The organism is uncultured Aquimarina sp. (genome assembly GCF_947492965.1).
Lineage (GTDB): Bacteria > Bacteroidota > Bacteroidia > Flavobacteriales > Flavobacteriaceae > Aquimarina.
Map to the genome: position 1 here is coordinate 57672 of NZ_CANLOZ010000006.1, position 57671 is coordinate 115342.

Sequence of the window (57671 nt, forward strand, 5' to 3'; positions counted from 1 at the left end):
TGCTATGGAACGTAAATTATGAACGAAAACTACTTAACAAGTTTTCGTAAAAAATGAAAAATTGTGAGTATAGATACTAAAAGGGAATCTTCTAAAAACGTAATTAAATATATTATGAATTTGTTTTCAATTACGTCAACTTAAAAATACCACTTTATGAAGAAAAAGTTATTATAAAAAAAACAACCCCTAGGTTAACTACTCCTAAGGGTCTGAATTGAAACTAAATTATAATATTTAACACAAACTCAACTTATACAATAATTATGATTGTTTCAATTTTGCTGTTTTTTCGATTAGGTTTTTACGCCGCGAATATAAGATCAAATCTTTATATATTCGAGCAAATTTTGAGTGGTAATGCACATTTAACGATGCCATAATATCTCTTTAAAATTATTGAGATTAACCCACTAAAAATCAGCGTTTACTATATATTAGTATCTTTTGCAGCCATTTTGTTACCATATTCTCAGTTTTTTTTGCCTACAAACCCAAAAAATTAATAATTTTTTAATAAAATTTAAGCAAAGTTTATGCCTAATCATGCTTAGAATGGTTAAAAATTCCTCAAAAAAATAACCCTTAGTACACGTTATACTAAGGGTCTTTTATTGAAACAAATCTGTACTAATAATAAATACACAAACTCAACTTTATTATTTATACTTATGATTTATGCTGTTTCAATTTTAATTGTGTTTTTGGTAAGATAAATCAAGACCCTCGAGATAACTACTCCTCAAGAGCCTTGACTTGATAAACAGTTTGTTTTGCAACAAACTCAACTAATCTGTTATAGCTTTGATAATTATGGTATCTAATTATTATTCGATAGTAAGATCAAAAGACTGAGCAATATCAGTATCTCCACCAGCATCAGCTAAAGTTCCATCATTTGGCTTTGTAGGCATATGACGTAAGGTAATAGTTAAACTACCTGTACTAGCATCTGTAGTAACTAATTCAAAAGCTAATCCTACAGGGTTTGTACCTGTTAATGGTGGATAGTCCGCTTCAGTATCAGTAGCTGCAGCTGTAGCATTAAGAGTACCTGCTACTTCAAAAAAGAATTGGTGCTCATCTGCTTCTTCTTCTATTTCTTCGTTAATTTCTTCAGCTGGCATTTCACTTTCATTTAATAATTCTATCGCACCTGTATACGTAGTGTTAGCTGCTAAAGATCCTGATACTTCTACAACTGGAGCATTAGGTCCGTCAGGACCATCTAGGTCAACAGAGGTTAAAGTAACTACATCTGTTCCCGCCGTTAAAGTAACGTTCATTGTTGTGATTACCTCTTCTTCATTTACTACAACAGGGTTGTCATCATCATCAGAACATGAAGATGCGAATAAGCCTGCAATTGCTAACATTGATAAAAATTTACGTGTGTTCATCATTTTAAAATTTAATAGTTAAAAGTTAATCTCAATAAAAAGTTCCGCCCCACTTCATCTGCGAAAAAGCGCTGACGGTTTAAATAGTTTCTGTATGTATTATTTGTAATATTATTTATGGTAACACCAATATTTAATTTATTCTGTTTAATAAACGGTACTGTCATATCTGCATTTAGATGCAAAAGATGATAATCACCTGGTGGTGTATTAATTTCGAGAAGCACATCTTCCTGTTCCTGTGGTGAAAAAACCATGATATTATCTGGAAATTCATTTTGTCTAAATGTATATTCACTTTCTAGACTTATTACTAGGTCATTCCAATTCTCTTTATGAAAAATTAGTGCATTGCTTACATTAGCCGCTGGTATATTAATCAGAGGAATTTCTGTTTCAATATCCCTCCCTTTTACTAAAGAAAAACTATGGTTTGTTTTCCAATTAGGAAACCATTTTTTATTCAGTTTAGCATCAATTCCTAATAATCTTGCATTTGTTTGTCTATATTCCCAAACTGGAAATGCTCCTCTAATCGACAATTCTACATCGGTAGGCTCTAAAACAATATAATCATTAATAAAATTAGCATATGGAGCTATTTCCCAACCCCAATTTTCATCACTCTTTTGAAAAGAAAATGAAACTTTGTGAGAAGTCTCTTGTTCTATTCTTAAATCTCCTAATTCTATTCTGGAAGCAGAATGATGCAAACCATCACTAAATAGCTCCGCAGGATTAGGAGCTCTTTGCGCCAACGCATAATTACCTCTTAGTTCATAGCTTTCTCCAAAAACATAATTAAAACCTGTTGTTGCGGAAATGCTATGATATTCAAATTTAGGATTTGTAAGCCATTGCGTACCTTCATCAGCAATGATAAGATCATTAAACTCTTGGTCATAACCTCGCTCTTCCCATCTAGTTTTTATATAAAACTTTTTAGCGTCTATTTGGTTATAATCATATCTAACCCCTGCATCGACAGTTATATTGTCATTGAGGTTGTATTTCCCAGTTACGAATAACCCCGCATCATATTTATCATAATCTGGAATTAACCTCCTTGCTCTTGTACTGGGATCGGCAAAATTATCCTGATAACGTACTAATAATCCGAAATCTAAATTGTAATCAAATTTAGAATCCAATACGAAATCAGAAGTAAGTGTATGTGTAGTAAGTTCTAAATCTAAACTAGGTATTTTTCTTAATTCTTCCGTTTGTCTAATATCAAACTCAAAACGCTGGTTATGCTGAAAATCATATTGTGTGGTCCATTTCCCCAATTTTTCGAAGCGTTTAAAGTAGCGCAGTCTCCCCAAATGATGGGTGACGTCTTGTTTTGGATTATCAATGGTATATGTAAAATCGTTTATCACAGAAGGTTGTCCACTATTTATTGATTCTATCAGATCATCTGCATTTCCAATATGAGATGCCGCCAGAACGCCTATTTCATTTTGGTAGTAAGAATAATACACATCCCATCCATTAGTAAATTTATTATTCCCAAAAGATAAAGATCCACCTCTCTCAAAAATACCCGTATTAGACAAAACATAATCAGGAGCTTCTACATCACCAAACCGTTTTAGGGTTCCTTGTGCCTTTAAAAACCATCCTGATTTATATCCTTTTATAATTTCAGAGGAAACCGTTGTTCCTCTTCCGTTAGAAGCACCTGTAATGATTGTTCTTCCTGTTAATGTATCTTTTGCAGGAACTTTATTAGGTTCCATAACAATAACACCTCCAATAGCATCTCCTCCATAACGCAGTGCTGCTGCTCCTTTAACGACAGTAAGATTACCTGCTGTATTGATATCGACATTGGGCGCATGTTCATCTCCCCATTCCATATCTTGCATTCGAACACCATTATTCATTATTAGTACTCTACTTCCGCTTAAACCTTGTATAATTGGTTTTACAATAGTAGAACCAGTATTAAGTGATGAAACCCCTGTAATTTCCTTAAGAGCATCTCCTAGGGCTGCACTGCTATATTTCTCTATAACATCCTTACTTATTGTCTCTTCTTGAGCAGAAGATGTTTTGGTACGCTTTTTACCAGAAACTTTTACTTCTTGCAATTCGTCTAAATGATGTTCTAAATAGAAATCTTTCTTAGTTACTTCAGCTACGTCTAAAGTAATCACTTGCGAATTACAATTTGGATGCGAAATCGTAAAAGCATACGCAACAGGACATAGATCAGAAATTATATAATTTCCTTCTTTATCAGTGACAATGGTTTGATCGTTAAATGTAATAGTTGCATCTTTTAAGGGGACACCATCATGAAAATCGATTACTCTTCCTGAAATACTAATTGTACAATCCTGAGCTTTCGAAATAAGAGTCCCTAAAATCGATACTAACACTAATGTGTATCTTTTCATGGGTAAAAATAAAACTGAAACTTGCTATCAATACAAGAGGGGAATATCCAAGATATAATGGATATTATGACATAGAGGTATTATGCAACAGGAGGAGCTTTGTTGGTTGGTAAGCATCCAAAATAAGAATCAAAATATCTGTTTACATAATTTGTTTTAACAATATCCAAAGAAACAACTGTTGGTTCCGGGATATCAATATCAGAAGAAAATAAAACATAATCATCTTCTGCTTGATCTAAAGTTAACAAACACAATGCACATTCAGAGTCTGTATCTTCATGACCAATTATGTGCAATTCCGCTAACTGAATTACACAAAAAAGTGCCAGAAAAACGGACGCAATTATGTGTTTATTTGACTTCATGACAGCAAATAAACGAAAAAAAGTTTAATAGATTTTATTTTTTAACCTCAATTCCTGTTAAAATGAAGTAAATTCTATGGATTTTTCAGTAATTATTGTTAAATCTTTAGGCATTTTATGGTGGTTCCAAGGATGTTTTGCTCCAAAAACATGATCTGCTTCATTAACCAAGAACAACTCACTTTCTGGATTCCATGTGTGTATTTCTTTTGCTTCTTGAACATCAACTGTAGGATCGGCAGTACCATGAATAATCAAATGAGGGATTCTGATGTTCTTTACAGCCCTAGCGATAGTAAGTCTCTCTTTATTTTCTTCATAAGAGGTATAAAACTGAAATTCGTGTGGCATTTTTTGCTTCGTTCTCCCATTCTCGATATAATATATTCCTTCTTTCTTCCAACGGTCAAATACCTCTCCTTTTGGGAACCTACTTTCATAATCTGAAACACTAGCCCAAGTGATTAATTTTGAAACTCTTTTGTCTTCTGAAGCTTTGATTGCCGTAATCCCACCGGCTCTGGAATGCCCTATGAGAATGATTTTTTGAGTATTGATAAACTTTTTGTATAAAGAATCTGAAGCGGCAACCCAATCTAACACCGAGGAAAGATCATCTAACTCGATCAGATAATTATTCTTTCCGAATGCATCTAGATCAGGAAAATCTATAGGTTCTTCTGTCGTTCCGCCATTATGAGAAAAATTAAATTTTATAAAGAAAAAACCTGCTTCCGCAAAATTCTCCGCAACCAAATCCCAAGCTCCCCAATCTTTAAAGCCTTTATAGCCATGACAAAAAATTACTACAGCTTGTTCCTTTTTCGTATCATCATAAAATACATCTGTAAGAATTGGTTTGTTATGTTTTCCTTGTACTATCTGATTCTTTACTTTTGTTATCATATTTCTTTTTCTATAAAGGGAAGATCCAAATTAGAGATTTCTGAGATCAATTTTTTAAGTTCGAGTAAGTATTCCTGAAATACTTCGGATGTAATTTCATAATCTACTTTACCTCTTACTGATGTTTTAGTTCCAAATTTCAAAAACCCTTCTTTAAGATTTTTGAATGAGATAATTCCTGCTTTAAACGGTTCTGATGCGCTATTCTCATTATATTGCATATAAGCATATGCCAATACTTGCACAGCCTTACTATATTTATAATCTTCTGTAAGTACGTTCCAATCCATTAATACTACATCGCTTTTCTGAACTTTTCCAGTTTTATAATCTATAATTCTCAGTTCTCCATCTAATTCGTCGATGCGATCCACTTTTCCTTTTATAAAAACAGGAAAATCAAGCTCAGGAATCTTGAGTTGAGTTTTCAAGTTACTTTCAATTGCTATAATTTTTAATGTTGATCCCGATTTTAATAACTTCTCTTCAGACTTTAAGAAATTATAGATATATCTCTTAGCTACTTCAAAAATTAGCAAATTTTTACCTTGTGTAATATCTAATTTCGAATACTCTTTACGAAAATGATATTTGATTTCTGTATCAATCTGGGCTATCATTGCAGTAATATCTTGTACAGAAACTAGTTTATTCTCTAAGGGTTTATATAGATTTTCTAGTGTGTTATGTATTACCGTTCCCAAAGTATTTGCCGCAATCGTTTCTTCTACCTGATCACTTTCTTGAATTCCTAATATATATTTATAATAAAAGTCTATAGGATTCCTAATATAAGTAGTCAAAGCAGAGGGAGATAATCCATTAAGCGCTAATTCCTTTATTTTAGCAAGAATAATATGGTCTTTTTTTATAGTAATTGGTTCTGCTTGTAATTTAGGTATCTCGGAAGATGCTATATAATTGGATATATTATGATTATCAATCTTGTCTATCTCCAATTGATATACAAACCTACTTTTTTCTCCTCCTCCAACTCCTTCGTCCTCGGTATTATAAATGAGATATACTTCTTTAGCTCTCTGAATTAAGCGATAAAAATGGTAGGTATAAATTGCATCTTTTTCCTTATATGTTGGCAAATTGTATGCCCTTTTAAGATCATAAGGTATGAAAGAATTCATATTTTTTCCAGCTGGTAACACCCCTTCATTAACAGAAGTTATAATTACCGTCTCAAAATCTAAACATCGTGATTCTAGCATCCCCATTAATTGTAATCCTCTAAAAGGCTCGCCTCTAAAATCCAGTGTGTCTGAATTCACAACATCCTTATACAAATAATATAAAGATGAAATGGTATTCACATATTGATATGTGCTGCAAAGTGTCAGTAATCTATTAAATACAAGATGAAAATGATAGACATACTCAAGTTCCATTGAATTTTGCTCCTTATCTAGATCGCCTTTCAATAGTTGAATGATTTTTCTGCAATTTTCTATAGCTTCTTGTGCATTTTTCCAAGGAGAAAAAAGCAATTCTATAACCTCTTTTTTAGCTTCACCTACATCGTCCTGAAGCTTTTCTAATGATATATATACTAAATTCTCTTTGGTAATTTTACCAATAAGATGGTTTCTTACATTACCTAATAACCACTGCGAAGCTTGATTATTTAATACTTCCAAAACTAGCTTATAATACAAGCCTTTAGGGTGAGTTGCTTTATGAAGGGCAAATAATAACTCAAAAAAAGATGAAAGAGGAACCTCTTTCAAAGGTAATCCCATGGTAATATTTAATGAATCAATAGAATCTGGCAATGAATTAAGTACAGGTAACAACAATGATTCATCTGCTAATACCAATGCTGTTTTTTCCAAGTCCTTTTGAGGAATACCGTTTAATATTTTACCTGCTAACTTTGCTTGCCCAACATTCTTAGGAACACCAATAAGATTTATCTCTTTATTCGATGAAAAATTATCTCGTATCCATTTAAAAGGATGTTCTTTGTAATAGTTCCAGTTGTTCTTATAATCTCTTAAAAACAAGGAAGCTTCATGATATCTATTATCTACAAAAAACGAATCTGCATCCCAGTATATATCAGCAATATTAGCTTCTAACAGGGATTGAAAAATAATCTGTTCGGCGTTATTTAGCGCATTAAAACCTACTAAAACATGTTTTTGTTTGGTGTGTTTTATATAATCTGATATATTTTCTGAGGCTCTTCGATACAACAAACCTTGATAACCCACTTTCTTTTTCAAAAGCTTATCTTTAAAATTGTTGTAATAATCATATAGGTTGTTCCAAAAACTTATGTATTTCTGTATAAGTTCTGTTTTCTCCTTTTGAAGATACCAATGGTTTAAATCTTGAATACTGGATAGATAAGAAAAAAAGCTTTTTTGATCTATACAATACCTATCGATTTCATTAAAGTCCTGTATGAGTGTTTGCGCCCAACTACTAAATACCTCTAGATTTTCTTTATCGAGATGCGTATGCGTAGTAAGATAGGTTTCATAGAAATCAAATAATGTTTGGATAGTATCTATCTGGCGTAATCCGGATAATTGAGTAATAAATTCTTCTATACTTAATATAATCGGAGCAAAAAATGTTTTATCTACATGCCTTTTTAATAATTCTCGTTTGAGAAAAAGTCCTGCTCTTTTACTAGGAAGAATAAAAATAAGATCACTTACATTATCATCCTTTTTTTCGATCTCTGATATGACTTCTTTTAAAAAACTATCCACTTACTAAAAATAAAAAACGTCCCGAATAATCGGGACGTTTTGTATATGTATTTATTAATACTTACTAAAGAATAATTACTTTACTAAGTTGATCTCTACACGTCTGTTTTGAGCTCTACCTTTTCTTGTTTTGTTAGAAGCGATTGGTCTGTCTTCTCCGTAACCAACAGCAGATAATCTAAACTGATCGATACCGTTACTAGTTAAGAAGTTCTTAACAGCGTTAGCTCTAGCATCAGATAATCTTTGGTTAGCTTTAGCAGCACCTTGGCTATCAGTATGTCCTTCTACTGTAAACTTAGCAGTTGGATACTCTTTTAAGATACCAATGATATCATTTAATACTTTAGTAGACTGATCTTTGATAGTAGATTTACCAGAATCAAATAATACTTGAGCAGCGTACTCATTTAATGTCTTTTGGATCTCTTCAGTTACCTCAGGACATCCGTTGTTAGCTACAGTACCAGCAACATCTGGACAGTTATCATCTTTATCTAATACTCCGTCACCATCTTTATCTTGGTAAGGACATCCGTTGTTTGCTGCAGGACCTGCTTCATTTGGACAACCATCTTTAGAATCAGTGATTCCATCACCGTCTGCATCAGGACATCCGTTTAAGTTAGCTAAACCAGCAACTGTAGGACACTCATCTTTAGGATCAGGGATTCCGTCACCGTCAGTATCAGCACATCCATTAAATTCTGCAGTACCAGCAACATCTGGACAGTCATCTTTAGCGTCAGTGATTCCATCACCGTCAGTATCAGGACATCCGTTAAATTCTGCTAAACCAGGAACGTCGATACACTCATCATCTTTGTCGAATACACCGTCTCCATCGGTATCTTTACCTCCGAAAGCGAAAGTAAGACCAGCAGAGTGTTGGAAGTGAGTTGGAGGATAAGCTCCAGTCTCGTAATCTTCGAATACATGCTTATAAGTAGTTTGTAAATTGAAAGCTAAGTTTTCAGTTAACCAAACATTAACACCTAAAGAACCATTTAAAGTTCCAGCACCAATCTCATCAACCCAAGTGTAACCTCCACCTACACCTAAGTAAGGATCAAACCATTTAGATTTTAAAGCGTTTTTGAAGCTATAGCTAATTCTACCGTCAGCAGCGTAGTATGATAAATCATCAACGGTTACATCAGTTCCGTCAGCTGTTTCTCCAAATTTGTCAATTCTGTTAACTGTACCTGCAACGGTAAATGTAAATCCATCTCCTATATATCTACCAACAGATAATTTAGAAACAGATGGAAGAATATTCCAGTGGTCACTAGCGTTAAAAAACTCGTCAAAGATCTCCCCTTGTACAGGTAAATCTCCTCCGGTAGGAAATATATCAACAGCATTAACGCCAATCGATACAGCCCAAGGGTTGTTTTCATCCTGTGCATTCGCAGTACTAAACCCAAGTACTAATAACGAAGCCACTAAAAATCTGCTAAGATGTTTCATATTCAATAATTTAATTTTTAAGTGTTAATTAGAGCAAATGTAATATGTTAAAAATTACTGTCAAAGACAAAACTAATAAATTTTTCTTAATAGGCCAGTGTCTATCGACCTTTGCGAAGTTTTTAAGGTTTAATTTTACCTTATCAAGAACCCCTCAAATGTGAAAAAAACCACCTAACTAAGTAAAATTTAATGCTATAATTTTCTTAATTACGCTACAATTATAAGATAAAAATATTTTTTATCCGTAAAATTCTACTAGTAATTGCGAAAATAATTGTTAATTAAACATATTTTAGAATGATTTTATCGTTGAAATACACTAAAATCTTATTTTCCACTTCATATCCCATTTGTTGAAGCAGAAAACCGTAAGTTTCTATTTGCTTTGAATGTGCCGAATTATATTCTCCAGTTTTGTAATCCAGTATTGTTGCTTTATTCTCGGAATTTATTTGCACTCTATCTGGTCTATATATATTACCGCCTGAAATAATATCTCTTTCATTTAATATGGTATACTCTTCAGAAAAATATGTACTCAACTCAGGATGTTCAATAACCTTTTTAATATCATTATATATTGAATTCTTCTCTAGATGGTTAATTAACCCTGTTTCGAAAGCCTTTTCTACCGCTTCATCAATATCCCCGTGAATAACAATAGAAGCCATCATTTCATGAATAATGTTACCTTTTTCTATAGCTGTTTCTTGATCTGTTTCCCAAAGTTTGCCAGCATTAGTTACAATATTTACTTTATATTTCTTTTTAGAACTTTGTAAATTACTAAGTGTAAAGTTTTTTGTTTTAGTGCTATCTAATTGTTCTTCTTGAAACGGTTTTTCATCTATTCCAAAAGTATAAATAGATTCTTCGTCATTCCATTTGCCAATATGTTTTAGATAATTGATAAGCTTACCAGAAAACTTATTCGGATTGGTTTCTCCTTTAGAATTTATTTCAGTTTTGGAAATAACATACAATTGCTCTTCTGCTCTTGTTAATGCAACATATAAAAGATTAAATGCATCTAATTCTAATTGGGATTCACGTTCCTGAACTATTTTTGCTCCTTTTGTTCCCAGCTCGGATAATTCCTTATTGTAACTTATAAATACCTCCTCGAAAGCATTGAAGTCTTTTTTTGATACTGGCAACCAAGATTTGGGCTCAATTTCTCTATATATGTCGATATTCGCATATGGATAAATCACACAAGGAAATTCTAATCCTTTGGATTTATGTATGGTCATAATTCGAATCGCCTCTTCTCCTTCGGGAGCTATGATACTTAACTTTTCCTTTTTCTGTTCCCAATATGACAAAAACCCAATGATACCTTCAGCTTGTTTTTGAGTGTATCCAAAAACCGTGTCTAAAAAAAACTGAACATAAGCAGGCGACACCTTAGATAACTCAAAAGAGTTAATGATATATTCTACCGCTTCATAAAAAGGTTTGATTTCTAATTGATAAAAGCTAAAATCAATTCCTAAAATCTTCAATTCATCACAGAATTCTTGCCGACTATTAAAAATCAATTTATCAAAAAAACTATGTTTTTGTGTAATAGAGAATTGCTCTGCAATAAAATATAAGACATTAGTTTTAGCAGAAAGCTCATGAGGGTATATGAACCAGGTAAGCATATTCACAATAAAACCAACTCTTGGATCATTTTTAAGCAACAAGGTTTCGGAAGAAACAATAGGAACGCCTTTTTCAGTTAGAAAATCTGCTATTAACGTTCCTTCTTTTTGTTTTCTTGTTAAAATACAAATTTCATTTAACAGATATCCTTTTTCTTGCAGCTCTAAAACATATTCATATACTTTTTCTGGATAAACCTCATTTTCCTCTGCAATATTATTAGCCGAAATAAAAGAAAGATGTACAAAACCTTTTTTCTTAGTATTATACTCTTGATTATTTCCTAATAGGTATAATTTTTTGTGAAGATCGTTACTAAAGTCATTAGATAAAAAGGTAAAGAAGTCATTATTGAATTTTATGATTTCTTGATGGCTACGATAGTTTCTTGGTAAATTTAGAACCTGTTTTTCTTGTACCGAAAACGGATTATGATCTAATGACAAGTCAATAAACTGTTCTGCTTTTCCTCCTCGCCACCTGTAAATTGCTTGTTTAGCATCGCCAACAATTGTTACCTGACCTCTTTTACCACTTAACGTTTCTGAAGAAATTGCATTATCAATTAATGGTATTATATTATTCCATTGCAATTCGGAAGTGTCTTGGAATTCATCTATAAAATAATCTCTATATCGTTCTCCTAGACGTTCGTAAATAAAAGGTGCAGGTTGATCTTGAATGGCCTCACTAATAATTTTATTAAATTCAGAAATTAATAAAATACTTCTTTCTTTTTTTATTTCCTGAAGTTCTTTATTAATGAGATTTAGTACAGAAAGGGGAATTAAATTTCTGATAATATTATCATACAACTTTATATGTACTATTTGCTCTTTTGTGTCTAAAAAAGCACGTTCGATATCATCCCGAAGACCGTCTATGCTTTTCTTTTTGTAATCCTCTAACTTAGCATTGTAGAATGATGCAGACTGAATATTTTGTTTCCAAGCGGCTTTAAAATCAACTTTTAAGTCTCCTTCTGCTAATTTTTTAAAATGCCCTGGAACTGATCCTCTAGTAAAATCTTTATGTTCTAGACCTTGCTCTTCTATTTTTTTCAAAATATCTTCAGAACTCGAAATAATACCCGTTTTTAATTCTGAAATTTTTTGTCCCAGACTTTTCTTAAAACTTTCGAAATCCTCAGAGGTTTTTTGAGCAAGTTTATCCAGATGCATTCTATCATTCTCACTAAACAATAGGCGCGCTACTTTGTTTAATTCTACAGTAATATCCCAATTTTTATCGTCTTCCAATTTGCTAAGCGCAAAATCGATAATAATATCTGTTAACATTTTATCGTCACCAACCTTAGCAATAACAGCATCCACGGATTCTTCAATCAAGGATTCAGTATCCATTTCAATTTCAAAATTCATAGGAATCCCTAAATCTCGAGCAAAAGTGCGGATAACTCTATGAGTAAAGGTGTCTATAGTGACAATATCAAAAGCAGCATAATTGTGTAAAATACTTTTTAGAATTCTATCTGATTTTTGTTTTATTATATGCTCTTCAATTTTTGTTTCCTGAACAATATCATTTAATAAGTATTCATATTTAGCTACTGGATTTTCCTGACTTATTCCAACAAGATTTTCTAAAACTCTTGTTTTCATTTCTGCAACTGCCTTATTCGTAAAAGTAATTGCTAAAATATTCTTGTAAGTATCCTTAAATTCTCCTGTTAAAAGAGCTATTAAGTAAGCTTTAACCAAGGTATAGGTTTTTCCAGCTCCAGCAGCAGCATTATAAATTGTAAAAGGGTACTTAGAATTCAATAGTTTGTTTTTTTACTAAAGTATCAAAAAAGACTATTTTTCAAACATGAATCACTCGTAAAAATGAATTAGACTACGATATTAATTAATGAAATGGAAAAATTTTGATTTAATTAATTTATAACAAATATTAATTTTTATTCATAACTCTTATTCCTAACTTTGGTTTCATTTTTCTTATTAACTAAAAAATAGATTATGTCATTTGAATTACCAAAATTAAACTATGCCTTTGATGCATTAGAACCTAATATAGACGCACGAACAATGGAAATTCATCATGATAAGCATCATGCTGGATATACAAGTAAATTAAATGCTGCTATTGCTGGTACAGATTTAGAAGGCAAGACTATAGAAAATATCCTTATCAACCTTGATATGTCTAACGGTGCTGTTAGAAATAATGGTGGAGGATATTATAATCACTGCTTATTCTGGGAAGTAATGTCTCCGAACGGAGGAGGAGCTCCATCTGGAGAACTTGCAGAAGCTATCAATAGCGCTTTTGGTTCATTTGATGCATTTAAGGATGCTTTTTCTAAAGCAGCAGCAACACAATTCGGTTCTGGATGGGCATGGTTATGTGTTCACGAAGGAGGTAAAGTAGAAGTATGTGGAACTCCTAATCAGGATAATCCATTAATGCCTAATGTAGGTTGTGGTGGAACTCCAATTCTTGGTCTAGATGTATGGGAGCATGCATATTACTTAAATTATCAAAATCGCAGACCAGATTATATTAGTGCATTCTTTAATGTAATCAACTGGGATGAAGTTTCAACTAGATATGCTCAAGGGAAGTAATATCTAATATATACTACAAAACAAAAAGAGTCATAATAATGTTATGACTCTTTTTTTATATATCAATTTTTACAAAATGTTCTAAAATAAAAAAAGGTGGAAAGTCCACCTTTTTTTGCCCCAAATCTACCATGAACTTAACCTACTTATGCTATGGCTCTGCTAATATAAAGCGTTATTTCAATGTGGAAAAATGTTTTAGATGAAAAGCCAAAATACTTGTTGAAATACACAAATTAACTGATTTTAACAACAAGATATTTTATTTTTTAATAGGCTCTTTCATCTTTTCCTTCGAAAAAGTTTATAAATGCCTTATTTACAACTCGATTCCCTCCTGCAGTAGGATAATCTCCAGTAAAGTACCAATCGCCAAGGTTTTTAGGACATGCCTTATGAAGGTTGTCCACGGTTTGATAGATAATTTTTATTTCTGCGCCAACAGTCTCATCACTTAAAAGTTCTGCAATTTTATCACTTATTTCCTGATCTGTGAACCCTTCATATATTTCTTTTACAAAATTATGAACTTTTTCATCTGCTAAGTTTTCTTGTGCTTTACACTTTTTATAAACTTCTTCAACTAAGCTATAATTGCCATTTTCTTTTAATAACTCTAAAGAAGCCTTAAAAGCAATTAAACCTTCTAGTCTGGCCATATCTATTCCATAACAGTCTGGATAGCGTATTTGTGGAGCCGAGGATACTACTATAATCTTTTTCGGATTTAACCTATCAAGCATTTTAATAATACTCTTTTTAAGCGTCGTTCCTCTAACTATACTGTCATCAATAATTACCAAATTATCTTCCGACTTTACCACCCCATATGTAACATCATATACGTGTGCAACTAAATCGTCTCTACTACTATCCTCAGTTATAAAGGTTCTGAGCTTAGCATCTTTTATTGCCAATTTCTCGGTTCTTAATCTTGCGGATAATATTTCGGATAAACGTTCATCAGTGAGCGAATCTTTTTCTGCAAGAATCGTCTCGTTCTTTTGTTTATTAAGTTCATCTTGGGCGGCTTCCACCATTCCGTAGAATGAAGTTTCTGCAGTATTTGGAATAAAAGAAAATACAGTATTTACGGTATCATGATCTATTTCTTTTAATACCTGTGGCATAATAAGCTTACCCAGATTCTTTCGTTCTTTATATATTTCTGCGTCACTACCTCTAGAAAAATAAATACGTTCGAAAGAACAAGCTTTTCTTTCTAACGGATCCATAATTTTACTTATGGATGTTTTTCCATTTTTCTTAACTATAATTGCCTTACCAGGGTCTAATTCGATTACCTGATCAAAAGGAACATTAAATACTGTTTGAATAACAGGTCGCTCGGAAGCTACCACGACTACTTCATCATCTTGATAATAATAAGCGGGTCTAATTCCTGCTGGGTCCCTAAGAACAAATGCATCTCCATGACCTAACATTCCTGCCATAGCATACCCTCCATCCCAATCTTTAGAAGATTTCTTTAAAATTTTAGCAACGTTTAATCGCTCTACGATTTGTGGAGAAGCATCTACTTTACTGTATCCTTCTTTCTTAAGCTTTTTATATAACTTGGCAACTTCAGAATCCAAAAAGTGACCAATTTTTTCCATTACTGTTACGGTATCCACATGATCCTTAGGATGCTGCCCTAATCTCACCAGATTTTCAAATAAGACATTATTATTTGTCATATTAAAATTACCTGCGACGATAAGATTACGATGCATCCAGTTATTTTGTCTTAAAAAAGGGTGCACACTTTCTACACTATTTTTCCCAAAAGTCCCATAACGCACATGCCCTAAAAGAACTTCTCCTATATATGGTATGTTCTTTTTTTGTAAATCAACATTATCCGTATACTCTGGATGCTCTACAAGCTCTTTGTTAATTCGATCATTAATCTGTGAAAAAATATCCTGAATAGGCTGAGAAGCACTTGATCGAACTCTACTTATATATCTTTCTCCAGGAGGTCTATCTAATTTAATACTTGCAAAACCAGCACCATCTTGTCCGCGATTATGCTGTTTTTCCATCATGAGGTACATTTTATTAACTCCGTAAAATGCACTACCATATTTCTCCTTATAATACTCTAATGGTTTCAGTAATCTTATAAATGCTATTCCGCATTCATGTTTTAAGGCATCACTCATTGTATTCCAAAAATTCTATTGTTGTGTTGTAGTAGGTTTGCTCTAAATAAATCATTAATTAAAAAAAGCCCTCACTAAAATCGAAAAGGGCTATTTATTGTAAACTATGATAATTCTATTTCGAATTGTGTTAGCTCTTTAAATTGTTTAAGTCGCTTTTGAACTTCGTCCCTTTCCAAATTTTCCATTCTTTCTGTTCCAAATTTCTCTACACAGAACGATGCTAAATTGGATGCGTGAATAATCGCATTTTTCATATTCTCGAAAGAAAGGTTTCCTGTTTTGGTTAAATACCCCGCAAAACCTCCTGCAAAAGTATCACCTGCTCCTGTAGGATCAAAAACCTCTTCTAATGGCAATGCTGGTGCAAAGAAAATTTGGTCTTTATGAAATAATAAAGCCCCATGTTCTCCTTTTTTAATCACCACATATTTAGGACCCATTTTTTCTATTGCTCTTGCAGCTTTCACCAAAGAGTACTCTCCACTTAATTGCCTTGCTTCCTCATCATTTATGGTAATAACATCTACTTTAGAAATAACTTTATGCAAGTCATTTATAAAAGCATCCTCCATCCAAAAATTCATAGTATCTAAAATAGCCAACTTAGGCTTCTCCTTAAACTGTTCTAAAACACTAAGCTGTACCAACGGATTTAAATTTCCTAATACTACAATCTCCGCATCCTTATAATTTTCAGGAACCACTGGTTGAAAATCGGCTAATACATTTAGCTGAGTCTCTAATGTATCTCTCGAATTCAAATCATTATGATATTTACCACTCCAGAAAAAAGTTTTACCTCCTTCTACGATTTCTATTGCAGATGTATCAATATTTTTTGCTTCTAATGTTTTAAAATAATCCTTAGGAAAGTCTTCTCCAACCACAGAAACTATTGCAGATGGAATGTTAAAGTTGGAAGCAGAAAGTGCAATGTACGGAGCAGCTCCGCCTAATATCTTATCTGTTTTGCCAAAAGGTGTCTCAATAGCATCAAAAGCAACGGAACCTACAATAAGTAATTTACTCATAAAATAGCTTAATAATTTTTTGCAAATATACGCTTTACTTTTTACTAAAAACTTTAAAACGATTACTTAGATATTATGTCCTTTTTTATCCAACTAAAAGCTTTGTATAAACCTTTTTTATGTTACATTGCGGCTCATATTTATTTTGAGTTGTTTTTGTGGATATGCCATAATGATTTTATGTTAAAAACTTCTTTTCTTTCAAAAAAACTTGGATTCCTACTAAAATAATGTTAAATTTGTCATAACTTTAACATAAACTCAACATAATTATGAAAAAAAGTAAGATAGCTAGACTTGCGCTAGCTGCCCTAATCTCCTTTTCTCTAACCAATTGTGACAAGGACACAGAAGATGTATTAGAGACGAACGAAATCGACTTTTCAAAATCTGCACACGTATGTATTGCTAAATGGGATGCTCCTAATGGTGCTAAAGCTACTAGTGTAAAGGCTAAGCAATGGGAACCTGGACAAACTATCCGTGTAAAATTCTTAAATGGAAATAGTTTTGTACAATCCAAAGTAAGACAGTATGCGGTTGAATGGGAAAAGTACGCTAATTTAAAATTCCAATGGGTTACCTCTGGAAGTGCCAATATAAAAATTGCTTTTAGAGAAGGGCAATATGCCGATGAAGCTGGTTCTTGGTCATACCTAGGAACAGATTCTAACAGTTATGCACATAGTATGCACTTTGGATGGTTTAACGACAATACTACTGATACCGAATTTAGAAGAACAACTATTCATGAGTTTGGTCATGCTTTAGGTTTAATCCATGAACACCAAAACCCAGTTGCTGGAATTAACTGGGATAAAGATGCTGTATATGCATATTATGCTGGTGCTCCTAATTATTGGTCGCAAGCACAAGTAGACAACAATCTTTTTAGACGTTATGATGCTAGTATCAGTAATTATAGCGAATATGATCCATTATCAATTATGCATTATCCAATTCCTGCAGAACATACTCTAGATAGAGTTGCAGTTGGATCTAACACACAGTTATCTGCAACTGATAAGGCATTTATTGGAACAATTTATCCATTTCCAGATTCTGGAGATATCTGCGCAGGTGTAGCTCCTTATAACGGAAACACTTCATATGCTACAGGAGATAAAGTAACTTATAACGGTACACTTTACCAAAGAACTAGTACTGGGTGGAGTAATCTTGGTGAATGTGGTAGCTCGGATCCTTGTGACGGTGTAGCTCCTTATAACGGAAACACATCGTATTCTGTTGGTGACCAAGTAACTTATAACGGAACTCTTTATCAAAGAACTAGCACTGGATGGAGTAATCTAGGACCTTGTGGTGCATAAAAATAAAGAATAATTGATACAAAAGCTCTAGAGATACAGATCTAGAGCTTTTTTTTATATCAAGTTTACGTTCGAAATGTAATTCTAATTTAAACGTTGATTCTTCAAGAGTTTAGATTTTCTAAGGTACTTCTAAGGTTTTTAAAAGTTCTAAAAGGTCCAAGTACTAATAATGAATTCGTAATAAACGAAGGTAAAGTACCTTCAGGATTTACATAAAGTTGCTGAGTGACTTGAACATAACCATTTTTCTCTTCTAATAGCCAATGTCCAACCAATTCCTGAACTCTAAGTATATTTTTTACTTCTGGAACCTCTGTTGATGCAGAACTAATGATTAATTCTGCTTTATTATTAGAAATCTTATTCAATTTTAATTTAGAAACCACATCCCTATCAGTTATAGGCCAAGGAAAATCATTCTTCACATAAAAAATATAGTCTTTATTGTCAGATACCTTAACCAAATGGCTAACTCCATTTTCGCAGTTGTGATTATACCGTGGAGCTGTTAACAACTCTTGTATTACCTTATCCAAGGAAGTTTTAATAGATGTTACCGCTTTATATTCTTTATATCGGGTATCTTCATAATTTCTAACCCATATTTTTATTCCTTCACTATCCTTAGAAAGACTCCAATCATCCTGGCTCCATATTGTTAGTGGAATCAAAATGAGTAAAAAGAAAGATATATTTTTGATATTTATTTTTTTCATTTCTAAGTCATTAGGTTCACTACTTGATAATGATTTAGTAGAAAAAGAATAAATTGAATTACAAAAGGGCCTTGTTAAAGTACGTTAAATAGGAATTTATTTCCTTCCAAAATCTGCTGGAATCTCACCCCAAGCTTTTGTTTCCCATTTAACAATTTTGGTTGTATACGTGTTTTCTTTAAGCCATATGATCGCCCGATCAACTAAATCAAACATTTGCTTATTTTTAGAACTTCTCTTTAGTTTGGTCTTGCAGGTTTTTTGTTTTACCCAACCCATCGCTATTTTAGAATCCGTATATAAAATCCGATCACTCCCTTTCTTTTTAAGGTATGCAAGACCGTGCACTAACGCCAAAAACTCACCTATATTGTTTGTTCCCTGAGGAAAAGGGCCTTGATGAAAAAGCTGTTTTTCTGTCTGAGTATCTACACCTCTGTATTCCATTTTACCAGGATTCCCGCTTGAAGCCGCATCAACCGCAATAGAATATAAATTAGGCTCTCCAATTTTTGATAATTGTTCTGGAGTTAAAGAAGATTTTGGTTTGCTCTTTCCTCTATAATCCTCATAATTTCCATTGTACGCTTTTTTGGCCAGGTCAAAAGATTCAAAAGATTTATATTTCGCATTTGCATATCCTTTTACGGCAGCTTTACAATCATCCCATTTGTTATAAATTCCAGGCTTGTGTCCTTCCCAAACGACATAAAACTTTTCCTTTTTGGCCATGTTTCTAATAACTATAAATATACTTTTAAATTAAAACTGATTATCAGATTTCATCTCTTAAACCTAAAACCTTTTCTATAACGACAGGAAAGTATTTATATTCTAAAGTATGGATAGCCTTTGCCAAATCCTCAGCAGTATCTTTTTCGCTTATAGCAGTTTCTGCCTGAAAGATAATTCCACCCTCATCGTAGTGTTCATTTACAAAATGAATGGTAATACCACTCTCTTTTTCCCTGTTTCTAATAACCGCTTCATGTACATGGCTTCCATACATCCCTTTTCCTCCATATTTTGGAAGTAATGCGGGATGGATATTAATCACTTTATCTGGGAAAACATCAATGATCTTTTTAGGAAATATCCATAAAAAACCTGCCAAGACAATGATATCTGGTTCGGCATCTTTTAGCACATTTAATACATCATTAGAACCATAAAATGACTCTTTGTCAAAGTGTAACGCCTTTACTTTAAGGTCATGAGCTCGTTTTAAAACTTTGGCACGCAGGTTGTTAGAGAACACATGTGTTACCTCTGCATTCTTGCGTTCTTGAAAGTACTTAATAATATTTTCGGCATTGGTACCGGAACCGGAAGCAAAAATTATGATACGCTTCATAGCAATAGAGTGTTAGTTTAGAGAGCACAAAAAAAATAATTATTATCCATTTTTAGGCAGCAAAAAGCCAATACTTCCATATATTTGATAAATTACAAATACATTTTTAGAGGATTATGGGGTTTTAAAATAAAGTTTTTTATTTTTGCGACCTAATTAAAAAATTAAAATTAAACATTATGTCAGACATTGCATCAAGAGTAAAAGCGATAATCGTTGACAAATTAGGAGTAGACGAAAATGAGGTTGTAACTGAGGCTAGCTTCACAAATGACCTAGGCGCTGATTCGTTAGACACTGTAGAGTTGATTATGGAATTCGAAAAAGAATTCGATATTCAAATTCCAGATGATCAAGCTGAAAACATTGCAACAGTTGGTCAAGCAATATCTTATATTGAAGACGCAAAGTAAATAACTTCACAACATTATATGAATCTTAAGCGAGTTGTAGTCACAGGACTAGGGGCATTAACGCCCATCGGTAACAATATTTCGGAGTATTGGGATGGTTTAGCAAACGGTAAAAGCGGATGCGCTCCTATTACTTATTTTGATACTGAAAATTTCAAGACTAAATTTGCTTGCGAAGTCAAAAATTACAATCCCACAGACTATTTTGATAGAAAAGACGCACGCAAATTAGATAAATTTGCGCAGTATGCTATTGTCGCTTCTGAAGAAGCTATAAAAGATGCTGCTATCGACCTTGAGAAGGTTGATAAATTTAGAGTGGGTGTTATCTGGGGTGCTGGTATAGGTGGATTAGAAACTTTTCAAGAAGAAGTTATTGGATATGCTAATGGAAATGGAACTCCTCGTTTCAATCCTTTCTTTATTCCAAAAATGATCGCCGATATAGCTCCAGGACATATTTCTATACGAAATGGTTTTATGGGACCAAACTATACTACGGTTTCAGCCTGCGCTTCATCTGCAAATTCAATGATAGATGCTTTAAACTATATTCGTTTGGGGCATTGTGATATCATTGTTACAGGAGGAAGTGAAGCAGCTGTAACAATTGCTGGTATGGGAGGATTTAATGCGATGCACGCACTTTCTACAAGAAACGAAAGTCCAGAGTCTGCTTCCAGACCTTTTGATGCAACCAGAGATGGTTTTGTATTAGGAGAAGGTGGTGGTGCTCTAATTCTTGAAGAATATGAACATGCAAAAGCAAGAGGTGCTAAAATCTATGCAGAAGTTGTAGGTGGTGGCATGTCTAGTGATGCATATCATATGACAGCTCCTCATCCTGATGGAATAGGAGTAGAGCGTGTAATGCTCAATTGTTTGAGAGATGCAGGTGTTCAACCAGAACAAGTAGATGCTATAAACACTCATGGAACATCCACACCATTAGGTGATGTTGCAGAATTAAAAGCAATTACTAAAGTATTTGGTGATCACGCACAGAACATTAACATAAATTCAACAAAATCTATGACTGGACATCTACTAGGTGCTGCAGGTGCTATCGAAGCCATTGCTTCTATACTTGCTATGCAAAATAGTTTGGTGCCTCCAACAATCAATCACACTACTGTGGATGAAAACATAGATCCTACGTTGAATTTGACCTTAAACAAAGCTCAAAAGCGTGACATTACATACGCTATGAGTAATACTTTTGGTTTCGGAGGTCATAACGCATGTGTGTTATTTAAAAAATTAGACGAATAATAATGAGTGTTATTCGCAACATACTAAATTCCCGCTCTGACAAGAACGGGAATTTTTTTTCTAAAATCCAAAACATATTGGGTTTTAAGCCAAAAAGCATTGGGCCTTATGAAAAGGCTTTTACTCACAGGTCTTTAAATCTTAAAGACAAAAAGGGAAATGCAATAAACTATGAGCGTTTAGAATTCCTTGGTGACGCTATGCTAAGTAGTGTTATTGCTGCCCATTTATTTAAGGAAGTTCCAGAAGGAAACGAAGGATATCTTACCAAAATGCGCGCTAAAGTAGTAAGTCGGAAACACCTGAATGAACTAGGCAAAGATCTTAAGTTAATAGATCTTGTTCGTACTAATATTCCAAAATCTCAATTTGGTATTAATATCCACGGTAATCTCTTCGAAGCTTTAATTGGCGCCATTTATCTCGATCGAGGATTTGTTTATTGTGAACGTTTTATACATGAATCAGTTATTAATCCTTATGTTGACATAGAAAGTTTAGAAGGACAAATAATTAGTTACAAAAGTTTACTTATAGAATGGTGTCAAAAAGTTAAAAAGAATTTTAACTATGAAATCTATGAAGATACTGGAAAAGACGAAATGAAACATTTTGCGGTAAAACTCTGGATAGACGATAAAGTAGTAGCAAAAGCTAGAGCAACCTCAAAGAAAAAAGCTGAAGAAAAAGCATCCAAGAGAGCTTATTTCGCATTTCAGTCAAAAATCAATTTCCCATAAAATCTAACTTTTCTTTAATTTCTGTTTTATTAAGCTGTTAATAGACTATTAAATTCTCATTTTATAGCAAGTTTGAGGTGTAGAGTCCTAAAAGATACTAACTCAATCGTTTTCGTATAATATCTTTATCTTTTATTAAACTTCTAAGGAGATTTTATTTGTATATTTCTCGATAATTTTGGAAAAATGTAAATTCTAATGGCAATCCAAAGGCTGGTTTTAGACGATGTTATTGATGATGATTATGAGCTTATTGCCGTTCATAGTTCGATAGCTACCTACAGATTAGCTTTTATTTTAAATAAGCATCTAGACTTACGACTTTTCAGAAAAAAAGAAGATATAAATTTTGAACATGAGACACATACGGCAAGTTTTCCGATGTTTCAGTATCATGATCAATTTAGATATAATATGTATAGTCTGTTGGGAAATAAATTTAAAACAAAAATTAAATCCGATACGATAGCAGCTGAAGGCTTATTTGCATCAACTGCTTCAGAAAGAGCTATTACAGAATATCTAATTCCTGAACTAAAAAATGTAGATTACTTTTTAAAGGTAGAAGCTGAAACTTCCCAATTTTCAAGTAAAGCTCTCATAGAAAATCTACTTACTATTCCACAAATTGTAACTGCTTACGCTGTGGATTATACTCAACTAAAATCAAAGAACAACTTAATATTTGAATAATGCCAAACTCCAAAAAAACTAAGATAGTGGCAACGCTTGGACCCGCTACAAGCACGAAAGATGTACTAAAAAAAATGCTAGAAGCTGGTGTAAACGTTTTTAGAATCAACTTTTCGCATGCTGATTATGAAGATGTAAAAGAGCGAGTAAAAATGATTCGTGACTTAAATGCCAAACATGGGTTTAATGCTGCTATTTTAGCAGATCTACAAGGTCCAAAATTACGAGTTGGTGTCATGAAAGGTGATATTATTGTTAACGATGGAGATCATATAAATTTTGTTACTGGAGAACCTTTCGAAGGAACTTCCGACAGTGTTTATATGAACTACGCAAACTTTCCAAAAGATGTAAAATCCGGAGAAAGAATTTTATTAGATGACGGGAAATTAATTTTTGAAGTTGTTTCTTCTAATAATAAGGATACAGTAAAGGCAAAAGTAATTCAGGGAGGTCCTTTAAAGTCTAAAAAAGGAGTTAACTTACCTAATACGAATATTTCTTTACCTGCGCTTACAGAAAAGGACGTAAAAGATGCAATTTTTGCCTGTAGTCTAGAAGTAGATTGGATTGCATTATCATTTGTTAGACATGCTCAGGATCTTATAGAATTACAAGATCTTATTAAGGAACACAGCGAACATAAGATTCCTATCGTTGCAAAAATCGAAAAACCTGAAGGTGTAGAAAATATAGATAAGATTGTTGCTTATTGCGATGGTCTTATGGTTGCCAGAGGAGATCTAGGTGTAGAAATTCCTGCTCAAGAAGTTCCTTTAATTCAGAAAAAGTTAGTGCTTAGGGCTAAGACGGCTAGGATACCTGTTATTATAGCAACGCAGATGATGGAGACCATGATCGATAGTTTAACCCCAACACGTGCAGAAGTAAATGATGTTGCCAACTCGGTAATGGATGGCGCTGATGCAGTTATGTTATCCGGAGAGACTTCGGTAGGTAAATATCCTGTACAAGTTATCGCTACTATGACTAAAATAATTAATAGTGTAGAAAACTCTGAGCTTATTCAGGTTCCTCAGGACCCTCCTCATATAAGAACTAATCGATTCATTACTAAATCTATTTGTTACCATGCAGCACATATGGCCAACGATATTAACGCCAAAGCTATCTGTACATTAACTAATAGTGGTTATACCGCTTTTCAGATTTCTGCCTGGAGACCAGGAGCTCACATTTTAGTATTTACCAGTAATAGAAGAATATTATCACAACTAAGTCTTCTTTGGGGCGTTAAAGCATTTTATTACGATAAATATGTAAGTACTGACGAAACAGTTCATGACGTTAATAATTTAGCATTAGAACGAGGTTTTGTAGAAAAAGGTGATATGCTTATCAATCTAGCAGCCATGCCAGTAATAGAAAAAGGAATGGTAAATACCTTAAGAGTATCACTTATGTAAAAGAACCTCTTTGCTATAGAAAGAAACAAAAAACGACTTCTGATGATTATAATTCAGAAGTCGTTTTATTTTAGGCTGAAGCATTAAAAATACCTTCCAGATCTTCTATAGTTATGGGTTTAATTAAGTAATCTTTTACGCCTTTGATTTCTTTTGCTTTATTAATATCCACTGGATTGATAGAAGAACTCACAATATACAGGGTGATCACTTTACCAAACTTATTCTTTATCCCACAAAATTGTTCTAAAAACTGCCATCCATCCATTACTGGCATATTAAGGTCAAGAAAAATTATTTCTGGAAGATTTTCCTCATCCATATTACTTAAGATAGCTTCAAAATAGCTTAATGCTTCTTTGCCATTCTCAAAAACTAATAAGTTTTTGCAAAGGTGTTTTGCTTCAATTATTCGTTTTACCAAATTTACATAGACACTATCATCATCGATGATACATGCTATTCCTATTTTATCGCCCATTTTATAAGAATTGTGTGTTTTAAAATTTTATAGTAAATGTCGTTCCTTCATTTACCTCACTATCAACTGTGATAGTTCCATCCAAAGATTCCACTTGATTTTTGGTCATAAACAACCCAATACCCACTGCATCTTTATTATAGTGGAACGTCTTGTACATACCAAATACTTTATCCTTAAAAAGAGTCAAATCAATCCCTCTTCCGTTATCAGAAACTTTTAAGTACGCGTTTCCATTCTCGTTATATGTTTTAATAACAATCACAGGATCCCGTTCTGGATGTTTATACTTTATAGCGTTGGTAATCAAATTCAGTAAAATACTTTCTAAATAAGCTGGTATGTAATCTATTTGTTCTACTTCGGTAAAATCTGGTCGAATTTGACAATTACTGTTACTAATCATATGACTAATTCCATTAACTACTAACTTTAGTGCCTCATTAAAGTATACAACAACTCGTTCTTGTTTATTGTTTGTTTGTATAGTAACCACCTCATTTAGGTGTTCTATAGTAGTATTTAGATTATCAGAAATTGTCTTTACTTCCTTAATTAGCCCTTCTTTCTCTTTAGGATCTTCTATATCTTCTATGAGTTGAACTAATAATGATAAGTTGCTTGTATGAGATCTAAGATTATGAGAAACAATATGTGCGAAATTAAAAAGTCTAGAATTCTGAGCGGCTATAATGTCTACCGATTTCTGTAAACTTATTTCTTTTCTTTTGATTTCATCTATATCCTGAAAAACACCTCGAATACCAATTATTTCTTTCCCTTCATTGTAAATTGGTTTCCCGATTGCTCTCGCCCAAAACTCTCTTTTATTAGCGGTGACCATTTTGATTTCTGTATTAAAAGGAGTTCCCATGATAGCGCAATTAAAAAAACAATCCGCTGCTAATTGTCTATGATCCTCGGCATAATAATCTGCAGAATCCTTTAAAGAGGGTTTATAATCTTCTGGGTATTCTAAAATCCGATAGGTCTCAAAATCCCAGTAACTTTCTCTTTTCTGAAAATCCACATACCAACTCCCTGTAGAAGTCATCTGTGCAGTCTCTTTATAATAAAAGTTATCCTTTTTTATCGTTCGGTCAGGCTCTATGTTAGTTTCGAAAAAAAATAAAAACTGTATCCCCGCTTTTATGTTTACAGGTAATTCATCATTCGTAGCACATCGAAAAAATAGATACTGTCCATTTTTGTTACGAATCTTAATGTGCTGTTTAAAATTGGTGTTATTATTTCTGTAGTTAAGAAAATTGTCTCTAAATAAGGCTACGTCTTCTTCGTGAATGAGTTTTGAGATAAAATAATCAAAATTGGGCTTCACATCTTCTTTGGAATATCCCAATACTTCATAAAATTTATCTGACCAATTTTCCCTATACGGATCCTTTAGCAATTGCCAATAACCCGTATTGAAATCTTGCATTACGTTATTAAAAAGTTCATTCTGGAGCATGTGAGGTTAGTTAAAACAAATATGTCTAACAAGATAAGAATTTCTAGTTATTTTCCTCTATTCTGTCTAACCTTATTGATAATGCTTTGGTGGAAATTTGCACTTCTATAAACGATAAAAAAAGTGAAATCATAAGTGCAAAAAGACTGATACCAAATATTAAATTTGCCAAACTGTTTTTCTCAACATATAATAAAAACATTGTGATTACACTCGTAAGAAAGCTAATAATTGCTATGGCTTGCATATTTCTTATCAGCCATAATCGCTTTCGTAAATTCTTAATCTGTAACCCTGTATTCTTAGATCTGGAATCTAAATATTCCTTATGCAATTGTCTTATCAATGCTGCGATTGCAAGATACCTAGCATTATACGCTAGCATCGTGAGAGAAATTGCAGGAAAAAGTAATGCTGGAATACCCATCGTAAGTGCCATAACCAAATGATTTTAGACACTAAGGTACTAACTTTCTAGTTGTACTGATATCGCGGCACAAACAATTGTAATTATTAATATGCCCAAACCTGCAAATTGCCACAGTGGGCCTTTTGCTTTATTTTTTAATAGATCATATTCTTTTCTTATTGACAAAGGCATTTCTTTGGTATAAAGAACATTTTTACAATGTTGACACTGAGACAATCCCTTTTTTCCTATTGGGAATAATGGAATCCAGAAAATATGCGCATGTCTTCTATAAACACTTAAAACCAAAGATCCTTGTGTTCCGCAATTTGGACAAACGGAAATTTCTGATCTTTCTGATTTTAGGTGTACTGATTTGCTTCCGTAAATTATCATCTTCTTCTTTTTTTGGTGTTTAATTCATAAAAAGGAAATACAGTTTGTTCGGATGGTCTTAGAGATAATACAAAATTCCCCAAAGTCGAACTTTAGGAAATTTTGTATCATAATCTTTTTGTTTATTTTATATCAAAAAGAGCAGTTATTTCCTCGTATGACATTTTCTCAAAATCTTGAGCTGATCTTCCTGCTGTTTGTCCTCCAGGAATAATTATATATCTAAAATCATTGAAGAATGTAAATAGATTAGTGCCGCCGTCAGTTGTACTAGCTTCGACTTGTAATGAAGCTCCACCTGTAGTATCCAATAGCCTCAATAGATAATATTCATTTTGAGATGCCAATAAATAAGGTAATTGATATATCTCATAATCAGTATCATTTCCATTTCTTCCGTATACTAATACCACATCAGATGCAAGATTAAATTCTGAACTGCTAAGTACATCTAATCCTTGAAAATTTGATTGTTGAGCACCATCTAATACAAAGTCTCTAGCAATCCAGTCTGAGTAAATAACATTTGCCGTTCCAGGATCTCCTTGATCGCCTTGCGGCCCTTGATCTCCTTGTTCTCCTTGTGGTCCCTGTTCACCTTGCGGCCCTACAGCTCCATCTTCGCCTTCACAGGAAATAACACTTGCAGATAGTAATATAACTAATACACATCCCATTAAATTTTTCATTGCTTTCATTTTAAAAAAGTATTTTAAGTTAATGGTACAAACTTAATTAGGTGTCGTTTTAAGGATGTCCGAAATATTTGAAATTCAATAAATTCGGACGTTTTTAAGGGTAAACACCTAAGATATTATTGATATGATTCTCTACAAGAAATCAACTGTTTTAAAGCAGTATCTAATTGATATTTCTTCCACAACGGTATATCTTTTTCTATGGTCAAAGGGTTTTGCTCAGACTTGATATATTCTTTTATAGAAACCACAACAGGGTCATTGTTATCTTCAATTTTAAGTATAGATTTTCCGCCAGGAGTACTATAATTTCCTTCATACTCATAACAAAATACAATAACACTATCTCCTTCTTTAACATCTACATCAGCAAAACAATCTGATATGACATAGTTTTGTTCATGATACGAGCTGTTTGTGGACTCTATAGAAGTAAGAACCTCATCCACTCTTATTACTCCTTTCCGAGCTGTGTAGTGAGGTTGTTCTGTTTTATTATAGATCTTATCCACTGTCCCTAAAAAAACCAAGCTATATTTTTCACCACAATTTCCAATAAACGGACCACTTTGTGGCCACCAATATGTATATCCAATCTTTAGGGTATCTTTTAAATTAACCTCCTTTGAAGTTGATAGCACTATATTCTTTTTAGGCTCTCTTTTAGATTTTTTGTTTTCACACTGAATAAAAAGAAATGATAAGTAAAAAACGCACGCTAGAACCTTGATCAACTTCATTTTTTGATATATAGCTAAAAATATCATTTAAGAGAAAAAGTTACCGTAACATAATACTTTATTGGTGTTTTTATTGCCATCGAATTAAAATATTTCTGCTTATTATTATGGTTTTCAATTTTAATAATCTCTCCAATATTTCCCCCAATATTCTCAGCAATTTTAGTGGCTGCATTTCTGGCATCATCAATAGCATCTTTACTCAGTTTTCCCATTTCTTCATCGGTCATTTCTTTAGATATAATATCAACTTTTGTATTTGTAACGCCTTCCATACTCTGACTCAAAACCAATTTTACTTCATCTAAAGAGGTAGTTTTATAAAAATAAAACCTAGATGTGTTATAGCTATATGATGTAATCCGATACAGCTGATCCTCTTCAAAACGACTAAAATCGATATTTACTTTACTTAATGAAGCTGCAAATTCTTTAGCTACATCATCTACTGTTTTTCCTTTTATATTTCTGTAACTATCTCCAACGATCTCTCTGAATTCTACATTTACAATATACTCGTTAATCTCAGGTTGCATATTAGTTTCTCCTATTACTGTTATTGAATTCATCTTTTGTGCATTTAGAATAGTTTGACATACAAGAAGAACAAGTATTGTTATTTTAATAGATCTCATAATTTTCGATTTAAGTTTTTCCTTTATTTTTAAGTTTTTTTATGGCGTAACAGTTTCTTCAACACACCATTCTTCATATAAATTCATATGTTGCTGTATAAAGCTTGAAGTTCCAAATTGCAAGGGACAATGTGCTATATTTTGATCATCATTAACTTGAAGTTCAACCCTATTTCCAAGACCAATTGTTCCTAATAAACTACCTGTTTGCACTTGATCTCCTTTTGAAATAGTAACCTCAACAACGTGATCATATATAATAAGCCAAGTAGCATTATTACTTGGTTTTATCCATATTTCAAAATCATCAATAGTTGGGTTTCTTCTAACATCTACTACAATTCCCTCTGAAACCGATACCACTGGTATATCTGATTGATTACCAAAATATTCAATCGCTGGATTTTGCTGAGTAGGGGTAAGAAACTGTCCAAATGGAATGAATGAACTAACTTGCGCTATCGGTATTGGCGGAATCGTAAATAATGGTGGTGTACTGTCTAATAAAAAATTGTCATTTCTACAGCCTATTACCGTTATAAAAACTATTAAAATCTTTATCGATTTCATATTATCGCTTAACTTACTTACTTCGCAATAAAACACTATTCATATCCCCAAATATCATCATAATAAACAGCTCCATTTTGTAGACTAAAACCGTTTAGAATCCATAATTTGTTTGTATTGTAAACCGAAGTATGATAGCCTCTGGATGGAAAATTTTTCTTAACGTTTATCTTCTCCCAAACCATTCCATCTTGACTAAACCAAATGTCATCATAATAGTCATTTTGTGGTCCTATACCACCCGTTAACCACATTCCTGTTTTATTAAAAGTTATTGCATGATTCCTTCTAGGAGAAAATGGAATATTTACGCTGGCTAAATTCCATTGAAATCCATTTGTAGAGTACCAAACATCATTAAGGTAATTTCCACTATCATCATGTCCTCCGATAACCCATATTTTATTATCATATACTACTGTAGCATGTCCATAGCGCCTTCCAAATGGAGCCAGATTGGTTATCAAGTTCCATTGTATACCATCACTACTAGTCCATACATCTCCTTTTACATCATAATTATCACTTAACCCACCAATCAAAAACATTCTATTTTCTATGCTGGCTAATGTATGCCATCTACGGGCAGAAAAAGGAGCGTTTTTTTGTGACTGCATCCAATCTTTTCCGTTTTTACTAAACCACATATCATTCAAATATTTATTTCCCTGTGTACCTCCTACAATCCACATCTTATTATCAGCAACGGTCATCGCATGTCCGTAGCGAACTGAAAATGGTGCGCTTTGGGTAACTTCTTCCCAATCTTTGCCATCCTTACTACACCAAACATCATTATAAGTAAATTGATTTTGTACGCCACCAATCACCCACATTTTATTATCAAAAATAGTAGAGGTATGAGCTGCTCTTCCTCCATAAGGAGTTTCTCCATTTACCACAGTATTTGAAAAGCTAGGCTGATCAGTAGTTACAACTTTTTCTGAAGAAACTAAAGAATGGGGCTCATTGGTAAAATCTTCTTTTAATTCACAACTACAAACTGCAAAAAACGCTACCAATAGTCTTAAGAAACCTTTGATTCTAAATTCATTTCTCATATCACACATTATTAAAATATCTAATCAAAAATAAACCTTGGTCTTATTTTACGTGTCCGAGAAGTTTGAATTTCAAAGAATTCGGATATTATTTAGTTCTTATTATGAAAGGCTTTCTTTTTTAACCACACGTTGATTTTCATTTTATTAACCAAATCTTTACGCTGCCAAATCGGATTCTCGACACAAAGGCTTTGACAGTGTTTCCGTTTGATCTGTACAGTTTTACTCTCGAAACCTTCTCTATTTTTGACTTGTGTGTCTTTTATGGTTATAAATTTTCCATGTAAATTTTGAGCGTTTTCAACAAATTTTAGCACATAATAATCATGATATGAAGGGAACTTTCTTAAACCAGGATGATTTGTTATTACCTCATCAATTTTTTGTGTAACTATAAATTTCTTCTTTACATATTCTACTCCCTTAGCATCTGTAATATTAATTGTCAAACCATGAATTTTTTCTCCTGTTCTAATATCACGAACATCTATTATTATAATTGAAGACATATCCCAGAAACAATGTTGTGCCTGAGATCGACAAACACCTATGAATACCATGCATAGCATTATATATTTCATTTTAAAAAGGTTTAATCTCTAAAAAACTTAGTTCTTCCAGCTTTTTACAACGTAGATAAGAATGATTATCAAAACTGGAATTATAAAATAAATCGCGATAGGTATTTTTGATGTATTAGTGTTTTTTTCGGTTTGTTTTATTTCAGTAATCACATCTCCTTTACTTGCTATAGCTTCATTTAACACGAGAGTGTCCTTGGGAAGGTTTTTTAGAGTGTCTGATGTCTTAGGTCTATACTTATGATAATGACTTTCTACTTTTTCGGTTGGAGTACTTGCTTCTTGTTTTATTTTTCCTACCGAAGGTTTTTTGTAATACTTTTTCGAAAACTCGACCTCTGGGTTTTTTCCATTGGTTATCCATCGTATTTCGGTCTCACGAATTTCTTCATAATACTTTTCTCCTTCTGCAATTTCTTCTTTTAATGATTTTTCTAATGCATCGATCGTAAATCGACTTCCTCCTTTTTTGGTGTATTGATAATAAAGTGTAAGTGCAATTTTTTGATCATATAATGACTTTGTGGCTTTCTCTTTACTGTGATAGGACGCCTTAAAATACGCTCTCGCAGCTAACTGTCTTGCTCCCTTTTTCCAACCATCGGCCATTAATAAATCTCCGAGTGCTTCTAGCAAAACAGGTGAGTCGTAATTCCCAAACTTCATCATCCCCATAATTCCTTTAATTGCTTTTTGAAGCTCTTTATTGGGTAGTGATTTACTTTTTAAATTATCTCCACTTTTGTTATAGTATTTGTTACTTAAAAAAGAATAAAAATTATTAAAAGTCTTTATCGGAAATGTTCCTCTTGAAGTATCAAATCCGGGAGATAACGGTAATATGACTTTTCCATTTTTCATTTTACTTTGTACATATTCCACAAAATATTTTTGATAGATCTCCCTCCCAAAGTGAGCATCTGGATTTATAGCAATTGCCTTATCTATATATTCAATTCCCTTTTCTAATTGACCATTATGGATATAAAAAGTACCAAGATTAGCATATGTTGTATAATTATTTGGAGCAATCTTATCCTTCTTTAGAATAATCTGAATTGCTTTAGAGTCATTTCCAATTTTAGAATAAGCAACTGCAAGATCATCGTATAATTCTAGGCTATCCGGAAACCTTTTAAGCTTTTCTTCTCTGTCTGCTATTCTCCATCGATAAAATTCCGATGAATGCCTCAAAAATTTTCCAGATATTAACTCGATTACATTAGGAAATTGCATTCTTTCCATTTCGACAGTGTCGTAATCCCAGAAACAAGAATATCCAAAGAAACTAGTAGACAAGGAACAAATCACAAATAATATAAATCTTCTCATATGCAAACCTTATTATTTTCTTAGGTTAAATAATCTTGTAATCATCGCTTAAATTATTATCCTCTAATTTAAAAAAGGACCCTCAATAAAAATAACTAGAATATCTAATGAAGATCCTATAGTAATGAAAAGCGATTGGACAAAAAAACCTGTCATTACAAACTGCTTTTGCACAAAAAATAACCTAACACTAATTAATACCATCTCTACTGATAAATTACCCAATTAAAATGTGTCTTTTTGCACTCTACTTCAAAATAAAAATGACTCGTAGCTTTGGCTATGACTAATTTTTCTTTTTCCTATATCACAAAAATCCATTATTTTCTTTATGTGTAATTTAACGTCAGAAATGGTATAAAAATGCATGTTATCTATTAACCAAACTAAAAATAATTCTTGCTATAGAATATAATGTCCGGAAAGTTTGACTTTCAAAAAAACGGGACACTTTTAACCATTCTTTCTATAATCGCTTGGTGATATACCGGTGAGCTTTTTAAACGCACTGTAAAATGTAGACTTCGAATTAAATCCAGATTCTAGTGCTATTCCTATAATTGTATAATTTATAAAATTATGATTTCTCAATTTCGCTTTTGCATCTTCAACTCTGAAAGTATTGATATAATCTGCAAAATTTTTCCCAGTCAATTTATTTACCAGCTGAGACAAATAATTACTGCTAATTTTTAACTTTTTAGCTACACTGTCTAATCCTAAATGAGGATCTTGATATATCTTAGCTTCTCTCATTAAAAACTCCAATTCTTTATAATAAATATTATCATCAGTAATTCTACAAGAAGTATTGTTACTGCATATTTGTTTTAGTTTTTTCTCAGTAAGCTTGGCAATAAGGTGAAATAAAAATACGTGATCATCTGTAAAATAGTCTCGTTCGGAATGTTCAGAATCCAAAATGCCAACAATAGCACCATCAATAAAAATCGGAACCGATAATTCTGATAAACGCGAAACATCATCTACTATATATGTGTCATTTGTTCTAAGATCATCAATTCGTAGGTAATTTTTGGATTTTGCAACGGCGCCAACGATACCATCTCCCACTTTTATTTTTATAGGGCTTACTATCTTCTTTTCGCCGTTATTTTTATTTCCAAAAGCAGCTTTTTGAATCAGGTATTCTTTTTCTTTATCGAGCATATAAATCACACAATCTTCTAGACGAAGGTGAGCGATACAATTTTCTACAATATCCCAAAGAACATCATTTACATTATTTTTTTCAAAAAGAGAGGTAGCAAAGTAACTTAATACGGATATCGTTTGGATCGGTGCTCTTTCTAATATATTACTGTCAAAGTCTAAAAATACTTCTTCAAGATATGGTATGCTTGTTATTTCTTTCTTAGATTCTGGCTCTTCTTGTTTCCTTGGCGCATCATTCGCTTTTCTTCTTGACTTTACTACGGAAGTTTCGTAGTAACTGTGAAACGGAGATGTAGTTCTTTTTTTCGGCGAACTAAATTCTCTATTTATGTTTTGTAAGGCAAAGAGAGAGATGTAACGAACTCTAAACAACCAAAATATTACAAAAGAGATCAAACTAATTATGGTATAGATAATTATAGTAAAATCTAACTCTCCGATATTATCTTTCGATATTCTAGTAATTATAAGTAAGAGTAATACCCAAATTGATCCATGAATCGAATTAACAATCCTGTTGTTTTTGTTTTCCTGAATATTCATAACCTTGTTTTTTTGTCCATTGCAAAACATGATCTTGACTTTAGTAGGCACTAAAAATCAATACATCTTATTTTGTCACTTTAATTATATCAACCAAGATAAAACGAGATTGAAAAATTGTATTGCACTATGGTTACATAGACTTGTACTCTGGTTACATCTAGCTCAGAAACACTGTAAACAAAGGGATTCTAATTATTTATTTCTAAATTCTGAAGGTGGTTTTCCAAACTCTTCTACATATACTCGTGTAAAATATGCGGGATCTTTAAAACCCGTTTGGTATGCAATCTCGGATATAGATAGCTCATTTCTTAATACGAATTCATGTGCTTTTTGCAAACGAATTTTTCTTATGAACTTGGTTGGTGGTAACCCAGTCAAATTTTTTATTTTTCTAAATAAATGAACTCTACTAATGTGTAATCTTTCTGCTAATTGAGGCACCCCAAATTCGTCATTATCCAATTCTTCTTCAATAATCTGCATAACATCTTTCATAAAATGATCAATCGTTTCATTTTCTGAGGTTATCGTTGTGTCACCTCTTTGGTATTTCTCCTGTAGTTTTTTTCGTGTTTTGATCAGGTTATCAACTCTGATCAGTAATTCGCTTCTATCAAAGGGTTTTGTTAAATATGCATCGGCCCCAATTTTCAGACCTTCTAACTGATTCGACTGCCCAGATTTTGCGGTCAATAAAATAAAAGGAATGTGATTGGTTGCTAGATCATTTCTGATTTCAGTTCCTAATCTAATTCCATCCCATTCTGGCATCATTACGTCAGATATTACGAGATCAGGAATATGTTTTTTGCATAGCTCCCAAGCAATAAGTCCATTCTCTGCTTCGATGATTGTAAAATCAGGAGATAAACAAAAATGAACATATGATCTTACCTCTTTATGATCTTCGGCTATAAGCACCATAGGTTTATCAGGATCCATAATAAAATCATCTGTTTGCTCTATGATTTTATTGCTTTCGGGAACTAAATCTAAAGGTGCAGTTATTCTAAAAGAAGTTCCTTTGTCTTTTTTACTATCCACTGTAATTGTTCCTTTTAACAATTGAATTAATTCCTTTGTCAGTGTAAGTCCTAACCCAACACCTTGTGGGTCTTCGGTGTTTTCTTTAGAGAAAGGATCAAATAATTTAGAAAGAAACTGTTTATCAATTCCAATTCCTGTATCCCTTATATCAATTGTAACCGTATTATTATTTTTATCAATATTTATATTTAAAGAAACAGTTCCATTAATGCGATTGTACTTAATAGCATTAGAAATTAGATTAGAGCTAATCTTTCTCCATTTATCTTCATCAAAAGATGCAAAAACAGATTCATCTGAACTTGTAAATTTTAACGCAATACTTTTCTGATCAGCTAATGAGGCAAATGAGTTAAAAAGGTACTTTTGGAAAGCTACAAAATCTCCATCACTCACATGAATCTCCAACTGATTGTCTTGCATTTGAGCAATTTCTAAAATCTTTTGAACTTGATTAGATAGATGATGGGTTTGATTTTCAATCTGAGAGAGATGTCCATTGGTATTCTTTTCTGAAGAATTAGTCAGTTTCTCTCTAATTTGATCAGTTGCCCCTAAAATTACTGTAAGCGGTGTTCTAAATTCATGAGCAATCTGATTGAACCACCGGGTTTTAGATTGAGATAAGTCTTTTACAAACTCTTTCTCTGTTTCGGCAATTTTTCTTCTTAATTGTATTTTATAAAATGCAAAAACGATTAAGAATAATAAAAAACTATATAGCAAATAAGCAAGGTTCGTTTTATACCATGGCGGTATTACTGATAATTCAACACTATCTCCTATTTCCCAAGCATCATCTATATCAAATGCCTTAACCTTTAGAGTATACTTCCCTTTTGGTAAATAAGATAGTGTAACAGTTCCATCAGATTGAACGGGAAGCCAATCCTGATGAAATCCTTCTAGCCAAAATTGATATCTAACATTTTGTGATCTTTCGAAGGTTAAAGCCCGAAAATCAAATGTAATACTCTGATCTTCTGGATATACTTTAATTTCATTATCAACTAATCCTTGTTTTTTAGGAAACTTAGATACTATAGTTGTATCCGATCTGAATTTCGTGTACGATAACCAGTCTAGGTTTGGTTTTTTTTCAGTTGAAAAAGTCAACTGATCGGGATTGAAATATTGAATACCTCCTTCACTTCCCATCCAAACATAACCTTGTTCATCCACGTATGCAAAACCTAAAAGCATAGAGTTATCATACAGTCCATCTTGTGTGTCATATGTTTTAAATATATCTTTATCTGGATCATAAGAGATGATTCCATTACTTATACTACTTAACCATATCACACCATTCTTATCGCTAGTAACGTTTAAAATTTTATCATTAGGCATTTTACCATTTCGCAAAAACCTTTTAAACTCTCCGGTTTTTGGATCCAAGCAATTAAGGCCTCCATCAGTTCCTATCCAAAGGAATCCCTTTTGATCCTGATGAATAGATTGAATTAAATTAGAGCTTATACTTTTTGGGTCATTTATATCATGTCCATATCGTATAAACTTGACTTTACTGTTTTTTGTAATCTTACTTGCATCTGAAAATTTTAATATTCCTTTCCCTATACTTCCTAACCAAATATTATCTTGATTATCCGGATATAACTCAATTATTCCTGTATTGTTTTCGAAGACAGGAATACCAAAATACTCTTGGCTTTTAAGATCATAAATAATGATATTATCCCATTGACCTATCCACAACCTTTGATTCTTATCTTCAGTAATCTTCCAACTAACACTTAACGGAAATTTTAAATCTGATAAATAAATTGGTATGGTGTTTTCGTTGTTCGGATTTATTTTTAATAAAGCTGTTTGATCTTTGTCGTCTCTTCCTAAAGCATATAAAAATTCATCACTAGCACAAATTATAGTATTTACTGTACTTTTTTGAATTTTTTTAGGAGGATTGACAGTGTCTTTATCCCAAGAATAAATACCATCACCTAGCGCAAACCATATTTTATTACCACATTCTACAACTTGCCTCACCTGCCCTAAAGTTCCTAAAAAAGGATGCCTAAAAGGCTTATGAGGTATCAATTGAAATGCTCCTAAATTGGTACCAATCCAAAAATTGTCTTCTCTATCTTGGAATATACAATTTGCCTTAACCTTTTTAGAGGATTTAATATTTAACAATTCTTGCAAAGGCATTACCACTTGATGCTTAAAATCTGGAGAAAACTTATAGATTTTTTCTCCTCCATTTACCCAAACATATCCTTTTTTATCTTTAAAAATAAAAGGACGTTCTCTCACACTGGTTCTATATTCAGATTCGAAGCCTAATTTTTGAAGTTTCCAAATTGTATCGGATTTCCTCGCTATAAATAGTTCTTTATTAGAATATAATAAGAAACTATCCTTAGAAATAGCAGAGATATTTTTATATCTGTCATTCGGTAAATTTTGTTTAAAAACTGTATCGTCATCAACGACAAATATTTCTTTGGATATCTGTGTAAGCATATATTTTGATCCATCTTCAGCAATACTAATATTAGAAGAACTTTTATCATAAAATTTTCTTACTGTACTATCTTTTAAATGATAACGGTATATCCCTGCGGTAGAAGAAATCCATAGATTTTCTTTAGCATCCTTTACTATATTGTTTACAATAGAAATATCATCATCTAATGTATCCTTGGAGATAAAAAGAGAATCAAAATGTTCCTCATATAAATTCACAACATTTACTCCTCCACCAAGAGTTCCTAAATACAACTTATCATCACCTTTTAGCTGAGTGATGCATCGAACCCAATTAGCTCTTAATGCCTTCGCATCTCCTGGAACGTAGGTAAATAACTTAAATCTTTTGCCGTCAAAACGATTTAATCCATATTGAGTAGCAAACCACATAAAACCATCATCATCCTGATAAATATCTGAAACCCAATTATTCGACAGACCATTAAAATGTGTATAAGGTTTCACATGATAGGTTCCCTCTACTTGCGCAGTAATAACTATGCTAAAAATTAGAAAACAAGCATTTAATAATATGATTTTATATAGGTACTTCATCAGGGTTTTACATGAAAAAAATTACTGCAGATCTATAATTATCAATCTCTTAGTGTAAAAGAACAACTTTTTTTACAAAATTATTCAGTTTCTAATGCTGTTGCCCTGTATTCTTTAGGAGAAATGCCTGTATATTTTTTAAAAGCAGAATAAAATGTTGACTTAGAGTTAAATCCAGAATCTAAACCAATTGCAAGTACAGTATAATTGGAGAATTTTGGGTTTTTGAGTTTAGATTTGGCATCTTCTACTCGAAACTTGTTTACATAATCTACAAAACTAGAACCATTCAATTTAGCAATCATTTGAGAAAGATACTTACTACTAACTTTTAGCATTTTTGATATCCCTTCTAACCCTAAACTTGCATCTCTGTATATCTTGGCTTCCTTCATTAAAAAATGAAGTTCTTTAAAATATACATCGTCATTAGTAATGTTTGATGTGTTTTTTATATCAATCTGGGCAAGTTTTTTTGCCGTTAACTTAACAATTAGCTGAAAGAGTAATATATGATGTTCATTAAAAAAACCTTCTTGCGAATGTTCTGAATCTAGCACTCCAACCACCTTATCATCGATTTTTATTGGAACTGCTAGTTCAGAATTACGACTAATATCATCAACAACATACCGATCATCATAATTTACATTATAGATACACTCATACTCTCCAGATTGTGCCACTTGTCCAACGATTCCTTGACCCAACGAAATTTCGATCGGACTTAATATGGTTCGCCCTCCTTTATCTTTATTTCCATAAGCTGCTTTTTGGATCAGAACTTTTCTCGAATTATCTAATATATATATCACGCAATCTTCTAAATGTAGATGAGAAATACAGTTCTCCACAATATCCCAGAGAACATCATCTAGATTATTTTTATCAAATAAAGAGGTGGAAAAATAACTGAGTATACCTGTTATTTGAGATGGCTTATCGTAATGAATTAATTCTAATTCTTCTTCAGAAAAAATGTGGTTTAATCCAGACATCCTAAAATTCTGGATAGCTTTTTGCACAGCTTCAGATTCTTCAGAGTTCTTAGACTTAGATTTTTCTTTAGGATTGCTAGCTCCTATAAGTGTATCTATAAAGGAGCTTGTTTTTTTATTTTTTTGATATCTATATAACCACCAACATGCTAAAACAAAAGCTGCTAAGCATACAAAAATAATTGTTGCATTATATAGTAGGTTCGTGTTCATTATGTTGGTTAATAAACGTTTATACATAGAAACAAAAACAAATTACCTTCTATGTATATGTGAATATAAATCCTCTACCTAATAAATGCAAGTTTATTTGTCGGTTATTTTACTTCAAAAGGAACCTTTTCTATTTGCCCTCCTTTGCTTATAACTACCTCATACTTTCCTACAGGAAGGTAATATTTTCCATTTTTCTTTTTGGAAACTTCCTCATCTGGAAACTCTTTTAGTAAAGCTTTTCTTCCTTTTTCCGAAATTGTAAGATCATACTCAGCGTAATTAAGCCCTTTATCCGAATCTGAGTAAAACTCTCTTAATGTTTTGCCATTGGGAGTGATTATTTTTATAGTAACAGACTCTGCACTATTCGTATAATACTTCACTATTGTAGAAGGTTCATATGCTTCTAACCATTTACTCCAAGAGCTTCCCCATCTTGGAGATGCTTTTATCGAACTCATTGGGAAAAGATACAAACCAGATGTAAGCACCTTAGAACTTAACTTTTGTAAAGGCTCTATATTTGTTTTGTAAATACTTCTACCGTGAGTTCCTAAGAGCAGATCATTTGCTTCTGGTTGTATAACAATATCATGAACAGCTACGTTCGGAATTCCTTTAGAAAAAGCCTGCCATGTCTTTCCTCTATCTAATGAAACATAGGCTCCATTATCAGAACCAACATACAAAACATCCTCATTCTTTGGATCTTCTTTAATCACATTAACCGAGGATATTGGTAATTCTTTTCCTATGTTTTTCCAAGTTTGTCCATAATCATCACTCATATATACATAAGCACTAAAATCATCCCAGCGATATCCATTAAGAGTCACATATACACGTTCTTTTTTATGAGAAGAAGCGATAACCCTCGATACCCATAAATCTTTAGGTAAACTATTAGAAATTTTAGTCCAATTGCCTCCGGAATTTTTGGTTACGTACACTAATCCATCATCACTTCCAGTATATATTAAACCGAACTGAAATATAGATTCAGAAATAGATGTTAATGTTCCGTAAGCTACATTTCCTTTTTTACCTCCATTAGTAAGGTCTCCAGAAATTGCTGTCCAATCATCTCCCTGATTCATGGATCTCATTAATTTATTTCCTCCGAAATACAAGATATCTTGATTATGTGGAGACAATAAAATTGGTGTTTGCCAATTAAATCGATAAGGAGACTCTCCCAACTCATGTTTCGGTTGAATGTATGTTTGCTCATCCGTAGATCTATCTAATCTAAAATAGTTTCCAAATTGGAATCCTGTATATACAATATCACTATTTCGATTATCGATTTGTACTTGCATTCCATCTCCTCCCATAATACTTTTCCAAGGATAATGCCCACTTTGATGCCAAGCTACATTTTCTTTTGCTCTAACAGACCCAACCCAAACACCATTATCCTGTAATCCTCCATAAACGTTATATGGTTTTTCATGATCAACATTTATTGCATAAAACTGTCCTACACTTGGCTGGTTTGCTTTTATCCAATTTTCTCCATCATCATAACTAATATTTACACCTCCGTCATTTCCATTAATTAGATGATTTGGGTTTTTTGGATTTATCCAAAGTGCATGATGATCTGCATGTACATTCTCTGCACTGATACTTTTAAAAGTAGCTCCTCCGTCTTTTGATTTTAAAATAGGCACTCCAGAGATATAGATATGATCTTTATTTGCTGGATTCACCTGTATCTGAGCAAAATAATATCCATAACTGTAAAAAATATCATCTAAATATTCTGTGTGTGTTTTCTTCCAGCTTTTACCGCCATCATCACTTCTATAAACTTCAGCACCGATTACGGGTGTATCAAAAAGGGCAGCATTTGCATTTTCTAAATACTTGGCAAGATCAATAGGTTTTACAGAACCGCTACGAACCATTTGCTTCACGTTTTCTGCTCGATATTTTTCTTGGAATCCGTTTGTCTTTAGATAACGATTTAGTTTTTTATCCTCTAAATTTAAAAAAGTATCTACGGACATCGTTTTAAAATCATCTTTTGTAAGTCCTGTACTTTTACTTGTTTCTTTTCCTTTTTCTCTTCTAAATTGACTGTCGTGTACAGCATAAACTGTATTTTCATCAAAAACAGCTAAACCTATTCTTCCTACCCCATTTCCTGTTGGGAAACCACTTCCATCTAATGAAATTTTATTCCAAGTGTTCCCCGCATCTGTACTCTTGTAAATTCCAGAACCAGTTCCGTTTCCTTCAAAATTCCATGCTTTTCGATCCTTATCCCAAGCTGCAGCGTACATAATATTAAAATTACCTGGTGCGTAAGCAACATCAATAATTCCGGTTTCATTATTTACAAACAATGTTTTGTTCCAAGTATTACCTCCATCATTTGTTTTATAAATGCCTCTTTCATCATTTGTAGAGTATAAGTGTCCTGTCACTCCAATAACTACCTCATCAGAATTATTTGGATTGATAATAATTCTTCCTATATGATGTGAATCAATTAAGCCTACATTTTTCCATGACTGTCCTTTATCATCAGATTTAAGAATTCCAATTCCGGCATAAGAAGATCTTGAGGAATTATTTTCTCCAGTACCTACCCAGATAGTTCCTTTTTTCCAGTCTACCGCAATATCTCCTACATTAATGGTTTCAGCATTATCTAAAATTGGTTCGAATGTTGTTCCGTTGTTTTTAGTATACCATAATCCTCCCGAAGCGTAACCAACATAAAACTCTGCTGTATTTTGTGGGTTTACATCTACATCTACTACACGACCACTCATTACCGAAGGACCAATGTTTTCGAACGGAACATTTTTTACAATTGATGATTTTTCTAATTGTGCTTTCTGCAGCAATCCTTTCTGTATCTCTTGCGCATTCGTTGCATTTTGTTGAGAGAATGAAGAAATACTTGCAAAAAACAGCAATAAGATAGTTGAGATGTGTGTTTTCATGATGATCGAAATTTAGTTGGCTGAAAGTATAGAATGCTAAAGTAGTGTCAAAATTTTTAGATATTGTTTAACAATACATCTTTTGGGCTTTAGTATTTTTGAAGTCACATAATATACATTAAAGACTTTATATCAAATGAAATATCACCAAATAGATAAAAATCTTTTCATTAAAAATAGAAAGAATTTTGCAGCACAGATGAAACCAAATAGTATTGCGGTTTTTAATAGTAACGACATATATCCTATTAGTGCTGATAGCACAATGCCTTTCGAGCAACACAGAGATATTTTTTATTTAAGTGGTGTAGATCAAGAAGAAAGTATTTTGGTGTTATTCCCAGATGCTCCACACGAAAAGCACCGTGAAATGCTTTTTCTCAAAGAAACAAGTGAACTTATTGCTATTTGGGAAGGAGAAAAGTTAACGAAAGAAAAGGCTTTTGAAACTTCTGGAATCAAAACCGTGTATTGGTTACAGGATCTCGAGAAAATCTTTTTTGAGATTATGACACAATGCGATACTGTTTATGTTAATACCAACGAACATTACAGAGCAAATGTAGAAACAGAGACAAGAGAAGATCGTTTTACCAAATGGTGGAAAGCAAAATATCCTGCTCATTCAGTAGCAAAGAGTAATCCAATTTTACAAAGATTACGTTCTGTGAAAGATCCTATTGAGATTGACCTTATGCAAACCGCCTGTAATATCACTGAAAAAGGGTTCAGAAGATTACTCAATTTTGTAAAACCTGGTGTTTGGGAATATAATATAGAGGCAGAACTATTGCATGAATTTATTAATCACAGATCCAAAGGTTTTGCGTATACACCTATTATTGCTAGTGGAAACAATGCTAATGTTTTACATTATATAGAGAATAATCAGCAATGTAAGGAAGGGGAGCTTATATTAATGGATATAGCTGCTGAATATGCCAATTATTCTAGTGATTTAAGTAGAACTATTCCTGTTTCTGGTAAATTTACAGATCGTCAGAGAGCTGTATATGATGCTGTATTACGAGTAAAAAATGAAGCTACCAAAATGCTAGTCCCTGGAACGATTTGGGCAGATTATCATGTGGAAGTAGGAAAAATTATGACTTCAGAGTTATTAGGCTTAGGACTAATAGACAAAGCAGACGTTCAAAATGAAAATCCAGATTGGCCAGCATATAAGAAATACTTTATGCATGGAACCTCTCATCATATTGGTTTGGATACTCATGATTACGGAATTCTAACAGAGCCAATGCAAGCAAATATGGTATTTACAGTGGAGCCAGGTATTTATATTCCTGATGAAGGTTTTGGAATACGATTAGAAGATGATGTAGTTATTCGGGAAAAAGGAGAACCTTTTAATCTAATGGCTAATATTCCAATAGAAGCTGATGAAATCGAGGACTTAATGAATAAATAATAAACAAAATACACGTATAGAACGTAAAACCCTTGATGACTTTTTAATCATCAAGGGTTTTTTTATGATCTTATTTTGAAAATTTAGAGAATATTTATATCCGTTTGTTCGTTGGATATAAAATATTTAGAGAACACGAATGCAACGAATGAAAATTACAGCAGGTCATCAACAAGCTATGCCTTATCTAGTTGTTGAAAATGCAGATGACTTTATTGATTTTATAAGAAAAATATTTAACGCACAAGAAATGGTGCGTAAAGTAGATACTTCTTATAAAATTGAACACTCCGAAGTAATGATTGGTGATGCTACCATCATGATTACTGAAGCTTCTAAAGCCTATCCTGCTCAAAACACATCTATGTATGTTTATGTTAAGGATACTGATCAAACATACTTTAATGCTATAGATGCAGGCGCTATTTCGCTAATGCAACCTATGCAAGAAGATCATGGAGCTCGAGCTGCAGGCTTTAAAGATCCTTACGGCAATACCTGGTGGATTGCTACACTAAATTAATCACACCCTAGATCTACTCTAGAAGTATCATCATTATTTGGAAAACAACTTCCAGAGATAATAGCATCAGGAACATATCTATTCAATTCCGGATCTCGTAAACCGTTGGTTATAAATGCCGTCATATCATCTATTTCCTCTTCAGTAAGATTAATAGTTCCAAATTGAGATGCCAAATTTTCTGAAGGCACTTCCGCTTTTTGAGGAACACCGTTGTTTTTATACTCGATTACTTCTTTTACCGATGTAAAAGTTCCTCCATGTCCATAAAAACCATTATCCACTAGATTGTATAATGTTGGTGTTTTAAATTTATAATCATCATCTGGATTATTAGTAAAACCACCTCTTCCTCTTTTTACTTTATCCATATTGGCATTAAACAATAATAAAGCATCACTGGTATTTGCAAAATCATCCATTCCATATGCATGAAAACCTTTGTCATTTAGTGCAGGCCCCGTATGACATTCATAACATTTTCCTTTTCCAAAAAACACGATAGCACCTTTTTTCTCACTCTCATCTAAAGCATTAGTATTTCCTTTTAACCAATCTTGCCAAGGAGATCTATTTGCTAATAAAGTTCTTTCATATGCTGCCATCGCCAAAGCACCATTATGTTTAGTATATCTTTCATTTTCTGCTACATCTGGGAATGCAGCATCAAAAAGTTCTTTATAACCAAAAGTATTTACAAAATCATCATCTATTTGTAATCGATGTACTTTCTGACCTTTAATTGCCTGAACCTCTATTCCTTGTAAGCCCAAGAAATTCTCCTCAATCTCAGTCCAACTAGCTTCCGTTCCTGCATTAGTTCCGGTTCCACCAAACTGACCATTCCACAGCATAACATCCTGATACGCTACATTTAAAATTGTTGGTGATTTAATTGGTTGCACATCTATTGAATCAACAGGAACATTGGTATTCACTACTCTCTCTTCACCCCTTATTCCAAAACCAACTCCACATTCTCCAATTCCTTGTCTTATACCTGCTCCAAAACCTGCTGCTGCCTGATGACAAGAAGCACAAGAATAAGTTCCTTTCATAGCATCAATTTTAGGAACACCTCCTGTAGCTGTTTCATGAAGTAACAGTTTACCTAAAGTCACTTTTTCCGAAGTAATAGGATTTAAAGGATCTTGTGGAATACTAGCATAATCATCGCTCTCTGGTAGTATAAAAAAAGATACACCTTCTCCATCAGAAGCATTATCCAAAGCGTTTAATAACTCAGCATCTAAATTAGACGTAATCGGAATATAATCATCTTTAGTACAAGACGATATCAGCAATACAATTGCTGAAAAAAAAGTTAGTTTTTTCATTAGTTTTTGTTTTCCCTATTGTTATGAATCCCCAATTCTTAACATTTATTCTTAAATAAATGTTAAAGAGCGCGAATTTAATAAAAAAATAGATTGGAAAGACCTTTTGGTGCTTAAAAAACTATGCTTACTGTTTAGCTTTCAAAAGTTTGATTAAAATTGAACTAACGATAAAAGTCGTTATCGCTGGTAACAACCATGCGAGACTATAGATACCAAGTGGAATAATTTCTAGAATCGGTTGAACCTGATCTTTGAAGCCTATCGAAGCCAAAAAATCTGGTAAACTAAATAATATGGTTACCAAAACTACAGATTTAAAAACAGCTACAGGCGCTAATTTGTCTGGCAAGACATTTAATAAAATTAATACAATAGTTATTGGATAAATAAACATTAATGCAGGAATAGCAACTACAATAATATCGTGTACATCAAGCTGTCCCATAACAACTCCAAGAACACAACCAATCACTGCAGTTATTACATATGCTTGATGAGATTCTTTAAAAACACCTTTAATAAAATCTGCAGTCCCTGTTACAATACCTACTGCTGTTGTAAAACATGCTAAAGACACTAAAACACTTAAAAAAGTACTTCCAATGTTTCCCAAGGTTTGTAAACTTAACCCTGATAACAATTCAGTGCGACTTATTTCTTTTTCAAAAGTTCCATTAAAAAGTGCTCCATTAAATATTAATCCTGCATAAACGATAAACAAACCAATACCAGCAATCAATCCTGCATCTCTAATCAATCTTCTATTCTCTTCAAAACTTTGTTTTCCTTTCAATTTAAGTGAGATGATAACCACTCCTCCGACAACAACAGCCCCAATAGCATCAAAAGTTTGATAACCTTCTAGCAATCCCTTTATAATGGGTGTTTCGAAATCTGAAATATTCATAGGTACATGTTCAGAAAACATTCCAATACATATGATACTCAGAATTACTATAAATATAATTGGAGTCAAAAACTTACCTAGTACAGTAAGAATTTTAGAACGATTTAATACAAAAAATAAAACAATACCAAAGTAAACACTACTTGTTAGCAGAGAGCTAGATCCAAAAAAAGGTTGAATCGCCATTTCATGAGTAACCGACGCAGTTCTTGGTGATGGCAATGAAATGGAAATCGCATATACTATAAAACAATATATTAAACTAAATGTAGGTGAAACCTTTTTTCCAAAGTCTAACATTGTTCCCTGCAACCTGGCATGAGCAAAAATACCAAGCAAGGGTAACAACACGGCTGAAATTACAAAACCTATCGTTACCCAAAACCACATATCTCCTGCCTTAAAACCAAGACTTGGCGGTAGTATCAGATTACCAGCTCCGAAAAACATAGAGAACAAAGCAAATCCAGTAATAAAAGTTTCTTTATTTAGTCTCATTTGGTTAGGTTTATATTGTTTTGCAAATAATATGAAAGTTGAAATATAAAATTTCCAGATGACATTAGCATATAAAGGAATTGAAATTAATTATACCATTACTGGGAAAGGTGCACCTTTGGTTTTATTACATGGTTTTCTAGAAAATCTAAAAATGTGGGACGAAATTATTGTAGATATTTCTAAAAAATATACTTGCATTGCTATTGATTTATTAGGTCATGGAAATACAGACTGTATTGGCTACATACATAGAATGGAAGATATGGCTCATGCTGTTAAAGCTGTATTGGATATTTCTATAAATACAACCCCTGTATTCATAGGTCATTCTATGGGTGGATATGTTTCCTTAGCATATCTAGATTTATTTCCAGACGAGATATCAGGGTTAGTATTATTAAACTCTACCTCATTTCCTGATAGTGAAGAAAGAAAGATAAATCGAAGTCGAGCTATTGCTATTGTTAAAAAAAACCCTAATGCATACACCAGTATGGCGATTGCAAATCTTTTTGCCGAAAAAAACCGTGAAGCCTACAAGAATCAAATCGAAAAAATCAAAATTGAAGCTTCTAAAACTCCTCTTCAAGGAATAATAGCTGCCTTAGAAGGAATGAAAATTAGAAAAGACCACACCGAAACATTACATAAATTTGAAGGTGATAAAATTATCTTTAGCGGAAAAAAAGATCCTGTTTTATCTTATCAACAAAGCGTAAACGAATCCGAACTATGTAAGACAGATTTAATAGTATTGAATGGTGGACATATGTCATATATAGAAAACAAACAGGATATCATCAAATCATTACTCGATTTCTTGCCGTAAAAAATAGATTATTTCCGCTTTTTTTAACAATCTAACAACTTACAAAAAACACCATGTGAAAATCATAATTTTATCGATGAAATGCATTTTAACGGGGCAAAGTTGCTATAAAATACACTTTTTGGTCAAAAAATAGCATTTTTACAAAAAATTTTCTTACAAATTATTGTTAATAACTAAAAAAATGTTATTATTGTATTGATTATGAACTTTTAACCCCCACAAAAATGAAGAAACATACCCCCCGTTCGTCATTCTCCGTATCAAAAATGTATTGCGCTTTATTCGGTCATAATTATGTAATGTCTAAACAAGTTACGCACCATATAAAAGAATATACTTGTTCTCATTGTGGCGAACAAGCTACTACCAATAGTAGAGGAAGATTGGAAGTTATGACACCAAAATTAAAAGAGATCAATGATGCCTTAGCTTCTGTTCACGAAAAAAAGATTGCTAAAAGTAAAAATAAGATAAACTTACAAGCTGCTTCTTAAATTATTCTTTTATCGGATTCCATCCCTGCGCAGTTAATTGTATCTTTTCATTGGCTCTAGTTATTAGTCCCATTCCACTTTTTTTATCGGTTATATGACCTATAACTGTAAGATTAGGATTTGCTTTAATCTTTGGAAAATCTTCTTGCTTTATTGTAAACAGTAATTCATAATCTTCTCCTCCGCTAAGAGCAACCGTTGTACTGTTCAATTTAAATTCTTCACACGTAGATATAACAACTGGATCTAAAGGTATTTTTTCTTCATACAAATGTACTCCAACTTCTGATTTTGTGCACAAATGAATAACTTCTGAAGATAAACCATCGCTTATATCAATCATACTAGTTGGTTTTACTTCTAATGCTTTTAAAAGTTCTACAATATCTTTTCTTGCCTCAGGTTTTAGTTGCCTTTCAATTAAATAAGAATACTGATCCAGATCAGGTTGAGAATTAGGGTTGGCTTTATATACTTGTTTTTCTCTTTCTAAAATTTGCAATCCTAAATACGCAGCTCCTAAATCTCCAGAAACTACTAAAAGATCATTTTCTTTGGCACCATCTCGATATACAAGATCATCCCCATTCGCATAGCCCACAGCAGTAACGCTTATCATTAAACCCGTTGTGGAGGAAGTGGTATCCCCACCTACCACATCTATCTTATATATTTTTGCTGCCGTTTGAATTCCTGCATATAACTCTTCTAACGCTTCTAGAGGAAACCTATTAGAAACAGCAATCGAAACCGTAATTTGTGTCGCGGTAGCATTCATGGCATATACATCAGATAAATTTACCATTACCGCCTTATACCCCAAATGCTTTAGAGGAACATAAGAAAGATCAAAATGTACTCCTTCGATTAGTAAGTCAGTAGTTAAAACACATTTTTTATCTTTAAAATCTAGTACTGCCGCATCATCTCCAATTCCTCGAATTGTAGATTCATGAATTATTTCAAAATGCTTACTTAAATGGTCTATCAATCCAAACTCTCCTAATTCCGCAAGAGAAGTTCTTGGTGTATTTTTATCTTCAATCATACCTGCAAAGGTAGGCAACAAAGAAATTGTATGACATAAAAAAATCCCGAAAAATCGGGATTTCAACATTTAAGAATCTAATTACAGACATTCCCTTTCATAATTAATTGCTTCCATATTCTGAATAATTCCCGATTTATCAATAAACGGTGTATCCGATATAATAGTTACTTTATAACTTCCTTCAGATCCAGCACTTAATCCCCAATCTCTCGCAACCGAGAAATTATAAATGGCCGTTTCGCTTATAGTAATATTCGTAAGCGAAATTTCTTCATTCTGATCTGTACAACCATAATAACTTACCTCTCCATTATTTAATAGATTAGGACCTCCGAATTGCCCAAATTCTACCGATAAATCTAAGGATACCGTAGAATTTCCAGTAATATCCTCTACACTAACAGATATTTTAGAGTCTTTTTTTAATTCAAATTGATAAATATGCTCACACGTCTGTCCTAATTCGCATAACCACTTGCCTTCTTTCTCAAATAAAGTAACTTCAGGAGTAACTGTGGATATATCATCATCTTTAGAACACCCTACACTTAAGACTATCAAAAATAAAACCCATGCTTTTTTCAAAATTCTCATTTCCATTTTTTTGATTTTTTATCGTTTAACACCCCTATATCAACAATGATTAATTTTTGTTACCTTTTGGACAATTTTTTAGAAAAAAGAGATTACATATTTCTATTTAACAGTTTTTTTAGGGTATTCTCAAAGTTATCTGTTATATAAATATGCATCCTCATTAATTTTAGTAAACTATTTATGAAAAAGGTCTTAAATGCATTAATAAGTACTATAATCCTATTACTATTTCTGAATTGTAGTAATGATGATGATAATGGTAATCCGATAACACCTATCGATCCTATTAGTTGTTCAAACGAAAGTGATGGAGGTATTTATGAAAGTTGTGGTATTGATTTTGTATCATCGATCTCATTATCAGAAATGAGTGCTTCTTCAGGAAATGATAGTTGGGGATGGACAGATGCTACAACTGGTAAAGAGTATGCTATTATGTGCCTTGACAATGGAACAGCCTTTATAGATATATCCACTCCAGAGAGCCCTGTCTATTTGGGAAAACTTCCTACGGCCACTCAAAGTAGTCCATGGCGTGATGCTAAAGTATATCAGGATCATGTTTTCATAGTAAGTGAAGCTCCTGGACATGGTATGCAGGTTTTTGATCTAACAACCCTTAGAAACGTGACCAATCCTCCTCAAACTTTTACAGCTAATACAACCTACACTGGTTTTGGAAATGCTCATAATATCGTAATAAATGAACAAAGTGGTTTCGCTTATGGCGTAGGAACAGCAACCTTTAATGGCGGACCTCATTTTGTGAATATCCAAGATCCTAAAAATCCAGTTGCAGCAGGTGGTTTTATTTCTACAGGAGGAGATGCCTATAGTCATGACGCCCAAGTTGTTACTTATAGTGGTCCTGATACGGATTATACCGGAAGAGAGATTTTAATCGGAAGTAATCAAATTGAAATTGTTATTGCTGATATTACTGATAAAGATAATCCACAAACCATATCAACTATCAATTATGATAATATAGGATATACACATCAGGGATGGTTTACAGAAGATCAAAGATTTTTCTTGTTAGGTGATGAATTGGATGAATCTAGTGTTGGTTTTAATACCAGAACTGTAGTGTTCGATTTTGAAGACCTAGATAATCCCAGGTTTCATATGAATTATTCTGGCACTACTCCAGCTATTGATCATAATGGATATGTAAAAGGAAACAAATTTTACTTAGCAAACTATACAGCAGGTATAAGAATTATAGATATTTCTTCAATCGCATCACAATCCATGGCCGAAATTGGTTTTATAGACACCTTTCCTTCTAATAACAATACTGGTTTTAGTGGGGCTTGGAATGTATATCCCTTTTTTGAAAGTGGAAATATTGTCATAAGTGATATCAATTCTGGATTTATACTTGTTAAAGAAAATAATGATTAACTCAAATTAAAAACACCCTTAAAACCTATAAAATGAAAAAACTTATTTACTTAACGTTTCTAATTTCATCTTTACATATTTATTCTCAAGCCATATGTGAGAATGGAATGGCTGGATCGTTTCCTTGTGATAGTTACGACCTGATGTCTGAAATTTCATTGGGAACCATGAGTGCCACCTCGGGAAATGACAGTTGGGGTTGGACAGATCCAAATACTTCAAAAGAGTATGCCCTTATTGGACTAAATAACGGAACTGCTTTTATTGATATTTCCGATCCTACAAATCCTGTTTATTTAGGTAAGTTACCAACCGCTACAACAAATAGTTCCTGGAGAGATGTAAAAGTATATGAAAATCATGCTTTTATTGTAAGTGAAGCTTCTAATCATGGAATGCAAGTTTTTGACCTTACAAGATTACGAAATGTTAACAATCCTCCCGAAACTTTTACTTCTGATACGAGATATACCGAGTTCGGAAATGCTCATAATATAGTAATCAATGAAGATTCCGGATTTGCATATGCAGTTGGCACGTCTACTTTTGGTGGAGGTCCTCATTTTATTGATATTAGAGATCCTAAAAACCCAGTAGCTGCAGGAGGTTTTATTTCCTCAGGAGGAGAATCATATAGTCATGATGCTCAAGTAGTTACTTATAACGGTCCCGATACTGATTATACTGGAAGAGAAATATTAATTGGTAGTAATGAAATAGAAATTGTAATTGCAGATATTACTGATAAGAGCAACCCTACAACTATTTCTACAATTAGTTATTCTAACGTAGGATATACGCATCAGGGATGGTTTACAGAGGATCAACGCTATTTCCTTTTAGGAGATGAATTTGATGAATCTAGTGTAGGTTTTAATACAAGAACTGTAATTTTTGATTTTGAGGATCTAGACAACCCATCATTCCATATGGATTATAATGGTCCTACGCCATCGATCGATCATAATGGTTATGTAAAGGGTAATTTGTTCTTTTTGGCTAATTATAGATCAGGTCTAAGAGTAGTTGATATTTCGGATATTGCAAACAAAAACATTTTCGAAATAGGATTTTTCGACACCTTTCCTTCGAGTAACAGTGCCGCATTTAATGGTGCGTGGAATGTATATCCATATTTTGATAGTGGGAATATTGTGATCAGTGATATTGAAAGAGGGTTTTTATTAGTTAGAGAAAGTAATACGCTAAGTATCGATAATTTTGACGTGAAATCAAATTTTGCACTTTATCCAAACCCTGCTCACTCTAGTGTTACCATACAAAGTGGTAGTTCTAATAGTCTAGAAAAAATAGAGATTTATAATGTTTTAGGTAAAAAAATAACTCAAATTGATAATCTTAACAGTACTAAAAATGTTACGCTTCCTTTAGATTATTCGCCTGGAATGTACCTAGTGAAAATTAATGATATCACTAAAAAACTAATCATAAATTAATTCAAAAATTTCAACTAATTGTTGAATTTTAAAAAACAAAAAAGGTTTAATAATTCATAAAAACAAAAAACAGTATAATACAATTAAATACTGATTATAAGATGGTTAAACCAGCGAAATAGTGCGGAAAGCTAGGAACGATTTTGGGATTTTTTAGTTTAATTTTGTGTAAATGGCTAGTTTTTAAAAAACTAGAATAACTAACTTCTAATTACACAAACTCATGAAAAAACTCACCCTAGCCTTAGGCTTTGTGGTATTCACCACTATTTGCCAAAGCCAAACGCCTTGTACCAACGGATTTGCTGGTTCTTACCCTTGTGACGACTATGATCTTATGTCTAGAATTTCACTTTCTCAAATGAGCGCAAGTTCAGGAAATGATAGTTGGGGATGGACAGATTCTCAAACATCTAAAGAATATGCTATTATTGGTCTCAATAATGGTACAGCATTCATAGATGTGTCTAACCCAACCAATCCTATTTACCTCGGAAAATTACCCACAGCAACGGGTAACAGTTTATGGAGAGATGTAAAAGTTTATAGCGATCATGCTTTTATAGTAAGTGAAGCATCTGGTCATGGTATGCAGGTTTTTGATCTTACCAGATTACGTAATGTTTCCAATCCACCTGTTACTTTTTCAGCAGATAGTAGATATACAGAATTTGGTAACGCTCATAACATTGTTATCAATGAGGATTCTGGATATGCCTATGTTGTAGGAGCACAAAGAGGATCAGGCCCCTACAATGGCGGACCGCTGTTTATAAACATTCAGGACCCTAAAAACCCAGTAAACGCTGGTGGATTTTTATCCGGAGGACAAAGAGCATATACTCACGATGCTCAGGTAGTTACATACAATGGTCCTGACTCAGATTATACTGGTAGAGAAATTCTTATCGGTAGTAATGAAATTGAAGTAGTCATAGCAGATATTACCAATAAATCCAACCCTGTAACTATTTCTACAATTCGATATTCAAATATTGGTTATGTTCATCAAGGTTGGTTTACCGATGATATGCGATACTTCTTATTAGGAGATGAAACAGATGAACAAGGTGTAGGTTTTAATACTCGGACCATTATTTTTGATTTTCAAGATTTAGATAACCCTCAACAGCATATGATCTACAATGGACCTACAGCTGCTACAGATCATAATGGATATGTAAAAGGGGACAAATTTTATTTAGCAAATTATAGAGCTGGATTTAGAGTAATCGATATTTCAGATATTGGAAATACCAACATTAATGAAGTCGGATTTTTTGATACTTTTCCTTCAAGTAATAGCGCTTCTTTTAATGGCGTTTGGAATGTATATCCCTATTTTGCTAGTGAAAACATTGTCATTAGTGATATAGAAGGAGGGTTTTTCTTAGTAAGAAAAAGCGAGCCTGGAGATGGTGGAGGAGATGATTGTTCATCAGTGGTCACTAGCTTCCCATTCGAAGAGAGCTTCGAATCTAGTTTTGGTGCATGGGAAAATGCTTCTGGCGATGATCTTAATTGGACCAGAGATTCCGGAGGAACTCCCTCTAATGGAACAGGTCCAAGTGCAGCTGCAGACGGTAATACTTATATTTATGTGGAGGCTTCTGGGAATGGAACGGGATATCCAAATAAAAGTGCAATTCTAAATTCTCCTTGTCTTAACTTTACCAATCTTTCCTCACCGAGTTTAGATTTTCAATACCATATGTTAGGTAGCGCAATTAATTCTCTATCCGTTGAAGCCCGAGTAGATAATCAAGGGAGTTGGTCTTCTATTTTTAATAGAAATGGAGATCAAGGAAATAACTGGAATAATGCAAATGTTGATCTTTCTGCGTATGCTGGTGAAGCAAGTGTGCAATTACGTTTTAGTGTGTTAACAGGAAGTGGAAATCAAGGATGGCAGAGTGACATTGCGATTGATGCCATTAGTATTTCAGATGGCACTAATCCTCCTCCACCAACCTGTGATAGTATAGATTTTAGAGACTTTCAGATTAATTCATTCTCTAATCAGGATGCTGCAGGAGATTTTAGCGTAAATAGTAGCGGAACTACACTTTCTTTAACGAACAATACTTGGAAATATATTCCTTTTAATTATACGGTTACTTCCAATACAGTTATTGAATTCGAATTTAGAAGTTCTTCTCAAGGAGAAATTCATGCTGTAGGTTTCGAAAATGATAACAGTTTAACCTCTAGTAGATATTTTAAAGTTCACGGAACTCAGAATTACGGTGTTACCAATTACGATAATTATTCTGGTAGCGGTTTTACAACTTATGTAATTCCTGTAGGAAGTTTTTATACAGGTACCATGGATCGTTTAGTATTTATAAATGATAACGATAGTGGTTCTGGTAATAATTCAGATTTTGCTTCGGTAAAAATTTATGAAGGTTCTTGTACAAGATCTAATAGCGAGCAAGTGGTAACTGCTAATATTATTCCTGTTTTTGGTGATGAAGACGAAGATATTTTGGCTTTAAAAATGTATCCAAATCCAGTATCTGGACAGACTTTAGAAGTGTTTTTAAATACGGATCAAACGGCATCTTACGAAATTATATCTGTTTCAGGACAATTGATGAGTCAAGGAACCGTTACCAAAACAATTGATGTTTCAGGTTTGAATCCTGGAGTGTACCTTTTAAAGTTTTTTAATGATACCAATCAAGTTATTAAACGATTAGTAAAAAGATAAAAATCAAAAATAACAAATGCGTAATTCTAAGTTCTTTTATAAAATTCTTTTAATTTTTATCACTTCAATTTCCGTTGGGTGCAGCAGTGATGATGGAGGTACTGATCCTACAATTCCTACTAATCCTGATGATGGTTTTCAGGGAACAGTAGATTGGATTAAAACCTTTGGAGGAAGTCAGGAAGATGAAGCACTATCTATAGTTCAATCTTCCGATGGAGGATATGCCGTTTTTGGATATACCCAAAGTACAGATGGAGATATTACCGATAAAACCGCAACCGATAGTGATTTTTGGGTATTAAAACTTACTGAAGATGGTTCCATAAGCTGGAGTAAAACCTATGGAGGTACTGGAGATGATCGAGGAGAAAAGATTATACAAACAGTAGACAATGGATATGCTTTGGTTGGATATAATAGAAGCAATGATGGAGACGTAACCGAAAATGCAGGGTTGCAGGACTATTGGATCGTAAAAATAGATGCTTCAGGAAACCTACAATGGGAGAAATCTTTTGGGTTTCCTGGTATTGATCGTGCATTTTCGGTAGTCCAAACAAATGATGGTGGTTATTTTATCACAGGATTTTTAGACGTTACCGCTAGTAATGGCGATGGAAACGATAATAAGACTTTTTTCGAAAAACATGGCGTTGGAGAATTTTGGGGTATTAAACTAGATGCCTCTGGAAATACAGAATGGAGACGTTATTTTGGAGGAACCGATAATGATCGTAGCTATGATGCTGTGCAGACCGAAGATGGAGGCTACCTAATGATTGGCTCTTCAGAAAGTGTAGACTTTGATATTACCAATAGCCAGGGAAGCTATGACTTTTGGTTAGTTAAAGTAAATTCTGAAGGAACAAAAATCTGGGAAAAATCATTCGGCGGTACCGAAATTGATGTGGCATATGCCATTGCTTCAGACGGAAACGGGAAATATGTTATTGTCGGTGACGCTCGTAGTAATGATGGTAACATAACCAATGCCAATGGAAATGCTGATTTATGGATGATTCAGATTGATGGAAATGGTAATCTTATTTGGGAAAAATCTTTAGGAGGAACCCAATTCGATACAGGAAGAGGAATTTATCCCATACAATCCGGAGGCTTTGTAATCACTGGAAATTCACGTAGCAATGATATTGATGTAGATCAAAACAAAGGACAAAGTGATGTATGGACTATGTTAATTGATAACAACGGAAACGTCATCTGGAAAAACTCTCTTGGAGGAACTGAAGAAGAATTTGCCACAGGTGTCATCCAAACATCGGATAATAAAATTGTTGTGGCAGGAAGTTCTGCTAGTAATGATGGTGATATTACGGAAAATAAAGGGGCAAAAGATGCCGTTATCATAA

At 33.1% G+C, this 57671-nt stretch carries 46 protein-coding genes (1 of these 46 only partly in view); 15 read left to right on the top strand and 31 right to left on the bottom strand.

Going from position 1 to position 57671, the window contains the following annotated elements:
- Positions 1-827: 827 nt before the first annotated feature.
- The 7 genes from Q1B37_RS16155 to Q1B37_RS16185 form a co-directional block, all read right to left on the bottom strand.
- Complete coding sequence (locus Q1B37_RS16155; protein WP_299609894.1) at positions 828-1400, bottom strand: type 1 periplasmic binding fold superfamily protein; 573 nt, start codon at positions 1398-1400, stop codon at positions 828-830.
- 11 nt (positions 1401-1411) lie between these two features.
- Complete coding sequence (locus tag Q1B37_RS16160; protein WP_299900185.1) at positions 1412-3805, bottom strand: TonB-dependent receptor; 2394 nt, start codon at positions 3803-3805, stop codon at positions 1412-1414.
- Between the two features lie 80 nt (positions 3806-3885).
- Complete coding sequence (locus Q1B37_RS16165) at positions 3886-4173, bottom strand: hypothetical protein (protein ID WP_299609890.1); 288 nt, start codon at positions 4171-4173, stop codon at positions 3886-3888.
- 57 nt (positions 4174-4230) lie between these two features.
- Complete coding sequence (locus tag Q1B37_RS16170) at positions 4231-5079, bottom strand: alpha/beta fold hydrolase (RefSeq protein WP_299900188.1); 849 nt, start codon at positions 5077-5079, stop codon at positions 4231-4233.
- Complete coding sequence (locus Q1B37_RS16175) at positions 5076-7811, bottom strand: PD-(D/E)XK nuclease family protein (RefSeq protein ID WP_299900191.1); 2736 nt, start codon at positions 7809-7811, stop codon at positions 5076-5078. The genes Q1B37_RS16170 and Q1B37_RS16175 overlap by 4 nt, the downstream gene beginning before the upstream one ends.
- 75 nt (positions 7812-7886) lie before the next feature.
- Complete coding sequence (locus tag Q1B37_RS16180) at positions 7887-9281, bottom strand: OmpA family protein (RefSeq protein WP_299609883.1); 1395 nt, start codon at positions 9279-9281, stop codon at positions 7887-7889.
- A gap of 284 nt (positions 9282-9565) precedes the next feature.
- Entirely contained in the window at positions 9566-12718 is a 3153-nt protein-coding gene (locus Q1B37_RS16185) for an exodeoxyribonuclease V subunit beta (RefSeq protein ID WP_299900194.1), read from the bottom strand.
- Positions 12719-12916: 198 nt separating this feature from the next.
- On the opposite strand from Q1B37_RS16185, the gene Q1B37_RS16190 reads away from it, so the two are divergent.
- On the top strand, positions 12917-13525 hold the full coding sequence (locus Q1B37_RS16190; RefSeq protein WP_299609878.1) for a superoxide dismutase: 609 nt from the start codon (positions 12917-12919) through the stop codon (positions 13523-13525).
- 269 nt (positions 13526-13794) lie between these two features.
- Here Q1B37_RS16190 and Q1B37_RS16195 read toward each other — a convergent pair whose 3' ends face one another.
- Together Q1B37_RS16195 and Q1B37_RS16200 are read right to left on the bottom strand one after the other, a co-directional pair.
- On the bottom strand, positions 13795-15693 hold the full coding sequence (locus tag Q1B37_RS16195) for an amidophosphoribosyltransferase (protein WP_299609876.1): 1899 nt from the start codon (positions 15691-15693) through the stop codon (positions 13795-13797).
- 104 nt (positions 15694-15797) lie between these two features.
- Positions 15798-16727 (bottom strand): PfkB family carbohydrate kinase, encoded by a 930-nt coding sequence (locus Q1B37_RS16200; RefSeq protein WP_299609874.1) that lies wholly within the window; start codon positions 16725-16727, stop codon positions 15798-15800.
- A gap of 272 nt (positions 16728-16999) precedes the next feature.
- Between Q1B37_RS16200 and Q1B37_RS16205 the strand changes: the two genes are divergently transcribed.
- On the top strand, positions 17000-18058 hold the full coding sequence (locus Q1B37_RS16205; RefSeq protein WP_299609871.1) for a carbohydrate-binding protein: 1059 nt from the start codon (positions 17000-17002) through the stop codon (positions 18056-18058).
- Positions 18059-18162: 104 nt separating this feature from the next.
- Here the strand turns inward: Q1B37_RS16205 and Q1B37_RS16210 are convergent, their stop codons facing one another.
- From Q1B37_RS16210 to Q1B37_RS16220, 3 genes are all read right to left on the bottom strand, one after another.
- Entirely contained in the window at positions 18163-18777 is a 615-nt protein-coding gene (locus Q1B37_RS16210; RefSeq protein WP_299900197.1) for an START domain-containing protein, read from the bottom strand.
- A 96-nt stretch (positions 18778-18873) separates the two neighbouring features.
- Positions 18874-19509, bottom strand: coding sequence for a ribonuclease H family protein (locus Q1B37_RS16215; protein WP_299609868.1), 636 nt, complete (start codon positions 19507-19509; stop codon positions 18874-18876).
- A gap of 43 nt (positions 19510-19552) precedes the next feature.
- A complete protein-coding gene (locus Q1B37_RS16220; RefSeq protein WP_299900200.1) occupies positions 19553-20131 on the bottom strand; it encodes a phosphoribosylglycinamide formyltransferase in 579 nt (192 codons plus the stop codon).
- 179 nt (positions 20132-20310) lie between these two features.
- Here Q1B37_RS16220 and Q1B37_RS16225 point away from each other — a divergent pair, with 179 nt between their 5' ends.
- The 5 genes from Q1B37_RS16225 to pyk all read left to right on the top strand — a co-directional run bounded on the left by Q1B37_RS16225 (position 20311) and on the right by pyk (position 24676).
- A complete protein-coding gene (locus tag Q1B37_RS16225; protein WP_027394586.1) occupies positions 20311-20544 on the top strand; it encodes an acyl carrier protein in 234 nt (77 codons plus the stop codon).
- Between the two features lie 18 nt (positions 20545-20562).
- Complete coding sequence (fabF, locus tag Q1B37_RS16230) at positions 20563-21816, top strand: beta-ketoacyl-ACP synthase II (RefSeq protein WP_299609865.1); 1254 nt, start codon at positions 20563-20565, stop codon at positions 21814-21816.
- Between the two features lie 2 nt (positions 21817-21818).
- Positions 21819-22556: a ribonuclease III gene (gene rnc, locus Q1B37_RS16235; protein WP_299609863.1), complete on the top strand. Its 738-nt coding sequence runs from the start codon at positions 21819-21821 to the stop codon at positions 22554-22556.
- A 198-nt stretch (positions 22557-22754) separates the two neighbouring features.
- Positions 22755-23249, top strand: a complete 495-nt coding sequence (locus Q1B37_RS16240; RefSeq protein WP_299609862.1) for an IPExxxVDY family protein — start codon at positions 22755-22757, stop codon at positions 23247-23249.
- Positions 23249-24676 (top strand): pyruvate kinase, encoded by a 1428-nt coding sequence (gene pyk / locus Q1B37_RS16245; RefSeq protein WP_299900203.1) that lies wholly within the window; start codon positions 23249-23251, stop codon positions 24674-24676. The genes Q1B37_RS16240 and pyk overlap by 1 nt, the downstream gene beginning before the upstream one ends.
- A 70-nt stretch (positions 24677-24746) precedes the next feature.
- On the opposite strand, the gene Q1B37_RS16250 is transcribed toward pyk, so the two are convergent.
- The 15 genes from Q1B37_RS16250 to Q1B37_RS16320 all read right to left on the bottom strand — a co-directional run bounded on the left by Q1B37_RS16250 (position 24747) and on the right by Q1B37_RS16320 (position 43047).
- Positions 24747-25157, bottom strand: coding sequence for a response regulator (locus Q1B37_RS16250; RefSeq protein WP_299609858.1), 411 nt, complete (start codon positions 25155-25157; stop codon positions 24747-24749).
- Positions 25158-25176: 19 nt separating this feature from the next.
- Positions 25177-26628 (bottom strand): PAS domain-containing protein, encoded by a 1452-nt coding sequence (locus Q1B37_RS16255; protein WP_299900206.1) that lies wholly within the window; start codon positions 26626-26628, stop codon positions 25177-25179.
- 43 nt (positions 26629-26671) lie between these two features.
- Entirely contained in the window at positions 26672-27067 is a 396-nt protein-coding gene (locus Q1B37_RS16260; protein WP_299900209.1) for a DUF2721 domain-containing protein, read from the bottom strand.
- Between the two features lie 27 nt (positions 27068-27094).
- Positions 27095-27433, bottom strand: coding sequence for a zinc-ribbon domain-containing protein (locus Q1B37_RS16265; protein WP_299900212.1), 339 nt, complete (start codon positions 27431-27433; stop codon positions 27095-27097).
- A gap of 122 nt (positions 27434-27555) precedes the next feature.
- Positions 27556-28122: a hypothetical protein gene (locus Q1B37_RS16270; protein WP_299900215.1), complete on the bottom strand. Its 567-nt coding sequence runs from the start codon at positions 28120-28122 to the stop codon at positions 27556-27558.
- 125 nt (positions 28123-28247) lie between these two features.
- Positions 28248-28772 (bottom strand): hypothetical protein, encoded by a 525-nt coding sequence (locus tag Q1B37_RS16275; protein ID WP_299900216.1) that lies wholly within the window; start codon positions 28770-28772, stop codon positions 28248-28250.
- Between the two features lie 122 nt (positions 28773-28894).
- Positions 28895-29440 carry an SIMPL domain-containing protein gene (locus Q1B37_RS16280; RefSeq protein WP_299900219.1) on the bottom strand — a complete coding sequence of 182 codons (546 nt, stop codon included), beginning with the start codon at positions 29438-29440 and terminating at the stop codon, positions 28895-28897.
- Between the two features lie 105 nt (positions 29441-29545).
- Entirely contained in the window at positions 29546-30076 is a 531-nt protein-coding gene (locus Q1B37_RS16285; protein ID WP_299900222.1) for a peptidoglycan DD-metalloendopeptidase family protein, read from the bottom strand.
- Between the two features lie 35 nt (positions 30077-30111).
- Complete coding sequence (locus Q1B37_RS16290) at positions 30112-31137, bottom strand: kelch repeat-containing protein (RefSeq protein ID WP_299900225.1); 1026 nt, start codon at positions 31135-31137, stop codon at positions 30112-30114.
- A gap of 92 nt (positions 31138-31229) precedes the next feature.
- A complete protein-coding gene (locus Q1B37_RS16295; protein WP_299900228.1) occupies positions 31230-31721 on the bottom strand; it encodes a hypothetical protein in 492 nt (163 codons plus the stop codon).
- A gap of 27 nt (positions 31722-31748) precedes the next feature.
- Complete coding sequence (locus Q1B37_RS16300; protein ID WP_299900230.1) at positions 31749-33053, bottom strand: hypothetical protein; 1305 nt, start codon at positions 33051-33053, stop codon at positions 31749-31751.
- Between the two features lie 453 nt (positions 33054-33506).
- Positions 33507-34772, bottom strand: coding sequence for a helix-turn-helix domain-containing protein (locus tag Q1B37_RS16305; RefSeq protein WP_299900232.1), 1266 nt, complete (start codon positions 34770-34772; stop codon positions 33507-33509).
- A gap of 195 nt (positions 34773-34967) precedes the next feature.
- Positions 34968-38876: a hybrid sensor histidine kinase/response regulator transcription factor gene (locus Q1B37_RS16310; RefSeq protein ID WP_299900234.1), complete on the bottom strand. Its 3909-nt coding sequence runs from the start codon at positions 38874-38876 to the stop codon at positions 34968-34970.
- An 80-nt stretch (positions 38877-38956) separates the two neighbouring features.
- Complete coding sequence (locus Q1B37_RS16315) at positions 38957-40087, bottom strand: helix-turn-helix domain-containing protein (RefSeq protein WP_299900237.1); 1131 nt, start codon at positions 40085-40087, stop codon at positions 38957-38959.
- Positions 40088-40191: 104 nt separating this feature from the next.
- On the bottom strand, positions 40192-43047 hold the full coding sequence (locus Q1B37_RS16320) for a glycosyl hydrolase (RefSeq protein ID WP_299900240.1): 2856 nt from the start codon (positions 43045-43047) through the stop codon (positions 40192-40194).
- A gap of 136 nt (positions 43048-43183) precedes the next feature.
- Between Q1B37_RS16320 and Q1B37_RS16325 the strand changes: the two genes are divergently transcribed.
- Together Q1B37_RS16325 and Q1B37_RS16330 are read left to right on the top strand one after the other, a co-directional pair.
- Positions 43184-44476, top strand: coding sequence for an aminopeptidase P N-terminal domain-containing protein (locus Q1B37_RS16325; protein WP_299900243.1), 1293 nt, complete (start codon positions 43184-43186; stop codon positions 44474-44476).
- A 139-nt stretch (positions 44477-44615) separates the two neighbouring features.
- Complete coding sequence (locus Q1B37_RS16330) at positions 44616-44999, top strand: VOC family protein (protein WP_299900246.1); 384 nt, start codon at positions 44616-44618, stop codon at positions 44997-44999.
- On the opposite strand, the gene Q1B37_RS16335 is transcribed toward Q1B37_RS16330, so the two are convergent.
- The gene (locus Q1B37_RS16335) at positions 44996-46336 is read right to left on the bottom strand and encodes a cytochrome c peroxidase (protein WP_299900249.1); all 1341 of its coding nucleotides are present in this window, start codon (positions 46334-46336) and stop codon (positions 44996-44998) included. The two genes, Q1B37_RS16330 and Q1B37_RS16335, sit on opposite strands and share 4 nt — an antisense overlap.
- A gap of 127 nt (positions 46337-46463) precedes the next feature.
- On the bottom strand, positions 46464-47744 hold the full coding sequence (gene brnQ, locus Q1B37_RS16340) for a branched-chain amino acid transport system II carrier protein (RefSeq protein WP_299900252.1): 1281 nt from the start codon (positions 47742-47744) through the stop codon (positions 46464-46466).
- A gap of 58 nt (positions 47745-47802) precedes the next feature.
- On the opposite strand from brnQ, the gene Q1B37_RS16345 reads away from it, so the two are divergent.
- Positions 47803-48576: an alpha/beta hydrolase gene (locus tag Q1B37_RS16345; protein WP_299900254.1), complete on the top strand. Its 774-nt coding sequence runs from the start codon at positions 47803-47805 to the stop codon at positions 48574-48576.
- A 227-nt stretch (positions 48577-48803) separates the two neighbouring features.
- Positions 48804-49073 (top strand): hypothetical protein, encoded by a 270-nt coding sequence (locus Q1B37_RS16350; RefSeq protein ID WP_299609808.1) that lies wholly within the window; start codon positions 48804-48806, stop codon positions 49071-49073.
- Position 49074: 1 nt separating this feature from the next.
- Here the strand turns inward: Q1B37_RS16350 and thiL are convergent, their stop codons facing one another.
- Positions 49075-50121 (bottom strand): thiamine-phosphate kinase, encoded by a 1047-nt coding sequence (gene thiL / locus Q1B37_RS16355; protein WP_299900257.1) that lies wholly within the window; start codon positions 50119-50121, stop codon positions 49075-49077.
- Positions 50122-50202: 81 nt separating this feature from the next.
- Positions 50203-50718 carry a hypothetical protein gene (locus Q1B37_RS16360; protein WP_299900259.1) on the bottom strand — a complete coding sequence of 172 codons (516 nt, stop codon included), beginning with the start codon at positions 50716-50718 and terminating at the stop codon, positions 50203-50205.
- Between the two features lie 183 nt (positions 50719-50901).
- Between Q1B37_RS16360 and Q1B37_RS16365 the strand changes: the two genes are divergently transcribed.
- The 4 genes from Q1B37_RS16365 to Q1B37_RS16385 all read left to right on the top strand — a co-directional run.
- Positions 50902-52128, top strand: coding sequence for a choice-of-anchor B family protein (locus Q1B37_RS16365; RefSeq protein WP_299900262.1), 1227 nt, complete (start codon positions 50902-50904; stop codon positions 52126-52128).
- A 32-nt stretch (positions 52129-52160) separates the two neighbouring features.
- Complete coding sequence (locus tag Q1B37_RS16370; RefSeq protein ID WP_299900264.1) at positions 52161-53585, top strand: choice-of-anchor B family protein; 1425 nt, start codon at positions 52161-52163, stop codon at positions 53583-53585.
- A 223-nt stretch (positions 53586-53808) separates the two neighbouring features.
- On the top strand, positions 53809-56298 hold the full coding sequence (locus Q1B37_RS24245) for a choice-of-anchor B family protein (protein WP_366944329.1): 2490 nt from the start codon (positions 53809-53811) through the stop codon (positions 56296-56298).
- Positions 56299-56314: 16 nt separating this feature from the next.
- Positions 56315-57671, top strand: partial view of a hypothetical protein gene (locus Q1B37_RS16385; protein ID WP_299900274.1) — the 5' portion only. 11 nt of this gene lie beyond the right edge of the window; 1357 of the gene's 1368 nt are visible here — the first part of the coding sequence; it begins with the start codon at positions 56315-56317; the stop codon falls past the right edge of the window.

Coding starts and splice junctions, on each gene's coding strand:
- Q1B37_RS16170 (WP_299900188.1), bottom strand. CDS start 5,079: ATGATAACAAAAGTAAAGAATCAGATAGTACAAGGAAAACATAACAAA.
- Q1B37_RS16240 (WP_299609862.1), top strand. CDS start 22,755: ATGGCAATCCAAAGGCTGGTTTTAGACGATGTTATTGATGATGATTAT.
- Q1B37_RS16295 (WP_299900228.1), bottom strand. CDS start 31,721: ATGAAATATATAATGCTATGCATGGTATTCATAGGTGTTTGTCGATCT.
- pyk (WP_299900203.1), top strand. CDS start 23,249: ATGCCAAACTCCAAAAAAACTAAGATAGTGGCAACGCTTGGACCCGCT.
- Q1B37_RS16360 (WP_299900259.1), bottom strand. CDS start 50,718: ATGAGAATTTTGAAAAAAGCATGGGTTTTATTTTTGATAGTCTTAAGT.
- Q1B37_RS16205 (WP_299609871.1), top strand. CDS start 17,000: ATGAAAAAAAGTAAGATAGCTAGACTTGCGCTAGCTGCCCTAATCTCC.
- Q1B37_RS16315 (WP_299900237.1), bottom strand. CDS start 40,087: ATGAACACGAACCTACTATATAATGCAACAATTATTTTTGTATGCTTA.
- Q1B37_RS16200 (WP_299609874.1), bottom strand. CDS start 16,727: ATGAGTAAATTACTTATTGTAGGTTCCGTTGCTTTTGATGCTATTGAG.
- Q1B37_RS16370 (WP_299900264.1), top strand. CDS start 52,161: ATGAAAAAACTTATTTACTTAACGTTTCTAATTTCATCTTTACATATT.
- Q1B37_RS16365 (WP_299900262.1), top strand. CDS start 50,902: ATGAAAAAGGTCTTAAATGCATTAATAAGTACTATAATCCTATTACTA.
- Q1B37_RS16300 (WP_299900230.1), bottom strand. CDS start 33,053: ATGAGAAGATTTATATTATTTGTGATTTGTTCCTTGTCTACTAGTTTC.
- Q1B37_RS16325 (WP_299900243.1), top strand. CDS start 43,184: ATGAAATATCACCAAATAGATAAAAATCTTTTCATTAAAAATAGAAAG.
- fabF (WP_299609865.1), top strand. CDS start 20,563: ATGAATCTTAAGCGAGTTGTAGTCACAGGACTAGGGGCATTAACGCCC.
- Q1B37_RS24245 (WP_366944329.1), top strand. CDS start 53,809: ATGAAAAAACTCACCCTAGCCTTAGGCTTTGTGGTATTCACCACTATT.
- Q1B37_RS16285 (WP_299900222.1), bottom strand. CDS start 30,076: ATGAAATCGATAAAGATTTTAATAGTTTTTATAACGGTAATAGGCTGT.
- rnc (WP_299609863.1), top strand. CDS start 21,819: ATGAGTGTTATTCGCAACATACTAAATTCCCGCTCTGACAAGAACGGG.
- Q1B37_RS16335 (WP_299900249.1), bottom strand. CDS start 46,336: ATGAAAAAACTAACTTTTTTTTCAGCAATTGTATTGCTGATATCGTCT.
- Q1B37_RS16310 (WP_299900234.1), bottom strand. CDS start 38,876: ATGAAGTACCTATATAAAATCATATTATTAAATGCTTGTTTTCTAATT.
- Q1B37_RS16280 (WP_299900219.1), bottom strand. CDS start 29,440: ATGAATTCAATAACAGTAATAGGAGAAACTAATATGCAACCTGAGATT.
- Q1B37_RS16270 (WP_299900215.1), bottom strand. CDS start 28,122: ATGAAAAATTTAATGGGATGTGTATTAGTTATATTACTATCTGCAAGT.
- Q1B37_RS16350 (WP_299609808.1), top strand. CDS start 48,804: ATGAAGAAACATACCCCCCGTTCGTCATTCTCCGTATCAAAAATGTAT.
- Q1B37_RS16290 (WP_299900225.1), bottom strand. CDS start 31,137: ATGAGAAATGAATTTAGAATCAAAGGTTTCTTAAGACTATTGGTAGCG.
- Q1B37_RS16210 (WP_299900197.1), bottom strand. CDS start 18,777: ATGAAAAAAATAAATATCAAAAATATATCTTTCTTTTTACTCATTTTG.
- Q1B37_RS16305 (WP_299900232.1), bottom strand. CDS start 34,772: ATGAATATTCAGGAAAACAAAAACAACAGGATTGTTAATTCGATTCAT.
- Q1B37_RS16260 (WP_299900209.1), bottom strand. CDS start 27,067: ATGGCACTTACGATGGGTATTCCAGCATTACTTTTTCCTGCAATTTCT.
- Q1B37_RS16250 (WP_299609858.1), bottom strand. CDS start 25,157: ATGGGCGATAAAATAGGAATAGCATGTATCATCGATGATGATAGTGTC.
- Q1B37_RS16225 (WP_027394586.1), top strand. CDS start 20,311: ATGTCAGACATTGCATCAAGAGTAAAAGCGATAATCGTTGACAAATTA.
- Q1B37_RS16265 (WP_299900212.1), bottom strand. CDS start 27,433: ATGATAATTTACGGAAGCAAATCAGTACACCTAAAATCAGAAAGATCA.
- Q1B37_RS16215 (WP_299609868.1), bottom strand. CDS start 19,509: ATGGCCAAAAAGGAAAAGTTTTATGTCGTTTGGGAAGGACACAAGCCT.
- Q1B37_RS16320 (WP_299900240.1), bottom strand. CDS start 43,047: ATGAAAACACACATCTCAACTATCTTATTGCTGTTTTTTGCAAGTATT.
- Q1B37_RS16165 (WP_299609890.1), bottom strand. CDS start 4,173: ATGAAGTCAAATAAACACATAATTGCGTCCGTTTTTCTGGCACTTTTT.
- Q1B37_RS16330 (WP_299900246.1), top strand. CDS start 44,616: ATGCAACGAATGAAAATTACAGCAGGTCATCAACAAGCTATGCCTTAT.
- Q1B37_RS16345 (WP_299900254.1), top strand. CDS start 47,803: ATGACATTAGCATATAAAGGAATTGAAATTAATTATACCATTACTGGG.
- Q1B37_RS16155 (WP_299609894.1), bottom strand. CDS start 1,400: ATGAACACACGTAAATTTTTATCAATGTTAGCAATTGCAGGCTTATTC.
- thiL (WP_299900257.1), bottom strand. CDS start 50,121: ATGATTGAAGATAAAAATACACCAAGAACTTCTCTTGCGGAATTAGGA.
- Q1B37_RS16190 (WP_299609878.1), top strand. CDS start 12,917: ATGTCATTTGAATTACCAAAATTAAACTATGCCTTTGATGCATTAGAA.
- Q1B37_RS16220 (WP_299900200.1), bottom strand. CDS start 20,131: ATGAAGCGTATCATAATTTTTGCTTCCGGTTCCGGTACCAATGCCGAA.
- Q1B37_RS16180 (WP_299609883.1), bottom strand. CDS start 9,281: ATGAAACATCTTAGCAGATTTTTAGTGGCTTCGTTATTAGTACTTGGG.
- Q1B37_RS16160 (WP_299900185.1), bottom strand. CDS start 3,805: ATGAAAAGATACACATTAGTGTTAGTATCGATTTTAGGGACTCTTATT.
- brnQ (WP_299900252.1), bottom strand. CDS start 47,744: ATGAGACTAAATAAAGAAACTTTTATTACTGGATTTGCTTTGTTCTCT.
- Q1B37_RS16195 (WP_299609876.1), bottom strand. CDS start 15,693: ATGAGTGATGCCTTAAAACATGAATGCGGAATAGCATTTATAAGATTA.
- Q1B37_RS16255 (WP_299900206.1), bottom strand. CDS start 26,628: ATGCTCCAGAATGAACTTTTTAATAACGTAATGCAAGATTTCAATACG.